The sequence below is a fragment of the Bradyrhizobium sp. CSA112 genome (assembly GCF_029051645.1).
In the GTDB taxonomy this organism is placed as follows: domain Bacteria; phylum Pseudomonadota; class Alphaproteobacteria; order Rhizobiales; family Xanthobacteraceae; genus Bradyrhizobium.
Genome location: NZ_JAACFS010000039.1, coordinates 1 through 52,266, shown reverse-complemented (window position 1 = coordinate 52,266; position 52,266 = coordinate 1). Strand labels below are relative to the sequence as shown.

The 52,266-nt window shown below is 61.9% G+C and carries 68 protein-coding genes; 37 read left to right on the top strand and 31 right to left on the bottom strand.

Annotation, left to right across the window (positions count from 1 at the left end):
* The first annotated feature begins 53 nt into the window (after positions 1-53).
* Positions 54-1,640: a CYTH and CHAD domain-containing protein gene (locus tag GWE18_RS35890; RefSeq protein ID WP_275190378.1), complete on the top strand. Its 1,587-nt coding sequence runs from the start codon at positions 54-56 to the stop codon at positions 1,638-1,640.
* 103 nt (positions 1,641-1,743) lie between these two features.
* Complete coding sequence (locus tag GWE18_RS35885) at positions 1,744-2,061, top strand: MliC family protein (protein WP_275190377.1); 318 nt, start codon at positions 1,744-1,746, stop codon at positions 2,059-2,061.
* A 94-nt stretch (positions 2,062-2,155) separates the two neighbouring features.
* On the opposite strand, the gene GWE18_RS35880 is transcribed toward GWE18_RS35885, so the two are convergent.
* Positions 2,156-2,356, bottom strand: a complete 201-nt coding sequence (locus GWE18_RS35880; RefSeq protein WP_057851547.1) for a DUF2735 domain-containing protein — start codon at positions 2,354-2,356, stop codon at positions 2,156-2,158.
* A 570-nt stretch (positions 2,357-2,926) separates the two neighbouring features.
* Here GWE18_RS35880 and GWE18_RS35875 point away from each other — a divergent pair.
* The 3 genes from GWE18_RS35875 to GWE18_RS35865 all read left to right on the top strand — a co-directional run bounded on the left by GWE18_RS35875 (position 2,927) and on the right by GWE18_RS35865 (position 5,553).
* Positions 2,927-3,964, top strand: coding sequence for a glutamine synthetase beta-grasp domain-containing protein (locus GWE18_RS35875; protein ID WP_275190376.1), 1,038 nt, complete (start codon positions 2,927-2,929; stop codon positions 3,962-3,964).
* Positions 3,965-4,152: 188 nt separating this feature from the next.
* Positions 4,153-4,860, top strand: coding sequence for a hypothetical protein (locus GWE18_RS35870; RefSeq protein ID WP_275190375.1), 708 nt, complete (start codon positions 4,153-4,155; stop codon positions 4,858-4,860).
* Between the two features lie 6 nt (positions 4,861-4,866).
* Positions 4,867-5,553, top strand: a complete 687-nt coding sequence (locus GWE18_RS35865) for a substrate-binding domain-containing protein (protein ID WP_275190374.1) — start codon at positions 4,867-4,869, stop codon at positions 5,551-5,553.
* Between the two features lie 3 nt (positions 5,554-5,556).
* On the opposite strand, the gene GWE18_RS35860 is transcribed toward GWE18_RS35865, so the two are convergent.
* Positions 5,557-6,015: a DMT family transporter gene (locus GWE18_RS35860; RefSeq protein WP_275190373.1), complete on the bottom strand. Its 459-nt coding sequence runs from the start codon at positions 6,013-6,015 to the stop codon at positions 5,557-5,559.
* A gap of 120 nt (positions 6,016-6,135) precedes the next feature.
* Between GWE18_RS35860 and GWE18_RS35855 the strand changes: the two genes are divergently transcribed.
* Positions 6,136-6,285, top strand: a complete 150-nt coding sequence (locus GWE18_RS35855; protein WP_141686549.1) for a hypothetical protein — start codon at positions 6,136-6,138, stop codon at positions 6,283-6,285.
* 74 nt (positions 6,286-6,359) lie between these two features.
* The gene (locus GWE18_RS35850) at positions 6,360-7,064 is read left to right on the top strand and encodes a GrlR family regulatory protein (protein ID WP_275190372.1); all 705 of its coding nucleotides are present in this window, start codon (positions 6,360-6,362) and stop codon (positions 7,062-7,064) included.
* Positions 7,065-7,127: 63 nt separating this feature from the next.
* Here the strand turns inward: GWE18_RS35850 and GWE18_RS35845 are convergent, their stop codons facing one another.
* The 4 genes from GWE18_RS35845 to GWE18_RS35830 form a co-directional block, all read right to left on the bottom strand.
* On the bottom strand, positions 7,128-7,502 hold the full coding sequence (locus GWE18_RS35845; RefSeq protein WP_275190371.1) for an avidin/streptavidin family protein: 375 nt from the start codon (positions 7,500-7,502) through the stop codon (positions 7,128-7,130).
* A gap of 91 nt (positions 7,503-7,593) precedes the next feature.
* Positions 7,594-7,794 carry a hypothetical protein gene (locus GWE18_RS35840; protein WP_275190370.1) on the bottom strand — a complete coding sequence of 67 codons (201 nt, stop codon included), beginning with the start codon at positions 7,792-7,794 and terminating at the stop codon, positions 7,594-7,596.
* Positions 7,791-8,894: a PepSY-associated TM helix domain-containing protein gene (locus GWE18_RS35835; RefSeq protein WP_275190369.1), complete on the bottom strand. Its 1,104-nt coding sequence runs from the start codon at positions 8,892-8,894 to the stop codon at positions 7,791-7,793. The genes GWE18_RS35840 and GWE18_RS35835 overlap by 4 nt, the downstream gene beginning before the upstream one ends.
* 52 nt (positions 8,895-8,946) lie before the next feature.
* Positions 8,947-11,202 carry a TonB-dependent siderophore receptor gene (locus tag GWE18_RS35830; RefSeq protein ID WP_275190403.1) on the bottom strand — a complete coding sequence of 752 codons (2,256 nt, stop codon included), beginning with the start codon at positions 11,200-11,202 and terminating at the stop codon, positions 8,947-8,949.
* Between the two features lie 326 nt (positions 11,203-11,528).
* Here GWE18_RS35830 and GWE18_RS35825 point away from each other — a divergent pair, with 326 nt between their 5' ends.
* The gene (locus GWE18_RS35825; protein ID WP_275190368.1) at positions 11,529-12,401 is read left to right on the top strand and encodes a S1C family serine protease; all 873 of its coding nucleotides are present in this window, start codon (positions 11,529-11,531) and stop codon (positions 12,399-12,401) included.
* Between the two features lie 8 nt (positions 12,402-12,409).
* Positions 12,410-12,772 (top strand): helix-turn-helix transcriptional regulator, encoded by a 363-nt coding sequence (locus GWE18_RS35820; protein WP_275190367.1) that lies wholly within the window; start codon positions 12,410-12,412, stop codon positions 12,770-12,772.
* Positions 12,773-12,797: 25 nt separating this feature from the next.
* Here the strand turns inward: GWE18_RS35820 and GWE18_RS35815 are convergent, their stop codons facing one another.
* The 5 genes from GWE18_RS35815 to GWE18_RS35795 form a co-directional block, all read right to left on the bottom strand.
* Positions 12,798-13,022 (bottom strand): hypothetical protein, encoded by a 225-nt coding sequence (locus GWE18_RS35815; RefSeq protein WP_057851366.1) that lies wholly within the window; start codon positions 13,020-13,022, stop codon positions 12,798-12,800.
* A gap of 5 nt (positions 13,023-13,027) precedes the next feature.
* The gene (locus GWE18_RS35810) at positions 13,028-13,534 is read right to left on the bottom strand and encodes a hypothetical protein (RefSeq protein WP_275190366.1); all 507 of its coding nucleotides are present in this window, start codon (positions 13,532-13,534) and stop codon (positions 13,028-13,030) included.
* Positions 13,531-13,755, bottom strand: coding sequence for a hypothetical protein (locus GWE18_RS35805; protein WP_275190365.1), 225 nt, complete (start codon positions 13,753-13,755; stop codon positions 13,531-13,533). Before GWE18_RS35805 ends, GWE18_RS35810 begins: the two co-directional genes overlap by 4 nt.
* A 15-nt stretch (positions 13,756-13,770) precedes the next feature.
* A complete protein-coding gene (locus tag GWE18_RS35800) occupies positions 13,771-13,953 on the bottom strand; it encodes a hypothetical protein (protein WP_275190364.1) in 183 nt (60 codons plus the stop codon).
* A 97-nt stretch (positions 13,954-14,050) separates the two neighbouring features.
* Positions 14,051-14,500 (bottom strand): DUF2267 domain-containing protein, encoded by a 450-nt coding sequence (locus GWE18_RS35795; RefSeq protein WP_275190363.1) that lies wholly within the window; start codon positions 14,498-14,500, stop codon positions 14,051-14,053.
* Positions 14,501-14,757: 257 nt separating this feature from the next.
* On the opposite strand from GWE18_RS35795, the gene GWE18_RS35790 reads away from it, so the two are divergent.
* Entirely contained in the window at positions 14,758-16,380 is a 1,623-nt protein-coding gene (locus GWE18_RS35790) for an ABC-F family ATP-binding cassette domain-containing protein (RefSeq protein WP_275190362.1), read from the top strand.
* A 110-nt stretch (positions 16,381-16,490) separates the two neighbouring features.
* On the opposite strand, the gene GWE18_RS35785 is transcribed toward GWE18_RS35790, so the two are convergent.
* Together GWE18_RS35785 and GWE18_RS35780 are read right to left on the bottom strand one after the other, a co-directional pair.
* Positions 16,491-17,465: a glycerophosphodiester phosphodiesterase family protein gene (locus tag GWE18_RS35785; RefSeq protein ID WP_275190361.1), complete on the bottom strand. Its 975-nt coding sequence runs from the start codon at positions 17,463-17,465 to the stop codon at positions 16,491-16,493.
* A 130-nt stretch (positions 17,466-17,595) separates the two neighbouring features.
* Positions 17,596-19,677, bottom strand: coding sequence for a HAMP domain-containing methyl-accepting chemotaxis protein (locus GWE18_RS35780; RefSeq protein WP_275190360.1), 2,082 nt, complete (start codon positions 19,675-19,677; stop codon positions 17,596-17,598).
* Positions 19,678-19,841: 164 nt separating this feature from the next.
* On the opposite strand from GWE18_RS35780, the gene GWE18_RS35775 reads away from it, so the two are divergent.
* Positions 19,842-20,591 carry an NAD(P)H-binding protein gene (locus GWE18_RS35775; RefSeq protein WP_275190359.1) on the top strand — a complete coding sequence of 250 codons (750 nt, stop codon included), beginning with the start codon at positions 19,842-19,844 and terminating at the stop codon, positions 20,589-20,591.
* A gap of 150 nt (positions 20,592-20,741) precedes the next feature.
* Here the strand turns inward: GWE18_RS35775 and GWE18_RS35770 are convergent, their stop codons facing one another.
* Entirely contained in the window at positions 20,742-20,996 is a 255-nt protein-coding gene (locus GWE18_RS35770; protein ID WP_275190358.1) for a hypothetical protein, read from the bottom strand.
* Positions 20,997-21,209: 213 nt separating this feature from the next.
* Between GWE18_RS35770 and GWE18_RS35765 the strand changes: the two genes are divergently transcribed.
* Positions 21,210-21,449, top strand: coding sequence for a hypothetical protein (locus tag GWE18_RS35765; RefSeq protein ID WP_057850670.1), 240 nt, complete (start codon positions 21,210-21,212; stop codon positions 21,447-21,449).
* A 20-nt stretch (positions 21,450-21,469) separates the two neighbouring features.
* Here the strand turns inward: GWE18_RS35765 and GWE18_RS35760 are convergent, their stop codons facing one another.
* Entirely contained in the window at positions 21,470-21,901 is a 432-nt protein-coding gene (locus GWE18_RS35760) for a hypothetical protein (protein ID WP_275190357.1), read from the bottom strand.
* A gap of 229 nt (positions 21,902-22,130) precedes the next feature.
* Between GWE18_RS35760 and GWE18_RS35755 the strand changes: the two genes are divergently transcribed.
* Complete coding sequence (locus GWE18_RS35755; RefSeq protein WP_275190356.1) at positions 22,131-22,919, top strand: SDR family oxidoreductase; 789 nt, start codon at positions 22,131-22,133, stop codon at positions 22,917-22,919.
* 88 nt (positions 22,920-23,007) lie between these two features.
* Here GWE18_RS35755 and GWE18_RS35750 read toward each other — a convergent pair whose 3' ends face one another.
* Together GWE18_RS35750 and GWE18_RS35745 are read right to left on the bottom strand one after the other, a co-directional pair.
* Positions 23,008-23,166 carry a hypothetical protein gene (locus tag GWE18_RS35750; RefSeq protein WP_275190355.1) on the bottom strand — a complete coding sequence of 53 codons (159 nt, stop codon included), beginning with the start codon at positions 23,164-23,166 and terminating at the stop codon, positions 23,008-23,010.
* Between the two features lie 9 nt (positions 23,167-23,175).
* Entirely contained in the window at positions 23,176-23,409 is a 234-nt protein-coding gene (locus GWE18_RS35745; protein WP_275190354.1) for a hypothetical protein, read from the bottom strand.
* Positions 23,410-23,655: 246 nt separating this feature from the next.
* Between GWE18_RS35745 and GWE18_RS35740 the strand changes: the two genes are divergently transcribed.
* Positions 23,656-23,841, top strand: a complete 186-nt coding sequence (locus tag GWE18_RS35740) for a hypothetical protein (RefSeq protein WP_057850674.1) — start codon at positions 23,656-23,658, stop codon at positions 23,839-23,841.
* A 125-nt stretch (positions 23,842-23,966) separates the two neighbouring features.
* Here GWE18_RS35740 and GWE18_RS35735 read toward each other — a convergent pair whose 3' ends face one another.
* The 3 genes from GWE18_RS35735 to GWE18_RS35725 form a co-directional block, all read right to left on the bottom strand.
* Positions 23,967-25,049, bottom strand: a complete 1,083-nt coding sequence (locus GWE18_RS35735) for a hypothetical protein (protein ID WP_275190353.1) — start codon at positions 25,047-25,049, stop codon at positions 23,967-23,969.
* A gap of 183 nt (positions 25,050-25,232) precedes the next feature.
* Entirely contained in the window at positions 25,233-25,415 is a 183-nt protein-coding gene (locus tag GWE18_RS35730) for a hypothetical protein (RefSeq protein ID WP_275190352.1), read from the bottom strand.
* 22 nt (positions 25,416-25,437) lie between these two features.
* A complete protein-coding gene (locus GWE18_RS35725) occupies positions 25,438-25,671 on the bottom strand; it encodes a hypothetical protein (RefSeq protein ID WP_275190351.1) in 234 nt (77 codons plus the stop codon).
* A 313-nt stretch (positions 25,672-25,984) separates the two neighbouring features.
* On the opposite strand from GWE18_RS35725, the gene GWE18_RS35720 reads away from it, so the two are divergent.
* From GWE18_RS35720 to GWE18_RS35705, 4 genes are all read left to right on the top strand, one after another.
* Complete coding sequence (locus GWE18_RS35720; RefSeq protein ID WP_275190350.1) at positions 25,985-26,311, top strand: hypothetical protein; 327 nt, start codon at positions 25,985-25,987, stop codon at positions 26,309-26,311.
* Between the two features lie 164 nt (positions 26,312-26,475).
* Complete coding sequence (locus tag GWE18_RS35715; RefSeq protein ID WP_275190349.1) at positions 26,476-27,066, top strand: NAD(P)H-dependent oxidoreductase; 591 nt, start codon at positions 26,476-26,478, stop codon at positions 27,064-27,066.
* Positions 27,067-27,266: 200 nt separating this feature from the next.
* The gene (locus GWE18_RS35710) at positions 27,267-27,617 is read left to right on the top strand and encodes a hypothetical protein (RefSeq protein ID WP_275190348.1); all 351 of its coding nucleotides are present in this window, start codon (positions 27,267-27,269) and stop codon (positions 27,615-27,617) included.
* Positions 27,618-27,740: 123 nt separating this feature from the next.
* Positions 27,741-27,923, top strand: a complete 183-nt coding sequence (locus tag GWE18_RS35705) for a hypothetical protein (protein ID WP_275190347.1) — start codon at positions 27,741-27,743, stop codon at positions 27,921-27,923.
* Between the two features lie 127 nt (positions 27,924-28,050).
* On the opposite strand, the gene GWE18_RS35700 is transcribed toward GWE18_RS35705, so the two are convergent.
* The gene (locus GWE18_RS35700; protein WP_275190405.1) at positions 28,051-28,281 is read right to left on the bottom strand and encodes a hypothetical protein; all 231 of its coding nucleotides are present in this window, start codon (positions 28,279-28,281) and stop codon (positions 28,051-28,053) included.
* Between the two features lie 108 nt (positions 28,282-28,389).
* Between GWE18_RS35700 and GWE18_RS35695 the strand changes: the two genes are divergently transcribed.
* From GWE18_RS35695 to GWE18_RS35685, 3 genes are all read left to right on the top strand, one after another.
* The gene (locus GWE18_RS35695; protein ID WP_275190346.1) at positions 28,390-28,596 is read left to right on the top strand and encodes a hypothetical protein; all 207 of its coding nucleotides are present in this window, start codon (positions 28,390-28,392) and stop codon (positions 28,594-28,596) included.
* A gap of 389 nt (positions 28,597-28,985) precedes the next feature.
* Complete coding sequence (locus GWE18_RS35690; protein WP_275190345.1) at positions 28,986-29,840, top strand: hypothetical protein; 855 nt, start codon at positions 28,986-28,988, stop codon at positions 29,838-29,840.
* A 275-nt stretch (positions 29,841-30,115) separates the two neighbouring features.
* Positions 30,116-30,388, top strand: a complete 273-nt coding sequence (locus tag GWE18_RS35685) for a hypothetical protein (RefSeq protein ID WP_275190344.1) — start codon at positions 30,116-30,118, stop codon at positions 30,386-30,388.
* A 67-nt stretch (positions 30,389-30,455) separates the two neighbouring features.
* Here GWE18_RS35685 and GWE18_RS35680 read toward each other — a convergent pair whose 3' ends face one another.
* Positions 30,456-31,364, bottom strand: a complete 909-nt coding sequence (locus tag GWE18_RS35680; RefSeq protein WP_275190343.1) for a 2-dehydropantoate 2-reductase — start codon at positions 31,362-31,364, stop codon at positions 30,456-30,458.
* Between the two features lie 111 nt (positions 31,365-31,475).
* Here GWE18_RS35680 and GWE18_RS35675 point away from each other — a divergent pair, with 111 nt between their 5' ends.
* On the top strand, positions 31,476-32,882 hold the full coding sequence (locus GWE18_RS35675) for an adenylate/guanylate cyclase domain-containing protein (protein WP_275190342.1): 1,407 nt from the start codon (positions 31,476-31,478) through the stop codon (positions 32,880-32,882).
* Positions 32,883-33,101: 219 nt separating this feature from the next.
* Positions 33,102-33,686, top strand: coding sequence for a septal ring lytic transglycosylase RlpA family protein (locus tag GWE18_RS35670; RefSeq protein ID WP_275190341.1), 585 nt, complete (start codon positions 33,102-33,104; stop codon positions 33,684-33,686).
* A gap of 183 nt (positions 33,687-33,869) precedes the next feature.
* Here GWE18_RS35670 and hisC read toward each other — a convergent pair whose 3' ends face one another.
* Together hisC and pdxY are read right to left on the bottom strand one after the other, a co-directional pair.
* Entirely contained in the window at positions 33,870-34,934 is a 1,065-nt protein-coding gene (gene hisC / locus GWE18_RS35665) for a histidinol-phosphate transaminase (RefSeq protein WP_275190340.1), read from the bottom strand.
* Positions 34,935-35,035: 101 nt separating this feature from the next.
* The gene (pdxY, locus tag GWE18_RS35660; protein WP_275190339.1) at positions 35,036-35,884 is read right to left on the bottom strand and encodes a pyridoxal kinase PdxY; all 849 of its coding nucleotides are present in this window, start codon (positions 35,882-35,884) and stop codon (positions 35,036-35,038) included.
* A gap of 109 nt (positions 35,885-35,993) precedes the next feature.
* On the opposite strand from pdxY, the gene GWE18_RS35655 reads away from it, so the two are divergent.
* On the top strand, positions 35,994-36,263 hold the full coding sequence (locus tag GWE18_RS35655; protein ID WP_057854728.1) for a DUF2312 domain-containing protein: 270 nt from the start codon (positions 35,994-35,996) through the stop codon (positions 36,261-36,263).
* Positions 36,264-36,376: 113 nt separating this feature from the next.
* On the opposite strand, the gene GWE18_RS35650 is transcribed toward GWE18_RS35655, so the two are convergent.
* Positions 36,377-36,550 carry a hypothetical protein gene (locus tag GWE18_RS35650; RefSeq protein WP_187399379.1) on the bottom strand — a complete coding sequence of 58 codons (174 nt, stop codon included), beginning with the start codon at positions 36,548-36,550 and terminating at the stop codon, positions 36,377-36,379.
* 133 nt (positions 36,551-36,683) lie between these two features.
* Positions 36,684-37,082, bottom strand: a complete 399-nt coding sequence (locus GWE18_RS35645; protein WP_275190338.1) for a tRNA-binding protein — start codon at positions 37,080-37,082, stop codon at positions 36,684-36,686.
* A gap of 119 nt (positions 37,083-37,201) precedes the next feature.
* Between GWE18_RS35645 and GWE18_RS35640 the strand changes: the two genes are divergently transcribed.
* The 4 genes from GWE18_RS35640 (at position 37,202) to GWE18_RS35625 (ending at position 40,406) form a co-directional block, all read left to right on the top strand.
* Positions 37,202-37,840: an FMN-binding negative transcriptional regulator gene (locus GWE18_RS35640; RefSeq protein ID WP_275190337.1), complete on the top strand. Its 639-nt coding sequence runs from the start codon at positions 37,202-37,204 to the stop codon at positions 37,838-37,840.
* Positions 37,841-37,859: 19 nt separating this feature from the next.
* The gene (locus GWE18_RS35635; protein ID WP_275190402.1) at positions 37,860-38,795 is read left to right on the top strand and encodes an oxygenase MpaB family protein; all 936 of its coding nucleotides are present in this window, start codon (positions 37,860-37,862) and stop codon (positions 38,793-38,795) included.
* Between the two features lie 157 nt (positions 38,796-38,952).
* The gene (locus tag GWE18_RS35630) at positions 38,953-39,966 is read left to right on the top strand and encodes an SH3 domain-containing protein (RefSeq protein WP_275190336.1); all 1,014 of its coding nucleotides are present in this window, start codon (positions 38,953-38,955) and stop codon (positions 39,964-39,966) included.
* Positions 39,967-40,118: 152 nt separating this feature from the next.
* Positions 40,119-40,406, top strand: coding sequence for a cytosolic protein (locus GWE18_RS35625; RefSeq protein ID WP_275190335.1), 288 nt, complete (start codon positions 40,119-40,121; stop codon positions 40,404-40,406).
* Positions 40,407-40,410: 4 nt separating this feature from the next.
* Here GWE18_RS35625 and GWE18_RS35620 read toward each other — a convergent pair whose 3' ends face one another.
* On the bottom strand, positions 40,411-40,761 hold the full coding sequence (locus tag GWE18_RS35620) for a zinc ribbon domain-containing protein YjdM (RefSeq protein ID WP_108519194.1): 351 nt from the start codon (positions 40,759-40,761) through the stop codon (positions 40,411-40,413).
* Positions 40,762-41,050: 289 nt separating this feature from the next.
* Between GWE18_RS35620 and GWE18_RS35615 the strand changes: the two genes are divergently transcribed.
* The 6 genes from GWE18_RS35615 to GWE18_RS35590 all read left to right on the top strand — a co-directional run bounded on the left by GWE18_RS35615 (position 41,051) and on the right by GWE18_RS35590 (position 46,889).
* Positions 41,051-41,764: an ROK family protein gene (locus GWE18_RS35615; RefSeq protein WP_275190334.1), complete on the top strand. Its 714-nt coding sequence runs from the start codon at positions 41,051-41,053 to the stop codon at positions 41,762-41,764.
* 212 nt (positions 41,765-41,976) lie between these two features.
* On the top strand, positions 41,977-42,237 hold the full coding sequence (locus tag GWE18_RS35610; RefSeq protein ID WP_275190333.1) for a PepSY domain-containing protein: 261 nt from the start codon (positions 41,977-41,979) through the stop codon (positions 42,235-42,237).
* 865 nt (positions 42,238-43,102) lie between these two features.
* The gene (locus GWE18_RS35605) at positions 43,103-44,077 is read left to right on the top strand and encodes a tripartite tricarboxylate transporter substrate binding protein (protein ID WP_275190332.1); all 975 of its coding nucleotides are present in this window, start codon (positions 43,103-43,105) and stop codon (positions 44,075-44,077) included.
* A 483-nt stretch (positions 44,078-44,560) separates the two neighbouring features.
* Positions 44,561-45,244: a hypothetical protein gene (locus tag GWE18_RS35600; RefSeq protein ID WP_275190331.1), complete on the top strand. Its 684-nt coding sequence runs from the start codon at positions 44,561-44,563 to the stop codon at positions 45,242-45,244.
* Positions 45,245-45,446: 202 nt separating this feature from the next.
* Positions 45,447-46,367 carry a DMT family transporter gene (locus GWE18_RS35595; protein WP_275190330.1) on the top strand — a complete coding sequence of 307 codons (921 nt, stop codon included), beginning with the start codon at positions 45,447-45,449 and terminating at the stop codon, positions 46,365-46,367.
* 102 nt (positions 46,368-46,469) lie between these two features.
* Complete coding sequence (locus tag GWE18_RS35590; RefSeq protein WP_275190329.1) at positions 46,470-46,889, top strand: hypothetical protein; 420 nt, start codon at positions 46,470-46,472, stop codon at positions 46,887-46,889.
* A 112-nt stretch (positions 46,890-47,001) separates the two neighbouring features.
* Here the strand turns inward: GWE18_RS35590 and GWE18_RS35585 are convergent, their stop codons facing one another.
* Both GWE18_RS35585 and GWE18_RS35580 read right to left on the bottom strand, forming a co-directional pair.
* Entirely contained in the window at positions 47,002-47,160 is a 159-nt protein-coding gene (locus GWE18_RS35585) for a DUF3096 domain-containing protein (protein ID WP_275190328.1), read from the bottom strand.
* A 375-nt stretch (positions 47,161-47,535) separates the two neighbouring features.
* The gene (locus GWE18_RS35580) at positions 47,536-48,357 is read right to left on the bottom strand and encodes a BA14K family protein (protein ID WP_275190327.1); all 822 of its coding nucleotides are present in this window, start codon (positions 48,355-48,357) and stop codon (positions 47,536-47,538) included.
* A gap of 276 nt (positions 48,358-48,633) precedes the next feature.
* On the opposite strand from GWE18_RS35580, the gene GWE18_RS35575 reads away from it, so the two are divergent.
* The 3 genes from GWE18_RS35575 (at position 48,634) to GWE18_RS35565 (ending at position 49,788) form a co-directional block, all read left to right on the top strand.
* A complete protein-coding gene (locus tag GWE18_RS35575) occupies positions 48,634-48,936 on the top strand; it encodes a tripartite tricarboxylate transporter substrate-binding protein (RefSeq protein WP_342804324.1) in 303 nt (100 codons plus the stop codon).
* Positions 48,937-49,240: 304 nt separating this feature from the next.
* Positions 49,241-49,363: a hypothetical protein gene (locus GWE18_RS35570; RefSeq protein ID WP_275190326.1), complete on the top strand. Its 123-nt coding sequence runs from the start codon at positions 49,241-49,243 to the stop codon at positions 49,361-49,363.
* Between the two features lie 137 nt (positions 49,364-49,500).
* Complete coding sequence (locus GWE18_RS35565) at positions 49,501-49,788, top strand: cupin domain-containing protein (RefSeq protein WP_275190325.1); 288 nt, start codon at positions 49,501-49,503, stop codon at positions 49,786-49,788.
* 155 nt (positions 49,789-49,943) lie between these two features.
* On the opposite strand, the gene GWE18_RS35560 is transcribed toward GWE18_RS35565, so the two are convergent.
* A complete protein-coding gene (locus GWE18_RS35560) occupies positions 49,944-51,083 on the bottom strand; it encodes a hypothetical protein (RefSeq protein WP_275190324.1) in 1,140 nt (379 codons plus the stop codon).
* A gap of 142 nt (positions 51,084-51,225) precedes the next feature.
* Positions 51,226-52,005, bottom strand: coding sequence for a toll/interleukin-1 receptor domain-containing protein (locus GWE18_RS35555; protein WP_275190323.1), 780 nt, complete (start codon positions 52,003-52,005; stop codon positions 51,226-51,228).
* Between the last annotated feature and the right edge of the window lie 261 nt (positions 52,006-52,266).

The following is a 52,266-nucleotide window of genomic DNA, read 5'->3' as shown; positions in this document are numbered from 1 at the left end:
TACGCCATGTCATTGTCATAAAAACTTCATACGTCGGCCCGATGGAGAAATCGTTGAATGCGCCGCAGCAAGTCGTGAGCGATTCCGGCGCGACGATTGCCGTGCGACCGGCTGAGCAGGCGGAAATCGAACTTACGCTGCTCGCGCCGCAAGGAGCCCTCGAACAACTGCGCGAGATGCCTGTCATCGTGCAGCATGCACGCAACCGCGGCGCGTTTCGGCGGCTTGAAACGGTGTATTACGATACGCCGGAGCGCCTGCTGTTCCAACATGGCATGTCGCTGCGCGTGCGACGCAGCGGCAAGCATTTCATTCAGACGCTAAAGCTTCTACCCAATATCGGACAACCTCTGATCCGACGGCAGTGGGAAACACCGGTTGAGAACGTCACTCCTGATCTGGCGCAGCTTCCCGCCGAGGTCGGCGATCCAGTGGCGACACTCTCCAACGACGCGCTGGTGCCGGTTTTCGCGACGAGGGTTCGACGGCACGCGCGGCAGCTCGATCTGCCCGATGCTTCCGTTGAAATCGCATTCGACGAGGGGATGATCGAGGCCGGTGGGCGCCAGCAAGTCCTCTCCGAAATCGAACTCGAGTTGAAGAGCGGCAATGCTGGCATCCTGTTCGATCTCGGAACGCAGTTGCTCGACGCTGCGCCGCTGCAGGTCGGCACGCGCAGCAAGGCGGAGCGCGGCTATGCGCTTGCGTTCGACGTTGTGCGGCCGGCGGCGAAAGCCGAGCCATTCAGCATTACTGCAGAGCATGTGGTCGACGACGTCATCGCACACCTGATGGGAACCTGCTGGCATCATCTTCTGAAAAATCACGCCGTGGCGCAGGAGGGATCGGACCCCGAAGGCGTGCATCAGATGCGCGTCGCCTTGCGCCGCTTGCGGACAATATGTGCGTTGTTCCGGCGCGATATTCCGTCGCCTGCATTCCATACGGTCAACAACGAAGCGCGGTGGCTGATGCAGCAGCTCGGCCCGGCGCGGGAATGGGATGTTTTCGCCGAGACGATCGTCGCTCGCCTGGCCGCGGCGGCTCCGGATGTCGATTTCGGCAGCCTGCGCGAGGCGGTCGAACGGCAGCGCAAATCGAGCTACGCCGCCTTGCAGACCGCTCTCGCCGATCCCCGCTGCAGCCGTTTCCTGCTCTCGCTGGGGCATTTGGTGGAACGCCGGGGCTGGCGCAACGAGATCGACAGCGAAGCGCTTGCCGTCCTGTCGCTACCGATGCTGACGCTCGCGAACAAGATTTTGGCGCGCTTGCATCGCAAGGCGCTCAGGCGTGGCGCGCATTTCCGGCAGCTCAACGTCGATGCGCAGCACGATCTCAGAATCGACCTCAAGAAGCTGCGCTATGCGGCGGAGTTCTTTCTGCCCCTTTATGCCACGCGTGCGTCCGCCAGGCGTTACGCGAGGCGGCTCGCCAGACTCCAGACCAGTCTCGGACGCGCGCGCGACATCGCAAGCTCCCGCATTCTGCTCGATGCCATGAGGCAGGAAGACCAGCCTGCGCTTCATCTCGCCATCGGCGCAGTGGCTGGTTGGCAAGCCCGCGATCAGATTGCGGCGGCGAGAACGTTGCGCAAGAGATGGCGGCGATTCAAAACGACGCCCGAATTCTGGGGCCGGTAAAGTCCGTCGCTGCACCGGGCGATCTCGCGTTGCGGACAGCGGACGGAAGGGGCATGTCGTCCGCTCCCGTCTCGTCTATACTGAACTCTGCAGGGGGCCAAACATGAATTGTCTTGGGAATACGATTTTTGGTGCGGCGCTGTGCGCGGCGGCGATTGCAACCATACCGTCGGCCGCGTTTGCGCAGTCGACTTTCCGGAACTATCGCTGCGCGGACGGATCGCAATTCATCGTCGGGTTTTTCCAGTACGATTCCCGCGCCCACCTGCAGCTCGACGGCAAGGCGCTGACGCTGCCCAAGCGCGTGGCGCTGTCGGGATCACGTTATCAGGCAAAGGGCGTGACCTTGCGGATCACCAAGGCCGGAGTCACCACGCTCAAGCACGCCAAACGGCGGGCTACGACCTGCGAGCAGACATGAAAAAGGGCCGAAACGCTTTCGTTTCGACCCTTTTTGAGCTTCCCGTCCGCGCCGCAATGATCTGGGCACGTCCCTACCAAACACCTCCCGGACATCAGTGGTCTCGCCCGCTCTTTTCGTCCTCGATGGCGGCGGCGTGGTACCAGCTATCGCTGCAGTCCGCGAGGTTGACCGGCGGGGCGGTGAACTCGGTTTTGGCCTCGTCGCCATAGCGACGCCCGCCGAGAGCCGCCCGGCCGCCGGTGGGGAATTGGTAGATCCTTGCGGACCCCTGATTTACACCCGTATTCATCATCCCAGTCTCCTTCTGCCCTGGCACCAGCCTCCATGCTGCGCCCGACTCGTTCTCTAGTCGTTACAATTCCGGATATTGTCGGTGCCCTCCGCGGACGCAAGGTGACTAAGAGAGCGGCACATAATGTCTATTTGGTAGGCAGTTTTGGCGTTGCTTTCTGCGGGGCAGCCAACGAGAGGCCAACGCGTAGGCCGGCGGGATGGTTGCCGGGGGAGGCGCAACGGCACGGCGGATACCTCCAAGAGGTGCCGCAGCTTTAATCGCGGAACAGCCCGCAAGCGAAAATGCCGGAGAAATGGGCTGGATTCGGACTCCAAACGACGAGCCCTGTTGTCCGTTTGAGCGCCCCGCCGCGCTCCTATGTCGCAGCATTTTTTCGCCCGGACGGCAGAGGCGGCCTGTGGATGGCGGCTGCCGCACCGCAGCGACTGGCACGTTAAATGCTTAGTAAGAGGTGGCCTGACGTGGCCGGGTACACGTATGCGGAGACCTCCAGGGGCTGGGCGTCAAAATCCAGAATTCGAGGCTTCGGTCTTCCGCATTAAGCAGCATCAACTCAAGAGAGGCTCAATGACCAAGTACAAGCTCGAGTATATCTGGCTCGACGGGTATACGCCGACACCGAATCTGCGCGGCAAAACGCAGATCAAGGAATTCGACTCGTTTCCGACGCTGGAACAGCTTCCGCTGTGGGGCTTCGACGGCTCGTCGACCATGCAGGCCGAAGGCCACAGTTCCGATTGCGTGCTGAAGCCGGTTGCTGTCTATCCGGACGCTGCGCGGGTCAATGGCGCGCTGGTGATGTGCGAAGTCATGATGCCCGATGGCAAGACCCCGCACCCCTCGAACAAGCGCGCAACCATTCTTGATGACGAAGGCGCCTGGTTCGGCTTCGAGCAGGAATATTTCTTCTACAAGGACGGCCGCCCGCTCGGCTTCCCGTCGAGTGGCTATCCGGCGCCGCAGGGCCCGTACTACACCGGCGTCGGCTACAAGAACGTCGGCGACGTCGCCCGCAAGATCGTGGAAGAGCATCTGAACCTCTGCCTCGCCGCCGGCATCAACCACGAAGGCATCAATGCCGAAGTGGCGAAGGGCCAGTGGGAATTCCAGATTTTCGGCAAGGGCTCCAAGAAGGCCGCTGACGAAATGTGGATCGCCCGCTACCTGTTGCTGCGTCTCACCGAGACCTACGGCATCGACATCGAATTCCACTGCAAGCCGCTCGGCGATACTGACTGGAACGGCTCCGGCATGCACGCCAACTTCTCGACCAAGTTCATGCGCGAAGTCGGTGGCAAGGAGTACTTCGAGAAGCTGATGGAAGCCTTCAAGAAGAACCGCGCCGACCACATCGCGGTCTACGGTCCGGACAACCACATGCGCCTGACCGGCAAGCACGAGACGGCGTCGATCGACACCTTCAGCTACGGCATTGCCGATCGCGGCGCCTCGATCCGCGTTCCGCACTCCTTCGCCAACAACGGATACAAGGGCTATCTGGAAGACCGCCGCCCGAACTCGCAGGGCGACCCATACCAGATCGCTTCCCAGATCCTGAAGACCATCGCGGAAGTCCCGACCGGCGCCAAGGCGGCCGCGGCGTAAGGGCCTACGATTTCGCCCGGGGAGCCCGGGTTGCAAAGCTGATCCGCCAAGGCGAACCGCCTTGGCGGATCATTGCGTTTTGATGACACGGCGTCTTGAGGAGTTGATTCAAATACGCCGGTTCAAGGCCGTTCCCCTGCGTTATGAAGCGCGCTAGACAACGGCGTGGGCTTGCCGGGGATACGGCATTGTTTGAGGGATTTTACAAGGTCAGGTTTCAGCTTGGCGCCGCGGTCGGCCGCAGCGTGATGTATGCACGCGACGGCAAGATGCTGGGCGGCAATTCGGCCTTTGCCCATATCGGCACTTACGAAAAACGGGACGACGGCGTCGACATCGTGATCCAGACCGTCCGCCATAATCCGGACCCGAATTACCGCGCGATGGCCGGCACCGACGATGCCACCTTGCTGGCGAAGGGCAGGGCGGATGGCGAACTGTACCGTTTTGAAGGTGGCTTGAAGGAACTGCCCGGCGTGGCGTTTCACTCGGTGATGACGCCGATCGAACAGGACGTCACCATACCGATCGCCGGCGGCGTCGGCGAGGGCGGAGTCGTCAACGGGCTCTATTCCATTCATGTTCGCCTGCTCGACGGCGTCGAAGGAGGGCTGACCGGCGTGATGCTGCTCAATGAAGGGCGCATCCTCGGCGGTGACGCATCCTTCTACTACGTCGGCACGTACTCTTCGGAGAACGGCCGCTGGAAAGGTCAGATCCTCAATCAGGAGCACACGCCTGCCATGGGCGAGAATCCCATCTTCGGCGGCCATGAAGTCGGCATCGGTTTTTCCGGCACCTGCGACGGCGAAGGCGCGCTGCTGGAGGCGACCGCGCTCGCCGGCAAGCGCAGCCTTCGCATGACCGCGGTGCTGAAATTGATGCGGCGGGTATAGCGGCCGATGAGTAATGCCATCCGCGTGCTCTCGACGCTGGCGTTGAAGGGCGCTGTCCACGGCCTGGCCGGCCAGTATGAGGCGACCGGCGGCGCACGCATCGACGCCGATTTCGCGCCTACATTGGCGCTGTTGGACCGGCTGCGCTCAGGTGAAGCGGCCGATATCGTCATCCTGACCCGCGAGGGGCTGGACGAGGTCGCGCGCGAGGGCCGGGTGGTCGCCGAAAGTTGCGTGGATCTGGCCCGCTCATTCGTCGGCATCGCCGTGAAAGCCGGGGTGGCCCATCCCGATATCGCGACCGAGGCTGCGCTGCGCGCGGCGCTGCTCGGCGCGCGTTCGGTAGCCTATTCGCGGCTTGGCGCCAGCGGCATTCTGTTTGCAAAGCTGATCGAGCGGCTCGGCATCGCCTCCGACATCAATGCGAAGGCGCAGATCATCCAGCAAGGCTTCACCGCCGAGCGGCTCATCACCGGCGAGGCCGATCTCGCCGTCCAGCAGATCAGCGAGTTGAAGCAGGTCGATGGGATCGAGGTGGTTGGGCCCATACCGCACGAATTGCAAACGCCTGCGGTGTTTTCCGCAGGGCGAATGGCGGCGCCGAGCCGGTCGGCCGAAGCAGAGCGGTTGCTGCGCTTTCTCGCATCGCCCGAGGTCGCGCCGGCGTTGCGCGAGAGCGGGCTGGAACCTTGAATCTCACTCTCTGATCAAAACGACGCCGGCAATCAGGAGAGCGGCGCCTGCCAACCGCGCGGTGCTGAGGGGATGCGGCGTCAACCCGAATGCGCCGAAATGATCGAGCGTAACCGCCGCGAGCACTTGGCCGGCAATGACCAGTGCAAATAGTGTCGCCGCTCCGAGCGAGGGCAGCAACAGGATTGCCAGCAGGATGAAGGCGCCGCCGAACATGCCGCCGGACCACGCATACCAGGGCACATCGGTCATTGTTTTCCAGGAGGGCACGCGTTCGCCGAGCGCGATCACCGCGACGATCATGGTGATGAGGCCGACGGCATAGCTGACCAGTCCCGCCCACGCCGGCGAACCCAGCGCTGTGCGCAGGCTACCGTTGAGCACCTGCTGGGTCGCGACGCTGACGCCGGCGCCGAGTGCGAGGAGGTAGAGGAGGAAATGTTGCACGGGGCCCCCATTCATTCCGTGCCGGTAGAGCGATCCGGCATCCCAGGGCCAGAGACAACGCGAATAGCCGGACCGGAACAAGAGGGCCCGCGGCGCAATTATTGCGGACGGGGCTCGCAAAAAGTGGTGCTTTCCATGATCCGAAAACTGCAATCGGGCGAATACCGGCTCTATTCCCGCAAAATCAATCCGAAAACGGGCAAGCGCCGTAACCTTGGAACCTTCAAATCGCGTGCCGCGGCGGAAAAGCACGAGCGCGCGGTGCAGTACTTCAAGCGGCATTAAAACGCGGCTGGTTCCGGGCTTCCGGCGGTGCTAAGCCCCCGCGAGATGATTTTGACAAAGGCAGGACACCTTCGTTGCTGAATGGGCTCTACAAGGTCGAGTACGGCGTGAACGACGCGTTCGGCCGCAGCATCATGTGCATGCACAATGGCAAGCTGCTGGGCGGCAATTCGGCCTTTGCCCATCTCGGCACCTACGAGGAGAGCGGCGGGGAAATCATCGGCGAGGTCATTACCCAGCGCCACAATGACGATCCCCACTACAAGCCGCTGATGGATACCGACGTCGCCGCCATCAGTGTGCGAGGCAAGCTGAGAGGCAACAAGATTCGTTTTGAGGGCAGCGCCGCGCCACGGCCCGGCGCTCTGTTCTGGGCTGAGCTGACACGGCTCGACGACGAAGGATTGCCTCCGGTCGGCACTGTCGGGCAGGGCGGCATCGTCAACGGGCTCTATTCCCTTCAGCTTCGTGCGCTTGACGGTATCGACGCGGGCCTGTCGGGCGTCATGCTGCTATTGGACGGCCGTATCCTCGGCGGCGACGCTTTTTTCTATTATCTCGGCTCCTACTCGTCGGCCGACGGCCGCTGGAAGGGCGAGATCCTCAACCAGGAACACACGCCGGCGAAAGGCGAAAATCCGGTGTTCGGCGGCCATGAGGTCGGCATCGGCTTTACCGGCACCTGCAACGAAGCGGGTGCTGAACTCGAAGCCATTGCGCTGGCGGGCAAGCGCAGCCTGCGCCTGGCTGCCACGCTGAAACTGATGCGGCCGGCTTAGCGCATTATCCAGGCCCGGAATACCTGCGAAAGAAGTGGCGCAGGTCGACGATACGAAAACAAGTCATCGTACCACGCGCTCAAACGTATCGGCATTGGTGAAGATCGAGCGCCACCAGCTCAGCTTTTCGATTCTGCCGGGCGCGCCTTCCTCCGCCGCCTTGATCGCGGCATCCGCGACCACGAACCACATCGTCTCCATTTTTCCGTCACGCACGAGCCCGGTATAGGAGACCGCAGCATCACCCGCAGGCGTCTTGCCGCCCGCGACGAAGCTGATGCAATCGCCCTGGTGAATGCCGACGATAGGGATTTCCTGCCCGTAGAAGCCGCTGTCCCTGAGCGCCGTCTTGAACGTGCCGGCAATCCGGTGGTTGGCATCGTCGGTGATATCGACGGTTGAACCGTATTGATTGCGCCATTTGCCCTTCCAGTTCATTGGGAACTCCCTCAGAGATTGGCGGCTAACGGTTGCACGCCCGGAGATGTTCCCGATCAAGGAAGCGCAAAGCTGACGCGGCGCGCGGATTTCAGGCGCGCTTACGCCGCGCGAAAAACCACGCGGTAATGGCGACGGGCGCGCCAACGGCGATCCAGGAAAAATAGCGGCCGGCGCCTTCGGAGAGCAGCGCCGTCAATAGCCCCGCAATCGAGAGTACGCTGAGCAGGAGCGGGCCGCCATACACGGTCCACCAATTGCCGCTGGATCTTGATTTGCGCGCCGCGGTCATTCGGACGGCTGCAACAAGGGCTGCCCCGCGATGGCGTGGCTGCGGTGCTTGCGGCGCTTGACGATCCATAGATAGAGCCCGCTGCAGATCACGACGATCGTCATGATATCGAGCAGCGCCCAGATGATCTTCAGCGGCATGCCGCCATAGTCGCCGAAGTGCAGCGGCTGCGAGACCAGCAGCGCCTTGAGATAGACGGGAAGATCGCGCGCATCGGATACTTCCCCGGTTTCGCCATCCAGCAGCACCGGCTTGAGCAGCCGCGATGTCAGCGGCGTGTCGCCGCGCATGAATACCGCGAAATGATGCGAGCTCGTGAACGGCGTGCCTGGGAAGGCGACGAACGAGACATTCATGTCCGGCGCGGTTTTGCGTGCATTTTCCAGCGTCCTGTCGAGGGAAGCCAGATGCACCGGCGGCGGCTTGCCGGCATAGGGTTTGACCATGTCAGCCAGTTCGGTGGCCTTCCATTGGCTCAGCATCACCTCGGCGAGCGTGTTGATGACACCGGTGGCACCCACCACCAGCGCCCATGCGATGGTCACCGCGCCCAACAGATTGTGCCAGTCGAACCAGGCGATACGGCGGGATTTGTCCCTCAGCGTGCCAAAGCTCAGGCGGCGCGTGAACGGCCAGTACAGCACCACGCCGGAGATGATCGCGACCAGAAATAAAAAGCCCATCGCGCCGAGGAACAGCTTGCCGGGCTGGCCGGCAAACATATCGACGTGGAGCTTGAGGAATATCAGCATCGGGCCGCCGCCGACCGAGCCGAGCGGCTTGGCGGTGTGGGCATCGTACGCCCTGAGCGTCGCCGCATCCGGATCGCCATCGACCTTGTTGTTGGTGAAGGCGATCACGTTGTTCGGTTCGTCCTTGTCCCACAGGATGTACTGGAGGACGCGACCGGGATCGTTCGCCAGCGCCGTGCGGGCGATCTCGTCGATGCTCCGCTTCACCGCGCCCGGCTGGACAATCTCAGGCTTCGGATCGTAACCGAGCAGTTCGTCGATCTCATGATGGAAGATCAGCGGCAGGCCGGTGATGCACAGCAGCAGCAGGAACAGCGTCGATATCAGGCTGCTCCAGGTGTGAACCACCGACCAGATGCGAACGGTTTTGGCTTTCAGGGTAACCTCCCTTCGATCGCTCCTACCACTTGTAGGCGAGGCTCGCCGTCACGCGGCGCCGATCCCCGTAGAAGCAGGACGTATCAGATGCGCAACTGGCGACGTAAGTCTTGTCGGCGATATTGATAACGTTCAATGCCGCGCGCCAGTTTTGCCATTCGTAATGGATCGTCGTGTCACCGAGCACTACAGAAGGAACGATTAGCGTGTTCGCGGTGTCGGCAAAGGACTTTCCGACATAGCGCACGCCGCCCCCAAAACCAAAGCCCCGCAGCGGCCCCTCCTGGAACGTGTAGTCAGCCCAGAGGGATCCTGTCTGTTGTGGCGTGTTGGTGGGTGTCAGGCCGATCAGGGCCGGATTTGCGTCCTTGCTGGTGAAGAGGTCGTAGGTGGTGAAGGCGCCAACCAGCTTCAGGCCGGGTGCGGGTTGAGCCACGGCTTCCAGCTCGAGACCGCGCGAGGTGATCTCACCGGTCTGGTTCTGCAGAACCGGCGTGGTGTTCGGGACTGTCGTCGGCATGTTTTTCCGCTTCAGATCGAACAGGGCAATTCCAAAGTGGCCGTTGAAGCCGTTAGGCTGAAACTTCAATCCGATCTCGGCCTGCTCGCCTGTTTCCGGCAAGAACAGCTGGTTCGAAGCGTTGAGGCCGATGATCGGATTGTAGCTGGTCGCGTAGGCGACATAGGGCGCAAGGCCGTTGGCGAAATTGTAGATCAGGCCGGCACGGCCGCTGAACTTGCTGTCCTCGCGGTTGTACAGCGTGGCGCCGCTCGGACGATCAGCCTGGCTTGTCGATACCCAGTCATTGCGGCCGCTCAATACCAGCGTGAAGCCGCCGAACTTCATCTGATCCTGAACGTAGGTGCCGAGTTGATTCTGAGTGATGAGGAAATTGCGGAAGGGGTTGCCCGTGAACGGAATGTCGCCGACGCCATATACGGGATTGAAGATGTTGATCGGAGGCACGCCGCCGCCGAAGAGCTGATAGTCGTCGATCCGATAGGCTTTTAGATCGAGGCCGAATAGCATCGTGTGCTGCACGGGGCCGGTATCGAAGCGATACTCCAACTGGTTGTCCAGATTGCCCTGCTTGGCGGTGTTCTTCGCGTACCAATTATAGCGACCGAGGTCACCGGTGGCTATGTTGGTATAGCTATTGCCGACCAAACCGCGATACGTGATGTCAACGTGCGCGTAGCGGGCATTCTGCCGGAATGTGACGCTGTCGGAGAGGTTGCGCTCGAGTTGATAGCCGATCATCTCCTGTTCGCGCTTGAACGTATCGACGCTGGGATCGCCGACGAACCGCTTTGTCGGAATACGCCCAAAGGGTGCATCGACCACCGTTCCAACATACGGCAGGAAGTTAATGCCGCGCGTATCCTGCTTCGACGCCGAAGCCAGCACGGTGAACGTCGTGTCTCCATCCGGCTTGTAGGTGACGGACGGCGCGATGAAGTAGTTATTGTCGGGCGTGAAATCGACTTGCGTGCCGCCGTTCTGGACCTGGCCGACCACACGATAGAACAGCTTACCGTTCTCCGGTTGCGTCGCAACCGGCCCGCCGAAATCGAAAGATAGATAGGCGTTGCCGAAATTATTGACGCCGGTCTCGAGATAGCGGATCGGCCCCACCGGGGGCGTCTTGCTGACAGCGTTGACGATGCCGCTCGGGCTGGAGCCGCCATAGAGCACGGCGGAGGGGCCGCGCAGCACCTCGACTCGGGCGAGGTTGAACGGCTGCAGCTTCCAGCTCGCATACGACGTGTAGAAGAGCTGCAGCCCATCGAGGAACAGGCCGACGTCCTCCGACTTGAAGCCGCGAATCAGAAACCAGTCGTTGCGGGTGTCGGCGCCGAACGTCCCGGCGACAACGCCCGGCGTGTAGCGCAGGATCTCATCGAACTTGCCGGGCTTCTGATCCCGAATCTGTTCGCTGCCGATGACCGACAGCGACTGCGGCGTCTCCATGATCGGCGTGTTGGTCTTGGTGCCCGCCATCGAGCGGCCTGCGACGTAACCCTGGACCGCGCCGCGAGGATTCTCTACGACCTCGAGCCCGCGCTGTGGCTGCGGCCTCGTTGGTTGCGCCGTCTGCGTTGCGCGCCTTGTCTGCCGCCGCTCCGAGGATGTGGCACGGCGACGGGCCTCCGGCGCGCCGACGACCACGGCGGGCAACGACTGTGCCCCGGATTGCGACGAGCTTGACTGCGCGAACGAGGCCTGTGGCCACAACGCCAATACGGATACGGTCGCCAACGCGGCGACCGGCAGCAAATCACGAGACTTCAAGGTTCCACCCCAACCTGCGAGCGCACTTCATTGCGCCTTGGAAGTCAGCGCAATGCAGCGACGCATACGCGACAGAGAGGCGATTCCTCTAATGGAAAGGTTCTTAGAGTCACTCTTAGATAGCTTCCAAGAATGTTCGCATGGGTTGTCGACTTGACGCTGACACTCGAAAGCTGTGATTCCGGCGAGGCGGTGACGGGGCAACAGGCGCTTTCGGATCGAAAATGCGTCCCGTTGCCTCCCCATCAGGCTAGTTCCCGAACGCCACCCGAACTCCCAGATTAGATTCAAACGATCCAGGAGTTTTCGCCATGACCGACCCGACCGCATCCGTCCTTCCGTCACTATCCTCAGCTCTTGCCGATATCATTGCCCGGGCAAAATCCGCTGTTGTCTCGGTGCATTCACATCGTTCGCGAGCCTCCGGCTTTGTCTGGAAGTCCGGCTTGATCGTGACGGCCGATGAGACCTTGGCTGACGAGGGTGAAGTCTCGATCAGGTTGTCTGACGGCACAAGTCTGCCGGCCCGCATCGCGGGACGCGATCATACGACCGACATTGCGTTGCTGCGCTTCGATGGGAATAGTGCACCGATCGCGCTCTCGTCCGTCATCCCGGATCTCGGCTCGCTATCGGTCGTCGTTGCCGCCGAGCAGGGCGTTACAACTGCGGCGCTCGGGATGGTATCGCTGGTCGGCGAGCGCTGGCGCAGCATGAGGGGTGGCGAGATCGACGCGAGGATCGAGCTGGACGTGCGGCTGCGGCGTAGCCATGAGGGCGGCGTTGTGCTCAACGCTTCCGGCCAAGCCATCGGCATGGCAGTCCAGGGCGTGCGACGGATTCTGATGATTCCCAGCGCCACCATCGACCGGGTTGCCGGGAGGCTCGAGACGCATGGCCGGATAGCGCGGGGCTATCTCGGTGTGGGATTGCAGCCCGTCGAACTCGACGACGGCGTCGGCGCGATGGTGATGACTGTCGACAGAGCAGGGCCCTCGGCCGCCGCCGGGATTCGGCAAGGCGACATCATCGTCGGCTGGAACAACGAGAAGCTCTCAGACGTGCGATCACTGCTGCGCGCGCTCGGCCCCGACAGCGTCGGCTCGGTCGTCGATGTGACGATTAGGCGGGCCGGCGAGCCGGTTCGGATCACGCTCACGATCGGCGAAAGGGCGGAACAGTGAGCCCCGAGATGCCGCCGGTTATTGTGGTCGCTATCGAGATCGAAGATATCGCGATGGTGGACCGGCTTGCATCGCTGCTCGGTGGCGTAGCCGGCATCCGTCTGGCGACACCGGGAGAAGAAGCGGCGGTTGCGCTTGTGTCCCGTGAGCCGCGAGCCGTTGCCGGACCAGCTGATATCCTTACGCCGCGCGAACGCGATGTGCTCCTGCTGATGGCGGAAGGCGCATCGAACAAGGCCATTGCGAAACGGCTCGGGATATCCGTTCACACCGCCAAATTCCACGTCGGCTCGCTGCTCGACAAGCTCGACGCTACTGGCCGCACCGATGCGGTGGCGCATGCGGCGCGGCTTGGTGTGATCAACCTGTAATCGTAACGCTCGGAGGCCTCTCACTCTATCCACGGCCCTTGTTTGCAGCGTGGTCTTTCATCTGCTCGGTCTGGGCCCATTTGCTGTCCTGGCCGCGATCGCGCGAATGCTCGGTCTTGTCGCGGTTTGAGAGCACCATGTTCTCGCCGATCAGGTCGTCCTGCACGTCGGTCATGGCACCGGTCCCGGCGCCTTTGCCCTTCGCTCCGGGGCCAAGATGCTTGCCGTCTCCGTGTGCTCCACGCGTCATGATTTCTATCCCTGTTGTTTTTGGGGCTTGTGGCCCGACTGGCCCGGATTGTTGTGCTTGTTGTGCTGGCTCTCCTGGTTGAGACCGCCGCGGCTCACCGCGAATTCCGACTGACGGCCGCCGCGCCTCGCGGTCTTTGCGCCGCCGTCGCGTTGTGTGCGCGCAATGTCCTCCTCGATTTGTCTCGCATCGGGGACATCAGGCTTCCTTTCCAGAATGCGCAGTTGCTGCTCATGCGTCTTCTTCCCCTGAAGCTCCGGTCTCCGTGGGCCGCTATCCCGATCGGCCAGCGGTGGCCCGCGGCGTCTGTTGCGAACTTCCGCTTTGTTGATGCCGCCCTGCGGATTGGTGTCGTTCTCGATATCGCCTTCCATGGTGTTGACGCCCACGAACTCCTCCAATTCGTCTGATGTCACCTGCGCCATTGTCACCCCCTTCGAACCGCCGATCAGCGGATTGCGATGGATATCGGCGTTCGTAGGTTTTTTCAGTTTCACGTGCTTGGTGCTCATGATGTCACCTTCGAAGCTGGATGGGTGCCACCGCCCTTGCGTTCCGGATGATGCGTATGGTGGGTATCATGCTCGCCGCCACCGCCGGATACTTTGCTGTGCCGGCGTTGCGGATCGTCGGCCGGCGGTTTTTTGACGTGGAGCGGTTCCTTGGCATTCTCATGAGAAGCGCCCGGGCCGCCCTGGCGAATGCTGGCCGGCGTCTTTGTTGAAGTCGACATGGTGCTCGCTCCTGACTAGCGATCCTGCTGATAGCCCTGATGCGTGGTGTTCTGCTCGGTGTTGCCGGGCTGTCCCTGCTCGCGGGGATTCTCGATATGGGTGCGGCCTTTCCGGACCTCATGGGCATTGCCGGACTTGGGATCACCGGTGCCCTTGTGGCTTTGATTGTCCGGCGGCACGGGCGGAGGCTTGGTCATTGCTGGCTCCGTTGTTGCTTGGATTTGCCGCACCAAGACAACGCGCGGTGAACACGAGTGTTCTCTTCGATACGCGGAACCGCGGTCACATGCCGCATCAGGCGGCCGAGGAAACTTGATTGTTGGCGGGCCACATCTTCTGAACGTCTTCGGGAAGTGCGTGCCGGACCTTCTCGACCTGATGGGGGTCGACATGATGGTTCAGAACCCGAAACACCGCTCGTACTGCATCATCGGCGCCGACTGGTTTCACGGAACTCAATTCTGCCGCCACGATCGAGAGAAACTCGTCTGACGATCGCCATGCCTTGGGCGAGTCACTTGGCCGCCACTGATCATAGTAGGTGCCGCGCACTAGCAGTGGGAGCTGCGCGCCGAGGTGTACTGCGAGATTGGCCGGAACCCGGTCGCGGATGGTTCGCAGCACGGCCCCCAATACGTGCCATGCCAGCTTCCGATCGCGCGGCAGCGTTGCCATGATTTCATCGAGCCACGTGTTGGTAATCTGGAGCGTTCTGTCGAATACTTCGAGGCCTGTTGCGCTCATGGAACTACTCCGTCCTTTAGTTGGAGATAGCGGAGTAACGAGGTTTCCACTGATCGGTTCAACGCTGGAAGATTTTGCAGCGATTACTCTCAGCCTTCTGCATGCAGAGTGACACTACCGTTGCGGGTACCCTTTACAGGTGCAGTTAACCGCTTCCAGGTGGAGTTAACCTTCGGGAGGTATTCGGAACCTCTTCCACAAACCCACCGGATGTCCTAAGCAGCGGGCCGCAACGATTTCCTCTTTTTCAGGCCCCAATGATCCGTCTCGATAACGTCAGCAAGCAAGTCGGTCACCAGATTCTTTTTATCGAAGCCTCCGCGGCTCTCCAAAAGGGCGAGAAGATCGGTCTTGTCGGCCCGAACGGGGCCGGCAAGACCACGCTTTTCCGGATGATTGCGGGTCAGGAGCCGCCCGATGAGGGCCAGGTCTCGCTCGATCGGGGGATTACTATCGGCTATTTCAGCCAGGACGTAGGCGAGATGTCGGGCCGCAGCGCCGTGGCGGAGGTGATGGATGGCGCCGGGCCCGTCAGCCTCGTGGCGGGCGAATTGAAGGAACTCGAGGCCGCGATGGCCGATCCTGATCGCGTCGACGAGATGGAAGATATCATCGCGCGCTACGGTGAGGTTCAACACCGCTTCGAGGAGCTCGACGGTTATGCCCTCGACGGCCGGGCTCGCGAGGCGCTGGCGGGGCTCGGCTTCAGCCAGGAAATGATGGAAGGCGATGTCGGCGCGCTCTCGGGCGGCTGGAAGATGCGGGTCGCCTTGGCGCGCATCCTCCTGATGCGTCCCGACGTGATGCTGCTGGACGAGCCGAGCAACCATCTCGATCTGGAAAGCCTGATCTGGCTGGAGCAGTTCTTGAAGGGATACGAGGGCGCGCTGCTGATGACCTCGCATGATCGCGAGTTCACCAATCGCATCATCAACAAGGTCGTCGAAATCGACGGCGGCACGCTTTCGACCTATTCCGGCAATTATGAATTTTACGAGCAGCAGCGCGCACTAAACGAAAAGCAGCAGCAGGCCCAATTTGAGCGGCAGCAGGCGATGCTGGCCAAGGAGATCAAGTTCATCGAACGCTTCAAGGCGCGCGCCTCGCATGCCGCGCAGGTGCAGAGCCGGGTCAAAAAGCTCGACAAGATCGAGCGCGTTGAGCCGCCGAAGCGCCGCCAGACCGTGGCGTTCGAATTCATGCCGGCGCCGCGCTCGGGCGAGGATGTCGTCAGCCTGAAGAACGTCCACAAGGGCTACGGCAGCCGCGCTATCTATCAGGGGCTCGATTTCATGATCCGCCGCAAGGAGCGATGGTGCGTGATGGGCGTCAATGGCGCCGGTAAGTCGACGCTGTTGAAGTTGGTGGCAGGCTCCGCCGATCCGGACGACGGCACGGTGGCGATCGGCGGCAGCGTCAAGATGGGCTACTTCGCCCAGCACGCCATGGACCTGCTCGACGGAGAGCGCACGGTGTTCCAGTCGCTGGAAGATTCCTTCCCGCAAGCGGGCCAAGGCTCGCTCCGGGCACTCGCGGGCTGCTTTGGTTTTTCCGGCGACGATGTCGAGAAAAAGTGCCGCGTGCTCTCGGGTGGCGAGAAGGCGCGGCTCGTGATGGCGAAGATGCTTTACGACCCGCCGAATTTCCTGGTGCTGGACGAGCCGACTAACCATCTGGACCTCGCGACCAAGGAGATGCTGATCAATGCGCTCTCCGAGTTCGAGGGCACCATGCTGTTCGTCTCGCACGACCGGCATTTTCTGGCCGCGCTCTCCAACCGCGTGCTGGAGTTGACGCCCGAGGGCATCCACCAGTTTGGCGGCGGGTATACCGAATACGTCGCGCGCACCGGGCACGAGGCGCCGGGATTGCGGAGCTAGGTCCGGAAGTCGTAGCCCGGATGGAGCGTAAGCGTAATCCGGGGAATAGTTCAGTCTGACGGAGAGAACCCCGGATTGCGCTTCGCTCCATCCTGGCTACAAACCACAAACTATTTACGCGCGAGCGGGGCGATGGCCTCGATCTCGTTGGTCCAGATGCCGCTGGAATAGTTTTGCGGCAGCCGTGCAAACTCTTCAGATGTATCTATTCCACTCGAGAACCCGCCGCCCTGATAGGGGCCGAGCACGAAGACCTCGCTGTTGGCGGCCTTCATGCGATTGAGGAAGCGATCCGGCCATCCCCATAGCCACGGGGCGACGTTGATTGGCACCATCACCATCGCGTTATGGCAGGCCCTTGGGATGGCGCCGCTCCAGCCGTAGCCGATATAGCCGAGGAGGCAGCTCTTGATGGCCGCGCGCGAGATCGTCCGGACATCCGGCATGCGCGTGCGCACTGCTTCGACCGGCTCGTCGCCGCCATAGACCATGATCCGCGCGCGGCGTTCGGCGGGAAGCTTGCTCAGCACGGCCGCCAGCTTCTCTCCCTCCGACGGGTCGCGGCTCTTGACGTTGATCAGGAGCCGCGCTTGCGGGAAGGTCTCCAGCACCTCGCCAAGGGTTGGCATCAGGCCGATAGCCTTGCCGCGAAAAGGAAAGGTCTTGCCATCATCAGCTGTATAGCCGTGCCCGATGTCGAGCTTCTTCAAATAGGCCATGGAGTGTTCGCGCGTGATACCCTGGCCATCGGTGCGGCAATCCAGCGTCCAGTCGTGAAACACCGCGAACTCGCCGTCGGTCGTGGGATGAACGTCGAGCTCGACGATATCGGCGCCGGCCGCAAAACTGGCTCGAATCGAATCGATCGTGTTCTCCAGATACTGATGTATTGGCGGTAGCATTCGCGCTGCGGTGCAGGTGTCGTCCTTAAGGTCGCGCTCGTCGAAGCGCTGGGCAATGCCGCGATGCGCGAGAAGGACGGGCTTGCCGTCCCGATGCGCAGCGAGATGATTGGTGTTGTTGACGTAGACGGCTGCGGTAAAGACGACGATCGCCGCGGCGACATATTTCAGTTTCTTGTTCAAGTGTGCCCCCGCGTAGGAGGCGCATTCGCTAGGCAGCATTTCTGTTCGATTTACGGCGGGGCAGGGAAAGCCGTAACGCATGGCGCTACAACTTGCGCGCGGCTTTCGGACCGGAACTCGGCCGTCAGGCTTACGCCGCGCGCACCTCCGAGAGGAAGCGGTTGACTTGTCCGGCGAGATCCTTGGACTGCGAGGACAATTGCTCGGCCGCACCGAGCACCTGATTGGCGGCGGCGCCGGTGTCGTCGGCGGCCTTCTGGACGCCGGTGATGTTGGAATTGACCTCCTGGGTGCCGCGTGCGGCTTCCTGCACGCTGCGGGAGATTTCCTTGGTCGCGGAGCCCTGTTCCTCGATCGCGGCCGCAATCGCGGTGCCGATCTGGTCGATCTCGCCGATCACGTTGGCGACGTTCTGGATCGCTGTCACGGTCTGGTCGCTCGCCGCCTGAATCGCGGCGATCTGCTCGGAGATTTCGGTGGTGGCCTTTGCGGTCTGGCCGGCCAGCGATTTGACTTCGGAGGCGACGACGGCAAAGCCGCGGCCGGCATCGCCGGCGCGTGCGGCTTCGATGGTCGCGTTCAGCGCCAAGAGGTTGGTCTGCGCGGCAATGCTTTGGATCAGCGTCACGACGTCGCCGATCTTCTGCGCGCCTTCGGCGAGCGAGCGGGCGGTGTCGCCGGTGCGGCGCGCGTTCTCGACCGCGCGGGCGGCGATTTCGGTCGATTGCGCGACCTGGCGGCCGATCTCCGAGATCGAGGAGGCCAGCTCTTCGGTGGCGCTCGCAACCGTCTGCACGTTGCCGGAGGTCTGTTCGGAAGCGGCGGCGACGATGGCCGCCTGGCGGTTGGTGAGGGTTGCCGTCGATGACATCGACTGTGCGGTGTCTTCCATGACTGACGATGCCGACGACAGCCCGCCGACGAGCTCGGTGACCTTGGCTTCGAAAACGCGGGTGAGTTCGTCGAGCACCTGGGCACGGCGCATCTTGCCGTCGTTTTCGGCGGCCTTTTCGGCGGCGAGACGTTCCGCCTCGATCATGTTGTCCTTGAAGACGCGTACCGCCGAAGCCATCGCGCCGATTTCGTCGCCGCGCCCGGCCCCGACGATTTCGCCGGATACGTCGCCGCTGGCCAACCGCGACATGGTGGCGGTGAGGTCGACGATCGGACGGCAGACGCGGCGGCGCACCATCACGATCAGCGCGGCGCTGGCGGCGGCAACCGCGACCAGGCCCGCGAGCGCAATCAGGAAGCTGAAACGCGCGGAGGAATAGGCTTCGCCGAGCACCTGTTCCGCGTTGTCGTAAAAGGCGTCGCGGACCGTAATGATCGACGCAAGACCGAGTTGCGTCTCTGCGTAGTAGGTCTCCATATCGTGTTCATATTTGCCGCTGATGGCGCCATCCTTGACGAGCTTCAGCTCTTTGCCGAAGCGATCGACATAGGCTGCGTTCATCTTGTCGAGCGCCGCGGCCACATTGGCCGGCGTAGAGGGATTGCCGCGCAATTCCTGCAGCGACATCAAAATTTGATCGTTTCGCCCCTGCGAGCGGCTGATCTCCATCTTCTCGACTTCAGTGGCTACCCGGTTGGCGCCGATGAGATTCTTGTGCAGGCTGGAGTTCAGACCACCGACGTCGCGTAGCGTCCAGGCAATATTGGCGTAGCTTGCTTGCCGGTAGGCAGTGCCGTCGAGCAGCGCGATCTTGCGCACCTGCTCGTCGAGCAGCGTCGTGACAGCCTTGTTGAATGCGGAGTTGTCGGAGACAATCTTCCTGGCCGCATCGCGGCGGGCTTCCGGCGGACCGGTGAGGGACTTGTCGATGGCTGCGCGCAGCGCGGCGAATTGGCTATTCAGGGCATCGATGCTGCTGCCGACCGCGACGCTGTCGTCGATCGCGCCCGCGAGGGTCGCCTTGACCCGGTTCATCTTGTCGCGCGCCCCATCTGTGTTCTTGCGATATTTGTCGAGTTCGGCGAGCAGTTTTGGATCCACAGTGGGAGGTCCGAACATGATGTTCGTGGCAAAGCCCCGCTCGGGATTCATGTAGCGCGGAATATCGCCGACGGCCCGCACCACCTCCAGCCGGCTCTGCGCCACCGAGACCTTGTCCATGGTCTGGTATTTCGAAACCGCCACATAGACGGCGAGCCCGCCGCCGACGGCGGAAAGTGAGACGATGGCAGCAGTGAGGAGGGTGCCGATTTTCATGGGATTTTAGGCCATTTGCGCTGGTACGGATGTGCAGGCCACCAGTATAGGTGGTGCGAATTAATCCGGGGTTTACAGTGGGGCTTGTCACGCCGGCCCGTTCCATTTCGTCTTGGTGATGTGGCCCGGAGTGCCGCGGCTTCAGAAGATAGAGGAGCGAGGAAATGAAGATCGTTATCATCGGTGGCACAGGCCTTATCGGCTCGAAATTGGCACCTCTGCTCCGGTCGCGCGGCCATGAAGTGCTGCAGGCGTCGCCGAGCAGGGGCGTCAACGCCGTGACCGGGGAGGGTCTGCAACCGGCGCTTTCGGGCGCTGACGTTGCCGTTGACGTGTCGAATTCGCCCTCGTTCGAGGACAAGGCGGTGCTGCACTTCTTCGAGACGGGGACGCGTAACCTGGTCGCGGCTGCCAAGCAGGCCGGCGTACGGCATTGCGTCGCGCTGTCGATCGTCGGGACCGACCGGCTCGAGAGCAGCGGCTATTTCCGCGCCAAGCTGGCGCAAGAGCGGCTGATCGCGAACTCCGGGCTGGCCTACACCATCCTGCGCGCCACCCAATTCTTCGAATTCGTCGGCGCGATCGCGGATTCCGGGCGCAGGGATGGTGCGGTCCATGTCTCCAGCCAGTTGATGCAGCCGTTGCTTTCCGACGAGGTGGCGATCGCGCTGGCCGACGTGACCCTCGGCGAGCCCGCCAATGGCATCCGCGATGTCGCGGGTCCTGAAGCAGCTCCGCTTGCGGACTTCGTCGGCCGCTGGCTTCGCAAGCAGGGCGATACCAGCAGGATCGTAGCGAGCGCCGACGTGCCGTATTTCGGCGCGCCGCTCGCGCTGCGCACGCTGGTGCCGGATGATGGCGCGCGGATCATGCCGACGCGTTTCGACGATTGGCTGGGCAGGGCGGTGGCCTAGGCTGCGGCGATCCCCATCGTCATTGCGAGCCACCCGGTCGGCGCGAAGCGCCACCGGATGACAGGCTCCGCGAAGCAATCCATAGCGCCGAACGCGGAGACATGGATTGCTTCGTCGCTATGCTCCTCGCAATGACGACGCACGACGCAGTTACTGCGTTTCTTTGGTCGCGCTCTTCGCAGCGGAGCGGGGCTGGGCCGGCGTCTTGGAGTCCATCTGCTGACAAGGCAGTTGCGTCCACGAACCGTCAGCCGCCTGCTGATAGGCATGGCAGGAGGCAGACGTGGGCGCCTCGGTTGCTTTTGCCGTGTGCGAATTCGTACTGGAATTTCTGGCGAGTGTCGGCGCTGCCAAAGTGAGGAGGGCGGCCGCCGAACCGAAGAAGATCGCTTGCCCCAACCGCATGGGAAATTCTCCTTATCTCGAAAGCGAGTGCTTTCTTCCTAAAAGGATTGTGGAAATTATTGGGAATGCCGGTGGACGTACCGGCGCTTGCTTAATTTTCCGCAAACGCGGGGCGCTGATGCGCCGCAGTACCGGACAAATTCTGTTCTCCCCTGAGGAACCAGTTCCTTCGGCCGTGCGTTTGCTTGGCATCATGCCGAGGGCCCGGCGCCCATGCGTCCGCAAAAGTCACTCTTCAATGCACTGCTTACCCATTTCCTGATGGGTGTGGCGCTTGGGCTATCGCTGGTGCTGGTGCTCGGCCTGGTCGATGCCTTCCACGTCAGGGACCTCGTTGCAAAAAGCGGCGCACCTGTTCAGACCACGCTGATGCTGGTGACGACCTACGGGCTGATGTTCGGCATCGGCGCGGCGCTGACGGGTCTGGTGCTGACGCTGGAAGACGAGAGCTGAAGGTCAGGCGGTCGGGCCGATCAACGGCGCAGGCGGGCGATCGTGCCGGCGATGATCTGCATGGTGACGCCGACCACCCATCCGACCATGATCATCAGTATCCATCCCAGATGCGGATCGTGGCGCAGCACGATCACGCCGACGCAGGCGAACGCGGAGAATGCCGCGAGGAAGGTGCCGACCGCGCTGAGCAACTCCGGCGTGTCTACCTGGCCGTCCCAGACGCCACCGGGCCCGCCGTGCGATGCGCTGAGGGGGTGGGCCGGCGTATCGATGCCGAGGTAAAAGCCGACGGCGCCACCGACCATCATCAGGAGCAGGAAGGCCTGATTGGTGAGTGCGGAATGGCTCGTTCCCACCAGAGCCGCCACAAACAACCCGCTCGCTGCGCCTGCCATTGCAAGCCCAAGGCGCTCCAGAACGTGGGCGAACTTTCGAACGCGGGTTTGCATGCTGGTGAGCCCGCCGGTTACAGAGAGAGACTAGGATGGTTCCTGGCAAGGTGAAAGCAACCTAGCGGTGCAGGTGGTGCGCCGATTGAAACGGTGCAAGGCGTCACGCCAATGTAGATTTCGCCGTGCCCGGGCTTGATCCGGGGCACCACGCACTTGTTGCTAGCGTGTAAGAAAGACGTGGATGGCCGGAACAAGCCCGGCCATGACGGCCCGGGGAGACACGAGCATGAGTTTATTGAATACACCATTCGACCCTGCGCGCGAGGCGGCGCTCGTCACCGGCGCGGGCAACGGGATCGGCCGCGCGATCGCGCAGGCCCTGGTCGGCGAGGGCGTGCGCACGGTGTTCGCCGACGTGAACCGGGATACGGTGAAGGCGGCCGTCAACGCTTCGCCGCGGCCGGAGCTCGCCGTGCCCTGGATCGGCGATCTCGCCGATGCCTCGGCGCGCACGGCGTTGCTGGCGGAAGCTGCCGCCGCCGTCGGATGCGTGACCCATTTCGTGCATAGCGCATCGCCGCCGCGGCGCGAGAGCGATCATGCGCTCGGTGTCACCACGGAGATTTGGGCGCAGATGCATGCGGTGAATCTTGAGGCCGGATTCCACCTCTCGCGTGAACTGGCGCGAAAGCTGATCGCCGACAAGCAGCCCGGCTCGTTCCTGCTGCTGACCTCGCTGCATGCCGGCACGCCGCGCAACCTGCCGCATTACTCGACATCGAAGGCAGGCCTTTCGATGCTAGTGAAGGAAATGGCCAAGACGTTCGGCCGCTTCGGCATCCGCGTCAACGCGCTGGTGCCCGGCGCGATCGCGGCCGGCGGCTTCGTCGCCGATCCCGCGCTCGCAAGACACATTCCGCTCGGCCGGCTTGGCGAGGCCAAGGACCTTGCGCCGCTGGCGCTGGCGGTGCTGTCGAACCGGATATCGGCTTACGTGACGGGCGCCGCGATCGTGGTCGATGGCGGCCTGTCGCTGACGAACTGGTTCGAGCCGCCGGAATTGGGGGATTTGTAGGATGGGTAGAGCGAAAGCGAAACCCATCGCGACCATGAAGCGAGATGATGGGTGTCGCTTCGCTCCACCCATCCTACGGGAGTGCGGGCTACAGAATGCCCTGATGCTTCGCGTGCCATTTCGGGCCGGGGCCGCGCATGTAATGCAGCTCGGGCCGGTAGGGATTGCGGGCAATTACGATTAGCCGGTGCCAACGGATCACGATCCCGGTCAGGCGTCGGAGAAGGGGTTGCATGGCGGCCAGCATGGCGACCTCTCAATGCAGCTTGCCGAGCACGGACGAAAAAGGCAGGACGAAGATTTCGTCGTTGAGATCGTCGCTGACATGCAGCGTCCAGTCGCGCCAGTCTTCCGGGCCCTGCGCCGTAATCAGCGACTGCACGACGCGGGCAGCGTGGTCGCGCACCTCGGTCAGGTTTCCGACGGCGGTGCCGCGCCGGTCGACGCATACGCCCTCGGAATTGGAGTAGTGGAAATAGACTCTGGCCATATCCGACTCCCGCAATTGCGATTCACGCTGAAAAAATAGCAGGCGGTGGAGCCACTTAATATTCGGGGAGATTGCGGACGGGATAATACGGGGGTGCGACCGCAGGTGGAACCGGTCCGTCAACCTGTCTGAAAATTATCGGTCACAGCCGGAGGAACGGGACTTTCGGTTCGGCAGTTCTCACGGACGAAGCCGCGACGATCGAAGCGCTGCGGCGTAAGACTGTTGGAACCCTGGGAGAGCGACATGATGTCGGAAATGCAGATCCATACGATTGCGCGCCAGATGATGGAGAAGCACGGCCTCACCGCGATCGCCGAAGCCGCACACAATGCACAGGCCTGCGAGAGCAAGGGCGATATCGAGGAAGCCACGGAGTGGCGTCATATCGAAGACGCCATGAAGCTGATGCGAGGACCGCATCAGAGCTAGCGGATTGGCACGTCTCCGCTTGTCCCGCAGCGTTGGTCTGCTGAGCCGGGAGCTATGACCGACATGGGCCCTGGATCAGCAGCGCATCACGCCGCAAGCGTGCCGCAGCCGGGGAAGGCAGTTACTTACCGCAGCGGCATCGGCGGGCGCACCACCGGCGCACCATCATCGGCCATCGTTTGCTGCGGCGGCGGAGGCGGCAGCGGCGCGGCAGCTTGCCCTGGCGGCGCTGCGGGAGCGGCCGCGATCGGCGCAGGCGAGTAGGAAGGCGAATAGGAATAGGCCGGCTTCGGCTTGCGCACGGGCGGCGGTGCAGCCGGCCGCGGCGGAGGCGGCGTCAGCGCCGACACTCTGGGGCGCAGGTTTTGCTCGGGCGGCCTGGCGTCGGCCGCTCGGGCCTCCGAAGCCTTGGCCTCCGAAGCTTTGGCAAATTCACGCGCCATTTGCGCCTGGCTTGCCTTGAGCTGCGCGATGGTGGTTTTCAGCTCCTCGACCTGCTGGCTCATCGCGGCGAGGTCCTGCGCCATCGAATGCAACTGAGCGGTATCAGCAGGAGGGGCGGCCGCAGCAGTCGCGGCGAGTTCGGGTTGCGCCGGTGCTGCCGTTGCCGGCACCGCCGCCGGTTGCGCGGCGGCCTGATCGGTTGCGGCGGCTTCAGTGGCCGGCACGTTCGGCTGCTCGTCGACAGCGGGCCGGGCTGCCGACGGCAGTGCAGCCAGCACGAAGGGCGGCGCCCATTCGGCGGCCATCGCCTTGGCCTCATCGCCATAATGCTGCCAGCCCGCGGCAGCCATGGCGCCGCAAAGGGCCAGCAGCGCCATGAAGACACGCTTCGCCCATTTGCCGATCGGCCGTTCGTCTAGAACCTTGAGGCCATCGACCTTGATCTCGGCCGGCCTGACACTCTCGACCGGAATATCGCGGTTAATCTTGATATCGCGCACATCGGTGGCGCGAAACGTCGGCTCGACCTGCGGAATCGGCGCGCCGACCGAAATCTGGGGCGCGCCGTGAATTTGCGGCTTCGCCGCGCCGTGAATTTGCGGCTTCGCCGCGACTTGGACCTCCGGCGCCGCTGGAGGGGCCGCCGGATCGTGCGCCAGCGGTGGCGCCTTCTCGGCATGCGGCGCCTTTTCGGCATGCGCGGCGAGCAGCGTCTCGATCGCAAAAACGTCGTGCGGATCGGTGTCTTTTGGCGTGGATTGCATTGGCGGTCCCTTGCTCAGTCCAATGGCACCCGCATCGGGGCGGGGAGCATGCTTTGCTGCGTCGAAAACCCTCTGCCCAAGTCATCACACGGCCAGCGAGGTTTGACCAAAGCAAGGCGATCTCGTGAAGAGGTTGGGGCCGCGGGTTCCGGACGCTGGAACCGGTAGGGAAGATTACAGGCCTCAGACGGCCACGCCTGCGATGTCGACGCGATGCCTGGCGTGCCATTTCGGGCCGGGGCCGCGCATGTAGTGACGCTCCGGACGATAGGGGTCGCGGGCGCGTTCGATCAGGCGGCGGCACCGCGCCATGATCGCACCGAGGCGGCGGAGCAACGGCATGTAGGGTGGGCGCGCCGGCAGCATGGCGACCTCTTAGTGCGGCTTGTTAGTGCGGCTTGCCGAGGACGAAGGCGAAAGGCAGCACGAAGATCTCGTCGTCGAAATCGTCGCTGACATGCACGACCCAATCGCGCCAATCTTCCGCATCGCGTCCCATGATCAGCGATCGGACGATGCAGGCGGCGCGGTCGCGCGCCTCGGTGAGATCGCTCACCGCTTCGCCGGACCGGTCGATCCGGACCTCCCGAGAGTTGGAGCAATGGAAATAGACCTGGGTCATGCTGGCCTCCTGCGCTTAAACGAGACTACTCTTATTGGTACGAAGCTAGCGCCAGAAGGTTCTGCCCATCCGTGATGCACCTCACAGCCGGTCATTAAGATTTTATTAATGCTGTAGTGGTCAAACTTTAGGCATGGAATCGCAGCGGAACCGGACCTCCCGAGCCGGCAGTTGCAAGAGAAGGCCGGCGGCGTAATGCCCGTCGGCCTTTTCTCTTGCCGAAATCGTGAAAATCACGGCGCTGTGAATCGGCTTCCGGAACAAGCATCTCGGCTCGTCCGTTCGCTCTTCATCTTCAGATGGAGACTGCGCAATGACGAAACTGACACTGCTTGGCGCGGCCGCGATCCTTGCGACGGCGGCGCTCGCAACACCTGCGATATCGCAGGAGGCAACCCAAGAGCCCGGCATGGTCGGGTTTTCCCACCCGAACTCCGACTATCTGCTCGGCGGATACGGCGTGCGTACCCCGAGCCGCTATGATTATAGCTACTACCGTGGCTATTATGGGCCTCGCGTCTATTACGGGCCCGGCCCCGTCGGGCTTCCGGCCGGCGTAGCGGTCGGAACGGCGGCCGCCATTGCAGGCGCGCCCTATGTTGATTCCTACGCCTATTATGACGGGCCCGGTTATTGGTAAAGCCGGACGCGCAATTGCAACGAAGCGGCCGCAAGGCCGCTTTTTTGTTGGCTTGGTTCAGCACGCGGCGGCCCTCAGGTTCATTGGCGGGCGGGCGTGGGCCTTGCATGGGAAGGGCCCGCATGGTTCGACTGCATGAACCAATGTCTTAAGGTTGAGGTCTCATGAGCAACCGCATTCTCGTCTTGTACGGCTCCTACCGTTCCGACCGCATGGGCATCCGGCTCGCGCAATTCGTCGTCGAGGGATTTCGTGCACGCGGTGATGATGTCGAGCTGATCGATGCCAAGGCGATCGGCCTGCCGATGCTGGACCGGATGTACAAGGAATATCCGAAAGGCGGCGCTCCGGACGCGCTGGAAAAACTCGCGGGCCAAATCCGCGGCGCCGATGGCTTTGTGTTCGTGACAGGCGAATACAATTGGGGCATGCAGCCCGGACTGAAAAACCTCACCGACCATTTTCTCGAAGAATGGTTCTGGCGGCCTGCGGCGATCGCGAGCTATTCGGCCGGCCGTTTCTCCGGTGCGCGCGCCGCGCTCGCATGGCACGGCACGCTTTCGGAAATGGGCATGGTGGTAATCTCGAGCTCGATCGCGGTCGGGCCGATCGCGCAGACGCTCACCGAAGACGGCAAGCCGACGGGCGAGGGCGGCAAGGCGCTGGCGCACGCGTTTCCGCGTTTTGCCGATGATCTCGTGTGGTGGATGGAGGCGGCAGGGGCGCAGCGGGAGCGGAAGAAGCCGCCATACTGAAGGCCATCTTCTGGCAACAAGGCGGCCAATTGGTCGCCTTGGTTTGATTACCGTCACGCTCTGAGCCGAGCGCCATGATGGCGGAAGCGCAGCCCACTTTTCGCCACGGGTGGGCCGCAGATTGCGCTTCGCCTCCGACGTCGCTGATGCGAGCCGCGGCGGGCAGGCAGCCCATCCCTCCATGCACGGGTAAGAATTTGATGTCGCCAAAGAAGACGGGCTGCGCTCTGCTTGTTGTTGCGGTCATGGCCGCGTTAAGCGGCGCGGCGATCGGCGCCCAGAATCTCGATCAGGGCAAACCGGCGCCGAAACTATTTGCCGAAGGTTGCGCGTCCTGCCATCGCAGCCCGCGCGGGCTCTCCAAGGGCCGATTCCACCTCACGCTCTATCTGTTCCTGCAAAAGCACTATTCCAGCGGTTCGAGCTCGGCCTGGGCGCTGACGTCCTACCTGGAGTCCATCGACAGCGGAAAGCGCGTCGCGGCAAAGCCTGCGCCGGCAGCCGCGTCGCGGTCAGCCTTGCGTCCGCCGGCATCGGTGCCGGCGCGATAGGCTGCTCACGATTCGCCATCGCTTGCTCACGGCAACGCTGCGAAATCTCCTTAAGGCCGTCATCTTTTAGACTTCTGCCAGCATACCATCAGCGGTTGTTAAGCGTGGCGGGGAGTAGTGACCATGGTGGTGGCGGAGCTTCGGATCAAGATAGAGAAATACGAGAGCAGGGCGTCGCGCTGCGAAGCGCAGGCGCGCGAGGCAACCGACAAGGCCCAGCAGAGCTTCTACGAGGTGTTGGCCGGCTACTACACGAGCCTCGCCACCGACTTCCGGAAGATCATGGAAAAGCGAACGGTCGCGTAAGGCGGCGGCCGCCGCGATCGAATAAGGCGCGCCCGCCTTTATCGTTGAGCGACGATCGGACCGCAGCCAACGGATCGTGCGAATGTGCGCCCGATGACGAGCGCAATTGCGCTCGCCGCTACTCCGTTTACGCGCCGCCGATCGCGCGGGTGATCGTGCCGCCTCCGCCGCAGTTGGGGCACGGGGAACCGTTGATGCGGCCGCTGCCGTGACATTCGGGGCAGATGTCGTCGCCGGTGCCGGGCGTTCCGCGCGCCGCTTCATCGCCCGGATTGAGCATTGAGTTGGCCGCCTGCATCTGGGGCTGGGGCTTTGCGCGCGATTTTGTGCTTTGCGAGTTTGGCGCCTTGTTCCGCATGGTGCGTGCCTCCGTGGGTATTCGCCGACAACGCCGCTGTCGCAAGGAGGTTGCGAGCCGTTGCGTGCCGCGACGCAACCTTCGCCGCCGCTAAAGCGTTGGTAAGGTATGTCAACAGCCAGTACCCTGCATCCCATGACGGACTTCAACCCGTCCGAGCCCGCAATTCTGCACGACCGTGTGGCCGACCAGATCGTCACCTGGACCGGCGATCAAGCCGACGACTTCCGCCGCGCCAGCCGCGCGCGCGATGACGGGAGCGTGGCGTGGCGGGAGTATGTGTTCGATGGCTGGGGAAACGTGCTGGGCGGGTGAGCTGTACGCGGCGCAACAGACCAGGGCGAATAGCGCGGGTTAGCCAACGGGTCGCGTGTATGCGCGGACCCGTCGGGCCAATCCCGCCTGCGGGCTAATGGCTCTCGCCAGGATAAATTGTCGCGGCCGGAATGTGAACTGCTTCACGCCCGAGATGGAAAGCGCCGCCTATTATACTCGTGGTTGAGTGCTAAGTGCCAATCCTGGTTTGCATTGATCGGGGAGAGGGCCATGCGTGCGATCATTATTTTCAGAATATTGCTAACGATCCTGGCGGCAACGTCTGTTGTCACATCGGCGTCTGCTTGCCCTGCGGGCTACCGCGTGTGCGGCGGCGCCTGCTGCCCCGGCCGATGAGTTTTTGGACGAACGCCTGAGAGGAGGCGGTCATGCGCATCAGGTACATGCTTGCGTTAGCGGCACTGGTCGTGGGAGCTCCCTTGGCTGCACATTCCTTCCAGAAGCCCGGCGGTGATCAACTGGGCGACACACTGCGGGAATATGGATTCATACCGAAGAATCCGCCGACCACTTTGATGACCGTCGGGTCACTCTACTACGTCGATTCCGGAGCGAAGCACTTCTTTCCGATATGCATCGCCGACAAAGACGATATTGGAGAGTCCTTGCGCTCGTCTCCCAGCGTGGAGCTACAGCAAAGTCTCGAACGCAAGGGACAGCTCGCCACAGGTATCAGCATTGATATCGGATGGCTGCTCAAGGGCAGCGCCAACAACAACTATGTCGTGAAGGTGAACTATTCGCTCACCGACGTCCGGGTGGAAGAGATTGCGCTTGGGGCCAACTGGCAGATTTTCGGTAAGCTGATGGAGCAACCTCACTGCAGCCAAATGGCAATGCGATATCTCCATGCTGGCGGCTACGTGTGTCAGGTGACCAGCATTTTGTCGGCTACCGCAGAGTTCAAGTTGGACCGCGACACGCAAAGCAAGCTGGAAACCAGTTCGAATGCAACGGTCAACGACGTTAAAGACATCATGAAACGCGCCGTCGAGTCGCAGGGCAATCAGGACGTGGTTGACAAGGAAGGTCGACTGCTCGCGGGCAAGGCGCTGCAGTACGGCGCGGCGCTGACCCCTCTCTGCCTTGCACCAACGAATTCGCGGTTTTCGCGCGTTGTCCCAAGCACGGCGCTTGGGCGCTTCTGGAACTACGTGCTGTTCAATATCCTTGAACCGATACTTCCGGCCAAAGGCGACCAGTCGGGCCACGCCGGCGCCTGAATGACGGAAGTCGCGTGTCGTCGAACTATCAAGCCAGCAAGCGATGAGCTAACGCGTCGCGCGAAAGCGCGCCCGGTGACAGGGCGGCATTAGATTGGCCCCGGATGCCGTTCATCCGGGCCGCCCGCTAAGTAATTGGGCTCTCACCGTTAATTGAGTGTAGGGAACTGCATTGTTGCAATGCAATATCGTGATATCGCAATGCAGCAAAAGGGGTATAGATTGCAGGTTCGAATCCTACCCCGGAGATTCGAATCCTACCCCGGAGAATTGAAGTGCAGAAGACTTACCTTTCCATCGCTGCCGCCGCCCTCTCGATCGCGGGTGCCACTGCCGTAGTTGCGGCGGAGTTGCCGACCTATGAAGCGAAGGGCTTGCCGATTTCGTCGGTGCAGGTTCGTGTGCTGGGAGCCGCTGACGTCAGGGAGCAATCGCCGGCCGCGACTTCCACAGCCACTGCGCATCAGCTTAGCGTCCTGACGCAGCGGACGACACGGACGGCCGAGACGGTCGCGCCAACCCCCACCACCGGTCGCGCCATTCGCTGACCGGCATTACCATCGCCGTTTGAGCAAGAAGCCCGCGCTTTCGTCGCGGGCTTTTTGTCTTGACGAGCTATCGCCGCCCGGACAACTCCTTGCCCCGCTCCGCCAGCTTCACCATCACCTGCAGGGCATGATTGGTCGGCGTGGCGATGCCGAGCTCAGCGCCCTTGCGCACCACATAGCCGTTGAGAAAGTCGATCTCGCTGGGCTTGCCGCGCGCAAGATCCTGTGCGGTGGACGACATCTGGTTCGGCATCATGGCGGGGATTTTCAGGATCTGCTCGATGATATCGTCGGAAATCGATACGCCAGAGGCGCGGGCGACGGATACGGCTTCCTGCACCGCGCTTGTGACGACATCCCTTGTGCCTTCGACTTCGAGCATCGGTCCGTAGGGGATGCCGGCCACGGCAGAAAGTGCGTTAAAGGCGCAGTTGATGATCAGCTTGCTCCATAGCGTCCTGTCGATGTCTTCGGCGATCGTGGTGCGGATGCCGGCGGCCTGAAGCGTTTGTGCCAGCGCTTCGCTCGCGGCAGAGGGGCCGATGGCGAGGTCGCCGCCGCCGTGATGCCTGACGTGGCCGGGCCCGGCCATCTCGCTGCCGACATAGACCACCACCGGAATGACGGCGTGGCCGGTAACCGCGCGAAGGCGCGGCGCATTGTCGACGCCGTTCTGCAGGCTGAGAACGGATGTTTCCAGCCGCAGCCGTCCGGCGAGCGACCGGCCGGCCTGCTCGGTATCGGCCGACTTCACGCAAACCAGCACCAGGTCGGGCGGGGCGAGGGCGGTTGTGTCGGTCGCGGCCCTGGCGGGCAGGTGGCCGTTGAAAGTATTCGTGTCCAGCAGCAGGCCATGGGCGTTGATGGCGTCGACATGCGGCTGGCGGCCGATAAACGTCACGTCATGTCCGGCCCGGAGCAGCAGCCCCCCATAGTAGCACCCGACCGCTCCGGCACCGACGACTGCGACTTGCATGTTGTTCTCCCGTTCGGCTGAAGCCGTTCGAGTAGCTGATCCCAGCGGATGCCGCAATTCCGTGGCGCTTAGCGGGTGTTCGTGCTGCCCTCTTTAAGGTAGCATTGTCGCATGAGCGAAACCGAGACCTTGTTTGCGGCCCTGCGTCAGTCGTCCGACGAAGCCGTTGTCGACATGCTCGAGCGTATGGTGCGGGATGCCCCGGATCATGCCTTGAACAAGTTGAACGCGCTTGATCTCGCAGGCACGAAAGGTATTGACGAAGATCAGGTCATCGCAACCCTCCTGAATGCGGTGGGGCTCGGCATGTTCGAGATGACATGGAACGTGATGTGCCCGAGCTGCGCCGGGGTTCTCTCTGCCAACAAAAGCCTGAAGACCGTGAATCGCGCGCAGTACCATTGCGCTTTCTGCGCCGCGGGCTATGAGACGACGCTCGACAATCTGGTCGAGGTGACCTTTACGGTAAGCCCGCGTGTGCGAAAAATCGCGGCGCATAATCCCGACGAACTGTCCGCAGCCGAATATTATCGCCAGATCTTCTGGAGTTCGGCGATCGATCTTCCGGACGATCTGGAGAAACTGCTGGATGACGTCACGCTCGAAATCGTCGACTTGCCGGCAGGCGAAAGGGCTATCCTTTCGTTGCAGGTGCCGCAGGGCACGTTGATCGTGTTCGATCCCGTGACGCATGCGGCCCAGTTCCTTGACGTCAGCGGCCAAGAGACCAGCGAGCGCCAGAACCTGTCGGTGATCTTTAACAGGGTCCAGGTCCCCGTCGAGAACGTTACGTTGCGTCCCGGGCCGCTGCGCCTGGCTTTGGACAACCGCACCGACGGTCGCGTATTGCCGGCGGTATGGGTCGCGAACCCGGCGCTGGACGACCTCCTGAAGCGACGCAAGTCGGTTCTCACGGCAACGCGTCTCCTCACCAATCAGACTTTTCGCGACATCTACCGGACTGACACGCTCGCCATCGGTCAGCGGCTGAAGATCCTAAGCCTGACTTTCCTGTTCAGCGATCTCAAGGACTCTACGGAGCTCTACGAGCGCGTCGGTGATCTCACGGCGTTCGATCTCGTCAACGAGCATTTCAGGCTGCTGCAGGAGATTATCGCGTCCGAAAGGGGGGCGATCGTGAAGACCATTGGCGATGCCGTAATGGCGACCTTCGAGACGCCCGACCGCGCCATTGCCGCTGCGATCCGCATGCGCGAGGCGATGAGCGATCTCGGCGCCGAGCGTCAGCATCAGAGCCTGCGCTTGAAGATGGGCATCCATGAAGGCTCATGCCTCGCGGTCACCCTCAATGGCCAGCAGGACTATTTTGGCCAGACGGTCAATATCGCCTCGCGAGTCCAGGGTCTTGCTGGCTCACGCTCGATCGTGGCGACGGAATCGGTGGTGGAAGACGCACATGCCCGGGCGCTGCTCGAGACCAACGGGCTAAAGCCAACGCCGAGACGCGTGGCGTTGAGCGGCATCGCGGACAAGGTGTCGGTCTACGAGATTTCCTGACGTAGCTGGCTGTTAGCCCGGATAAGCCAAGAGGTCGCGCGAATGTGGGCCCCGTGGCTCATTCAGGCTAATTCTGTGTCGCAATCACCACACTCGAACGGAATCGCGCTGTGGAGCCGTGCCTGATCGCGTCCGGCCACGTTTCCGCCCGGATTCGGTCCCGCCATTGTCGCGTGTTGGTTTTCGGCTTGGGCTGGGGCGCGAGCGGGGGATTGCAACATGTCTTCCATTGGCTGCACCAGTACTTCGTGCGTCGACGTCAGACTAGGCCGTACTCAACTTGAAGCGCCGTCAATCCCGGCCGAACGTGCAGGGACATTCATACGGCTGCTGGCTGTCGCGCTCGGAGCGGCATCGCTTGCGGCCTGCGCGCAGTCCTCGGTCGTCACCCAAAAATCCGAGCTTCGCGCTGTCAGGCAGGCGTCGCTGGACCAGGATCGAACGACATCGTCCATGATGAAGCGGCGCGTGGCCGCCGTGAGAAAGCACACCGCGTCGCGCAGGGATGCAGGCCGCGTCAAGACGGCTTCGCATGGGGTTGCCAGCTTCTACACCGAGGGAACGAAGACCGCGAGCGGCGAAAAGTTCAACACGATGGAAATGACTGCCGCCCATCCGACATTGCCGTTCGGCACCAAGTTGCGCGTGACGAACGTTGCGAGCGGCCAGTCGGTGACGGTACGGGTCAATGACCGCGGCCCCTACGTTCGGGGGCGCGTTGTCGACGTCTCCTATTCCGCGGCCGACGCGCTGGGAATGGTCGGGAAGGGTGTCGCCAAGGTCAAACTCGACGTCGTGCAGTAGCGGGTGGGGCGTGCGGGGCTGTAGGACTAATCTGACTGCGTCATAAGCCCCTCATGGTGAGGAGCGCAAAGCGCGTCTCGAACCATGAGGCCCCGTCTGTGGCCTACATCCTTCGAGACGCCCGCTCCGCGGGCTCCTCAGGATGAGGATTAAATGGCCCTGACGCAGTAGATCTAATTCGCTCTACAGGCTGCCCAGGATGTCCGACAGGGCCGACAACAGCCGGTCAATTTGCCCGTCTGTGCCCACGCTTATCCGCAGATAGTCCGAGATACGAGGGGCGGGAAAATGACGGACGATCACCGCGCGCTGGCGCAGCGCGGCAGCCAGCGCCGCGCCCGCGTGCGCCGGATGACGCGCGAAGAGGAAGTTGGCGGAGGACGGCAGCACCTCGAAGCCGAGCCCGACCAGTCCGCGGTTTAGCCGCTCCCGGCCTTCGATCACGCGCGCGCGGCTCTGTTGAAAATAGGCTTCGTCCTCTAAAGAGGCGACAGCGCCGGCCTGGGCGGGCCGGCCAAGAGGATAGGAGTTGAAGCTGTCTTTCACGCGGGTGAGCGCCTCGATCAGGTCGGCGTCGCCGATCGCATAGCCAACCCTTAAGCCGGCCAGGGCCCGGGACTTGGACATTGTTTGAACGACCAAAAGGTTCGGGTGGGAGGCGACCAGCGGAATTACGGTCTCGGCGCCGAAATCGACATAGGCCTCGTCGATCACCACGGGAGCTTCGGGATGTTCCTCCAGCAGAGAAACGATCTCAGCCCGTGACAGCGCAACCCCTGTTGGCGCATTCGGATTGGGTATGACGAGCGCGCCGGCCGGCCGGCGATAATCGGCAACGCGGATTTGCATGGTCTGATCGAGCGGGACGGTCTCGTAGGCGATGCCGAACAGGCGGCAATAGACCGGGTAGAAACTGTAGGTGATATCAGGGAAGAGCAACGGCGCATCATGCTTCAGCAGAGCGGCGAAGGCGTGCGCCAGCACCTCATCCGAGCCATTGCCAACGAACACTTGTTCCGACCGTACCTGGTGGTAGCTGGCCAAGGCAGCCCGCAGCGTTGACGCCTGCGGATCCGGATATAGACGCAGCGTATCGGTCGCCTCGCCGCGAATTGCTTCCAGCGCGCGTGGTGAAGGACCAAAGGGGCTTTCATTGGTGTTGAGCTTGACCAGCTCCGCCATGCGGGGCTGCTCGCCTGGCACATAGGGACTCAGGTCGTGCGTCAAGCTGCTCCAGAAACGGCTCATTTTTCTCTCCAGTAAAGCTGGTAGCCCGGATGGAGCGAGGCGAAATCCGGGGCGGTGTTAGAGTGATCCCGGATTGCGCTGCGCTTCATCCAGGCTACGGGCTACGGGTTGATCGCGATACATTCGAATTTGCGCTGCGGATGAACAAGCCACTCCGCGCTCTCGACGATGCGCATTTCCTCGGTGCCACTGGCCGCGGTACGTTCCAGCACGGCGAAGATGGCGGATGCGGCATGGCTCAGCGCATCCGGCGTGTCGGCGCCACGGACGCGCGCGGCGACCAGCAGTGCGGCGAACAGATCGCCGGTGCCGTTCGGGCTGATTGGCAATTTTGGCGTGCGCACGCGCCACGCCTGTGCGCGTTCGACGGCGAGCGTTTCGATCTCGCCCTGTGGTGTGTCGGCAAGCTCGGCGCTGGTGATGACGACCGTCCCGCGGCCCATGAACGCGCGTGCCGCCTTAAGCACCTGATCGATCGTCGCAGCTTTGGCCCCGGACAGCCATTCGAACTCGAAATGATTGGGCGTGATGATATCGGCAAGCGGGCACAAAAGGTCGCGCACCAGCGGCGGGATGTCGGCATGGACGAACAGGCCGCGGTCGCGATCCCCGAGCACGGGGTCGCAGCAATAGAACAGCGCGGGATTTTTGGCCTTGGCGCGCGCGACAAAGTCCGCGATCACGGCGGCGTTGTCAGCCGAGCCTAAATAGCCCGACAGGATCATTTGCGCTGTATCGACCGCGCCGCGCTCCTCGATTCCGCGCAGGAGATCGGCAACCAGTTCTGCATCGAGCACCCGGCCGCGGATGGTCGGGTAGCCAGGCCGGTTGCTGAGCAGCGTGGTCGGCACCGCCACCACGTCGATCCCATGCACCTGCATGGGAAAGACCGCGGCGCTGTTGCCGACATGGCCGTAGGCGACCTGCGACTGAATTGAAATCACGTTCATGGGATTGTTCTGGGGATTATCTGAGTTGTCGGGGCGGAACCTGCCGAGGTTAACACATTGGTTATTTGTTTGCGGGCATTTTCACGACCTCATTAAACAAGGAGGCACCATGTCTGACGTCACCATTCCCGGCGGCCGGATTCGTTCTTTCGTCGAGCGGATCGAGAACATCGACACCGAATTGGCTGAACTGAACGAACAGAAAAAGGAAGTATTTTCGGAGGCCAAGGGCGAGGGATTCGATGTGAAGATCCTCAAGGAGATCATCAAGCTGCGCAAGCAGGACCAGGATGAGCGCGACGAGCGCGAAAGCCTGCTCGATCTCTACATGCGAGCGATGGAAACAGCGCCGCCGGAAAAAACCGCGAAGGCGGCCTGAGCGAAACGAAGCAGCGTAGCCCGGATGAGCGAAGCGAAATCCGGGGCGGTGTTAGAGTGGTCCCGGATGTCGCTTCGCTCATCCGGGCTACTCGCTGCTTGCTGCAAGCCGGATCACTTGAACAATGCGAAATAGATCACGTAGAGCCAGCCCAGGATGCCGTGGATGATCGCCCACAGGATCGAGTGGTTGTTGGTATAGGAGATCGCGATGGCGAGCGCCGAGCCAAAACCCACGCCGTATTTGGCGCCCTCGACCCGAACCCCGTAATATCGATTTCCGTTCATGGCGATCCTTATCTGCGAGAGGTGTAGCTTCGTCCGCCGAAGCGAGTAGCCCCGGATGAGCGCAGCTAAATCCGGGTGATGTTAGAGTTGTACCGGATTTTGCTTCGCTCATCCGGGCTACTTGCCATCATCGTCAAAAAATCGGCTCGCCGATCGCAACCTCGCTGCGCGGGCCCAGCACAATCACGTTACCTGCCGCGTCCTTTGCGCCGAGGATCAAGAGTTCGGACGTGAAGCCTGCGATGTTCTTCGCACCCAGATTGCAGACGCATACGACCAGCGAGCCGAGCAGCGCCGCGGGCTCATAGTTCGTGATCTGCGCGCTCGACCACATGATCCTGTCGGCGCCGACGTCGACGCCGACCTTAAGGGACGGATTGCGCGCGCGGGGAAACGGCTGCACGTCGATGACCTTGCCGATCCGGATGTCGAGGCGAGCAAAGTCGTCGTAGGTGGCCTGGGGCTTTAGCGGGGGCATATCGTCGGACTCGGCAGGCAGGCTGGATTTCGGAATGGTCGAACGAGGCGTCACAGAGCCTCATATCGCAATTGCCTTGTTGTTGGAACGTGCTTTCTGGAGGAAGTTTGGTGATCCCTGGCCGAATGGGTTAGCCTCAAGGAGGCCATTCTCCAGTCGTTCGAGTTTAAGCCATGCACGTTCTACGACCGCAGTTTCGCATTGAAGAGCAGCGCGCGCTCGCCTTCGCGGCCGAGCGCGGATTTGGCGTGATCGTTGCCGCCGATGCGCGCGGCCCGCGCGGGTCGCACGTGCCGTTTGTCCTCGCCCGGCGCGACGATCGCGTGATCGTCCAGATTCATCTGACGGCGAAAAATCCGCTGGTCGAACTCGCCGACGGCGTCAGGCGCTTCCTTCTGATCGTCGCCGGCGACGACGCCTATGTCTCCAACGACTGGTATGCCTCGCGCGACAACGTCTCGACCTGGCTTTATGAGGCGGTGCATCTCTCCGGCGTCGCGCATCTGCGCGAGCGCGACCAAACCCGCGCCCATGGCGACGCGCTGCTCGCGGTCTCCGAGGCGCGGCTGCCGAAGCAGCCCTGGGACCTCACCCAGATGGATCCCACCAAGCGCGAAACGATGCTCGCCTCGATCTGCGTCATCGATCTCGTCGTCGATGAGATCGAGGGCCAGTCAAAGCTCAACCAACACAAGAGCGATGAGGACCATGTGGCGGTCGCCAACCAGTTGGCCCGCGCGGAGGAGACGGGGAGCCGGCGGCTGGCCAAGAAGATGCGGGCGTTGCGGCCGGGGCTTGGCTATGAGCCGTAACCCGGATGAGGACATGCGGTTGCTGTCCGCGGATGATTTCGAAAGCAGTCTCGACAGCGTTCGCGAGGCGGCGGTCGATCCAATCAAGGGAATTTTTGGCCCGGAGTCACTGACCTGGCGGGTCGACCGCGAGGCGGCGGTTTTTCTTGGCGGCGGGCGGGCCTTGTTGCTTCAATTGGCGCACCCCTGGGTCGCCGCCGCCGTTTCGGAGCATTCCCGGACCTTTGCCGATCCGGTTGGCCGTTTTCACCGGACCTTCAACATTACCTTCACGATGGTGTTTGGCTCGCTCGATCAGGCGCTGGCAGCAGGCCGCCGGCTGCATCGACGTCACGCCGGGGTCACCGGAATATTGCCACAGGCGGCTGGCCGCTTCGAAGCCGGCTCAGCTTACAGCGCCAATGAGGTCTCGGCGCTGCGCTGGGTTCACGCCACGCTGGTGGAGAGCGCCTTGCAGACGCATGACCTTGTCTTGCCTGCACTCACCGACAGCGAGCGCGAGCAGTACTGGGCCGAGGCGAAGCTGTACGCGGCGTTATTCGGCATTCGACAGGCTGATTTGCCTCCGGACTGGACATCGTTCACCGACTACACGGAAACGATGTCGCGGTCGGATGTTCTCGCGGTCAGTCCCGCGGCGCGCGCCATCGCGGAGCAGATATTTTCAGGCCGCGCCACGGGACTGCGCGTGCCCAGATGGTATCGCGCGCTGACGGCCCATTTGCTGCCGGAGCGGTTGGCCCGGGAATTCGGACTTGAGTTCGGCGAACGTGAACAGCGCAGCATGGACCGGGCGCTGACGTGGATCCGGCGCATCTATCCCCACCTTCCCATGCGCCTGCGCGCGGTGGGTCCTTATCAGGAGGCACTGGCGCGCCTGCAAGGCGACAAGCAGCCGGACCTCGCCGTGCGTTGGCTCAACCGGCTTTGGATCGGCCGGCCGATGATGGAATGATTTTGCGTCGGATGAGGAAGGTCGTGGCGCCCGGAATAACAACCAAGACCGCGCGTCTCGCGCTTGCGAGACGCCTGCATCCTTTTGTTAACGCGACCACTCCTTAAGGGAACGCCTGTTTCGCTACGGCGTTCCAACTCGAGAGGAGGAACTCGCCATGAAACTGAGAGGATTATTTATCGCAGCAGCCTTGCTGCTGATGCCGACCGCCGCATTGGCGGCGCCGGGCATCGTCACCACCACGGTCAGCCTCAAGGCGGGGCCGGGTGAAGGCTTTCCGACAGTCGACCGCATTCCAGGCGGCGCCCGTGTCAACATCCACGGGTGCTTCAGAGGCAAGGCCTGGTGCGATGTGAGTTGGTCGGATGATCGTGGCTGGGTGTCGTCGCGATATCTCCAATATCTCTACCGCAACCGCTACGTCTATCTGCCCGACTATGTCGACGAGATCGACGTTCCCATCGTGCCGTTCGCGCTGACCTCGTACTGGTCGAGCCATTATGCGGGACGTCCCTGGTATCACCGCCGCGCCCACTGGAGCGGCTACTGGCGATCGCATGAGCATGTCGCGACGCGGCTCACGATCGACCGCTCGGCGGCCCGGATCGGCCGCGCGGCGGTAGCGCGCGACGCCGCGCTCCCCGAGGCCAGGACGCGTGTCGGTGTCGAGGAGAGGTCGCGCGCCCGTGTCGAGGAGCGGACGCGCGCCGGCGTGACGGAGCGGAGCCGTGCCGGCGTGACGGAACGCGTGACACGGGAGAGAGACATCGCTACGCCTAGCGCACGCGAAGGGCGCGAACGCGCGGTGGTGCGGGACCGCATGACACGCGAGGACGCGCGGATGACGCGTGAGAGCGCGAGAGGCGCCGTGCGCGAGCAGCCGACGGCCCGTACCCGCACGCAGACGCCGCCGGTCATGGCCCGCGGTCATGACGAACCGCGTGCGGCTGCGCCCCGGAGCGAGCGTGCCGCGCCCCGCATGACGCAGCCCGATGCGGCGCGCGGCGGCGGTGGCCCGCCGAACGTACGCGCGCAGCAGACGCCGGCCCCGGCCGCCCCGCGCGCAGCAGCGCCCGCGACGCCGCAGGGCGGCGGCGCGCCGCAGGCCGCACCGCGTGGTGGCGGCGGACCGGGTGGTGGTGGCGGAGGCCCCGGTCAGGACAGGCGCTAACTAACAAAAAAAGCCCGGCCTTGGGCCGGGCTTTTTTGCCCGACGAGCTGCTCGCGGCCTGAGGGCTACCTCGCTAATCCGCCCCACGCGCTAAACTGGATATGACGGGTGAGCTCAGTTCAACCGCGAAGGAGTATCCGATGAAATCGCTTTTGCTGCTCACGGCGAGCGGTCCGCTGCTCATTCTCACATCGCACGAATCCTTGCGCGATCAGAAGCTCCTTGAAGTGCTCAAGCACAAAGGGGTCGGCAAGTTCGTCGCGTTTGAGGTTCCATTGTCGCTGGCCAAGGAGCGCTACGGCGGGCATTTTCAGGCCGTCGAGAGCAATCTGCACGAGACTGATGATTTGAGGATCCTCGACTTCAACGGCCAGCGGATCTTTCAGCTCTTCCGTTTCGATGAACTCGGTTCACCGATCCTGCAAGAACAGCGAGCGTAACTTGCTACGCCTTCTTCACGAACTCTGATTTCAGATTCATCGCGCCGATGCCATCGATCTTGCAGGCGATGTTGTGGCCGTCGGTCGCCTCGGTCAGGCGGATGTTCCTGACCTTGGTTCCGCCTTTGACGACCGACGACGATCCCTTGACCTTGAGATCCTTGATGACGATGACGCTGTCGCCATCGACCAGCAGATTGCCATTGATATCGCGGACGCCCGGCTCGGGCGAGGCCTCCACGGCTGCCGCCGCCTCGGCGCTCCATTCATGCGCGCATTCCGGGCAAACCCACAGGCCGCGATCCTGATAGGCATGCTCGGAATTGCATGCCGGGCATTTCATTGCATCGTCCATAATCGGTCTCGTTTCCATATTGGCGGGGCGCACCGTAGGGTCATGCCCGGGCAAATCAAGCGAAAAAGGGGACGTCGTCCGATGGCCGATGTCATCGGCTGACTGCCACGCAAGCACGAAGCAAACGCGTTGTTAAGAATTGGCTCGCGCTGATTTGCGCTGATACGATTCGTTCTTTGCGAACAAAATGGAGTCGGATGGAGAACAAAGCTGTGGTGGTGCTTGTCTCCCTGCTTCAGGTGCGTGTCGGCTGGCGTTATGATCATCCGACCGAGCAGGGCGCGAATTCATGGCGAAGAAAACGGACAAGCGGGTATCGCGGCATACGGTTCTCGTGATCGACGTCGGTGGTTCGCGCGTGAAGGTCATGACCAGCAGGGAGCGAACCAGGCGCGCGTTTGCGTCCGGTCCGGAGCTATCAGCGAAAGTGATGATAAGGAAGGTCAAGGCGCTGACGAAAGACTGGTCCTATGACGTCATCTCGGTCGGATATCCGGGGCCTGTGGCCAACAACCGGCCCTTGTCGGAGCCTCACAATCTCGGTCGGGGGTGGGCCGGTTTCAATTTCGAAAAGGCCTTCGGCCGCCCGACGAAGGTCGTCAACGATGCGCTGATGCAGGCGATCGGCAGCTACCAGGGCGGCCGCATGCTTTTCTTAGGGCTGGGAACGGGTCTTGGCTCCGCGATGATAGTCGATGGCATTCTGGAACCGATGGAGCTCGCTCACCTGCCGTACCGCAACGGCAAGACGTTCGAGCAATGCGTCGGCGCCGCAGCCCTCAAGCGCGTTGGCAGGAAGAAATGGCAACGCGCGGTCGATGAAGTCCTGAAGCGTCTGCTTGCTGCACTGGAGCCGGATTACATCATGCTGGGCGGCGGAAACGCCGACAAGATCGATAAGCTGCCGCGCAAGGTCCGCCTCGGCGCCAACACCAACGCGTTCGAGGGCGGATTTCGACTGTGGAAGAAGGGGGCCGTCAAACCGCGCGGCGCACGCCGATAGGGAAATGCGGTTCTGGCGGCGTCAGTGCATAGACGCGTTTCTCCGCTCCAAGCATGTATGGCGAGTTACTAGTTAGCGAGCGGGAACCGCCGCGAAATGGCCCCAACTGCCGAAATTTCGTGCTGTTCCGCGATCGCTGGTGTCGGAACATACTACCCCTGCCGCCCGTTCTAACTGGTGTAACAGCTCAATGTGTTCGACAGGAGTGGTCCATGCGAAATGTCATCCTTCCAATCGTCACCGCCTTGGCGCTTGGCGCAGCGACACCTGCCGTCGCCTTCGATTCCGGTGACCAGATCTCGATGGAGACCGCGCTCGACGTCGCCACCAGTCTCGGCGTCATGACGGTGTCCTATACCCAGTTCCAGGGCAATCAGTGGGAGATCAAAGGCCGCGACCGCGCGGGCCGCTGGATGGAAGTCTATGTCGACTCGCGAACCGGCGAGGTGCGCCACCTGAATCGCGGATGGTAGTCGCGTTCGTCATTCCGGCGTCAGCGAGTAGCCCGCATGAGCCGGTGCAAGTTGTGATTGGCCGATAGATCCGCCCTGGATGTCGCCGCGCTTATCGGGGCTGCTTGCTGACGATATCGCGTCCCGGACGCGGTGCAGATACTCTTCCGCACCGCAGGGCCCAGACACAAAATCGCGAAAACAACCCCATGCAAAGTAGCGAGCGCAGCCCGGATGAGCCAACGGGTCGCGCGAATGCGCGCCCTGCGACGAGCGCAACTGCGCTCGCACAGTGCGACGAGCGCAATTGCGCTCGCGCGGTGATGACAGGCTTCGCGAAATCCGGGGCGGGGTCAGAGTGATCCCGGATTGCGCTGCGCTCCATCCGGGCTACTTGCGGGATCCGTGCACGCGAGCACGAAGCAAACGCGTTGTTAAGAATTGGCTCGCGCTGGTTTGCGCTGATACGATTCGTTCTTTGAGAACAAAATAGAGTCGGACGTAGAACAAAGCTGGATGGCGGATTACGCCTTCCGCCTTCGCTCTTCGAGCTACGGCGGACAAGTCGGCTAACCAAAGTTACTGCGTCACAACGGCTTTATCTCCTCATCCTGAGGAGCTTGCGCAGCAAGCGTCTCGAAGGATGAGGCCAAGAAGCAGCACTGTGGCCTCATGGTTCTCCCGGCGATGCAACGCATCGTCCGGAGACGGCGCTTACGCGCCTCCTCACCATGAGGGATTAGTGACGCAGTAACACCAATCCGCCCCGCGCTTGCTTCCCCTTGACATGTTCCCGCTCCGCCGCCCGAATGGCGAATAGCGCATAAGCGCGGCGTCGCGGTGTCGCACCCGGCGTATCAAAAAACAGAGCGGGGAGGATTTGCGAATGCTTCGCCATGTCAGGAATTTCGCGCTTGCGGCGCTTGCGGCCGCAAGCCTGCTCAGCGCCGGAAACGCCCATGCCGCCTTCCCGGAGCGGCCGATCACGCTGATCGTGCCGTGGGCCGCCGGCGGCGGCACCGACGCGGTCGCGCGCCAGATCGCCCACATGCTGGAACGCGATCTCAAGCAGCCGGTGAACGTCGTGAACCGCACGGGCGGGTCGGGCGTGGTCGGCCACCAGGCGATCGCCACCGCCGCGCCTGACGGATACACGTTCGGTCTCATCACGCTCGAGATCAACCTGATGCACTGGGTGGGGCTCACCGATCTCACCTTCGAGAAGTATACGCCGATCGCGCTGGTCAACCAGGACCCCGCCGCGATTCACGTGAAGGCGGACTCGCCCCACAAGACCGTCAAGGAGCTGTTCGCGCATATCAAGGCGAACCCGAACAAGGTGGTGGCGTCGGGCACGGGGCAGGGCGGAAGCTGGCATGTCGCGCTCGCCGGCCTGATGCAGGCCGACGGCGTTTCGCCCGGCTCGATCCGTTGGGTGCCGTCCACCGGCGCCGCGACCGCGCTGACCGATCTGGCGGCCGGCGGCGTCGATTTCGTCGCGTGCTCGATGCCGGAAGCCGAGGCGCTGCTCAAGGCGGGGCGTATCCGCAGCCTCGTGTTCTTCTCGCCCAACCGCGCGCCGAATTTCCCTGACGTGCCGACCACCGGGGAGGCGACGGGTCACAAGTGGCACAAGGGCGTGTGGCGCGGCTTTGCGGCGCCCAAGGGCCTGCCGAAGGAGATTGCCGCGCAGTACGAGACCGCGATCAAGAAGATCTGGGACAGCGCGGAGTTCAAGGAGTTCATGAACAGGCGCGGCTTCGACATGATCTATCTGGATTCGGCCGGCTTCGCGGAGTTCATGAAGGCGGACAACGAGGACAACGGCAAGGCGCTGAAGTCGCTCGGACTGGCGAAGTAAGTGTATGAAGTGAGTAGGGTGGGTTAGCTCTACTGCGTCATGAGCCCCTCATGGTGAGGAGCGCGAAGCGCGTCTCGAACCATGAGGCCCGTCTGTGGCCTACATCCTTCGAGACGCCCGCTCCGCGGGCTCCTCAGGATGAGGGTTTAAACGACTGTGACGCAGTAGAGTTAGCCAACGGGTCGCGCGTATGCGCGCCCGATGATAAACTCCGCGTAACCCACCGACCCGATCGCGAGAGAGCTGCGCATTACGCTGCGCTAATCCGCCCTACGAATTCATCCGGGCTACTTGCTGCGCCGATCACATCGGAAGCGCAACCGGCAATCGCTTGCGGCTCATGCCGGGCGACTGAGGCGCTAACGCCGAATTAATCTGATCAGCCTATATTCTCAGGCAGTTCTAGTTGGGTGCCGTGTAAAGGAGCCGTCGCGAGGGACGATCCAGCGGCGGCTCCTTTTTTTGTTCACTCATTTGAGGACAATGCACGTGACCGAGACACCGGAAAAGCAGAGCCAAACCGAACAACCCGAATCCACGACACCCAGCAAGAAATCGAGCCGGAAATCGGTTTTGGGGCTGGCGGTGTTCGCTCTTGGAATAAACAGTGCTGCGGCCGTCTATACAATGACGCCTTCCGATTTTGCTCTGCCGAATGTCGGCGATTTCGCCCTGCCGTCTATCAGCAGTTTGGCCGAACTGCTTCCGCATCAGAAAGCTTCCGATCCAATATCGAATCCAGCTGTCGCCGCATTGAAGGATGTTCAGTCGGCCCAGCAGCAGCACGTTGCCGCCCTGCAAGAGAACACCTCCCTGTTGCAGCAGAACGCAGCGCTTCTTCAGCAGGATTCAATTGCGCTTGCTTCTCTAAGACAGAGCGTCGCGGATGAGCAGGTCGTCGTGAAGAAAATATCCGCTCAGATAACGAATGAACATGAAGACGTGAAGAAGATATCTGCTCAGATTTCCACGCTTATCGCGAAGGTCGACTCGCTGAAAAATGCAATGACCCCGGAAGTAACTTCGTCCATTTCAACAAGGCACGCGCGCAACCGGCTATCCCGCGTAATGCGCAAAAAGATGGCCCGGGAGTCCAAGCCTGTGGGACCCGTTTCGGTTGGAGGAGCAATCCTTGCTCCGGCTACCACGCCAGCCCCACAAGGCTAACGTTGCGCACGCGCCTGACGGCGTGACGTTCCTGGCGATGTTCAACCGGCCGAACCGGTTTTTCGACGGGACGAAGTTTTTTACGGCGGCGGGAGACGCGTCCTAAGGCGGCGCAAGGAAGCAAGCGGCTTGCGGCGGCGCGCCCGTCAGCCCTGCATGGGCGTGGGTTGAACAGGGGTGTGGGCTGACGTAAGCGTCCGCCATGAACCAGCCGACGAGCGGCGGCGATGCTCCAGCCCAGAAACCTGACACGAAACCGGCCCTGCTTGGGGTCGCGTGCGGCGCTGGCGCGGCGCTGTTCTGGGCGCTCGGCTTTGTCGCGACCCGGCACGGGCTGAAGGTCGGCTTCACGCCGCCGGACCTGCTGATGCACCGCTTCGTGTGGTCCGGGCTGGTGTTCCTGCCGCTCGTGCTTCGTGCCGGCATCGCCAATCTCAGCGGCATCGGATGGGGCCGCGGACTGGTGCTGATGGTGCTGGGCGGGCCTGTGATGTCGCTCATCAGCTATACCGGCTTCCTGTTTGTGCCGCTCGGCCATGGCAGCGTCATCCAGCCATCCAGCGCGACGCTCGGCGGCCTGCTGCTGGCCGCGGTGATCTTGCGCGAGCGGGTTCCGCCCTCGCGTGTGCTGGGGGCGGTCGTCATCATCGGCGGGCTTGCGGTGATCGGCGCCGAGTCGATCGGCCATATCGGCGCCGATGGCGTGCTGGGCGATTTGCTGTTCGTGATGACCGGATTGATGTTCGCCTTGTTCGGCACGCTGCTGCGCCATTGGCGCGTCTCCGCGTTCTCGGCCGCCACCGTCATCAGCGTGCTGTCGCTCGCGCTGCTGCCGCTCTATGCGACGATTAGTGGGTTCGCCCGCGTGGCGGCGCTGGGCTGGACTGAGAACGCGCTGCAGGCGCTGGCACAGGGAATCCTGGCTGGCCCCGCCGCGCTGTATCTGTTCGCATTCTCGATCCAGACCATCGGCGTCGCCCGCGCCGCGGTGTTTCCCGCGACCGTGCCGGCGCTGACGATCCTCGCCGGCTGGCTCCTGCTCGGCGAGCCCCCGACCGCGCTGCAGACGGCGGGACTGGTCACGGTGCTGTTCGGCTTCTATCTGGCGCAAAGGCAGCGGTAAGGCGGAAAACCCTTGAGCCTGAACGAGAGGAGGCCTCGCAGCGACAAAGGCTTATCGAGTTGGAGAAAGCATCCCAGCAAGTCCGAAAAGGAAATCGCTGCCATGGCGACCGAAATGACAAGGCTTCGGCTCTTTGCCGTCCTCGGGCCGCTTCTTGCCTGGCTGTATTGCATCGCGTTTCTCGCCGCCCGGACTGACGGGCCGATCTTCGAGGATGGGCGGTATTGGCTGCCGTCGTTCCTGGTTTGCTACGCGTTCTCGATTCTTCCCATGCTCTTTACGGCGTGGGTGGACCGCCGACTGTCAGACAGATGGTGGCGTTCACTCGCCTGTGGCTTGGCGGGCTTCGGAATCGCTTTCGTCCTGTACTACGGCCTCACGCACGAGGGCCCCTCGGCGGCCGAGCATGCGAAGACCTTCCAGCAGGACTGGTTCTATGTGGGACTTGTGTGGGGGTTGCCCGCCGTTGTCTGTTCGTGGGTGATGGGGCTGACGAACCCCAGGGAAAGCGTGGATGCCTGATAACGCATCACGGCAACCGCACTGTCACAGAAAATCATCGTGTCCCATTCCAGGGGCGCAGTCCAATCGGCAGATTAAGTGCACTGTCACCGTAATTCCCGCGCTCCCGGACCTATTTGAAGAAGTGGTAGATCCCATTCAGGCCGAGAAGGCCGGTGACAATCAGATAGACCGCCACTGCGACGCTGACGATGCGGGGCGCCATCAGCAGAAATACGCCCGCGGCCAAGGTGACGAGTGGCAGGAGGGGGCTGGCTGCATCGGGATGCATCCGGCGTTTATACCAGATTCGATGGCCCTTGCCCGTTCGTCAGTGACCTGCCCATGCGCCGGCGCCGACCGGCCGGGCTACTTACAACGACGTCGTGTCCCAGATGCGGTGCAGATACTCTTTCCCAGTACTCCGCAGGGCCCAGACACAAAACCGCGAAAACAACCCCATGCAAAGTAGAATAGGCCGGAGCTCGCAGCACTCATGCCGATTTCGTGCGGGGCACGAGACGGCCTGTCGTCACGGTCCAGCGACCAGGGCAAGTTAGCGAACCGTAACCGGCCGACTGGTCACTTGGAATGGCGGATTACGCCGGAGCCTGTCATCGGGCCGCGCATTTGCGCGGACCCGGTGGGCTAATCCGCCCCACGCTTGCTATCGGCAAGAATGCGTCTGGCCGTCGTAGCCCCGATAAGTTCCGGACGAGGGATTGTAGGTGCGGAAGCGTGTGCAGAGCATGACCAGGGTCGGCCCCCGCGGCTTGTGGGCTGCCCTGACCGGTTGCACCGGTTTACTGTGCTCTGTCCCTTCGCTGCGGCTAGCGATTTTTGATTGCTTGGCGACGGACGTCTGCTTCAAGGCGGGCTTCTCGCGCCCAACCGCTGGTTTTTCGCCTGCAGGAGCCGGCCTCTGCTCGACAACCGCAGGCTTCGCGTCCGGGACGGTCGGCTTCTGCTCGACGATGGCAGGTTTATCGTCCACGGCAGCCGACTTCTTCTCGACGGCCGCGGGCTTGTCCTGGGCGATTGCTGGTTTCGCCTCGGCGGGGGCCGGCTTCTGCTCGACGATGGCAGGCTTGTCGTCCGCGGCAGCCGACTTCTCCTCGACGGCCGCGGGCTTGTCCTGGGCGATTGCTGGTTTCGCCTCGGCGGGGGCCGGCTTCTGCTCGACGGTGGCAGGCTTGTCGTCCGCGGCAGCCGACTTCTCCTCGACGGCTGTGGGCTTGTCCTGGGCGATTGCTGGTTTCTCTTCCGCAGGCGCCGGCCTCTGCTCGACGGTATCAGCGGCAAGCGGTTTCTCTTCTGCCGCGGCCGCAGGCTTTTCCTGCGCGGGCACTGAGGCCTGCGCTGCGGCCGGGCTCGGATTGTCCGTGGCCGATGTCTGCGCGAGCGCTTGAACGCTTATCACCATAAACAAGACACAGCACAGCACGCCGGCGCGCTCGGCGACGGCGGTCGATAAAGCTGACAAACGCATGGATTGATACTCGGCTAATTGTCCCCACCAATGCTCCACACGCGTTTGCGGCAAGTCTGTGGACAGCGCGGCGCTTTCGCGACCGACGACGCACTTAAGACCGAGCGTGTGTGCTGGCTGCCACACCTGCCGTGTTGAGAGGTCTGGCGCCAAGACTGCGGAAAAGCGGTTTGGAGAGGGTGCAGTTTAAAAGGGTAGTTTGTATATATGCAATCAAAGAGGGCGCAGCCCGAATGAGCGCAGCGATCCTGGGGCGATGTTAGAGTTGTCCCAGATATCGCCTCGCTTATCTGGGCTACTCGCTTCCGGGACGTGCCGACCACCGGGGAGGCGACGGGTCACAAGTGGCACAAGGGCGTGTGGCGCGGCTTTGCGGCGCCCAAGGGCCTGCCGAAGGAGATTGCCGCGCAGTACGAGACCGCGATCAAGAAGATCTGGGACAGCGCGGAGTTCAAGGAGTTCATGAACAGGCGCGGCTTCGACATGATCTATCTGGATTCGGCTGGCTTCGCGGAGTTCATGAAGGCTGACAACGAGGACAACGGCAAGGCGCTGAAGTCGCTCGGGCTGGCGAAGTAAGTGTATGAAGCGACTAGGGTGGGTTAGCACTGACCTGATGCGGGAGAGCGGCGGATTACGCTGGGCTAATCCGCCCTACGAATTCATCCGGGCTACGCATGCTTTTTTTTGGGTTGTGGATAAGGGTTCACGTGAAACAATGTAAGCGGCTGATGTGGCAGCGATATTCGGATACGCATAATTTCGGGCCTGTGAATAGCCCGATCTAATTGCATTTGACTCTTGCGCTGAATCGGAAAGCCGCCGACAAACCTAAATCCCCCGGCGAATCAGCTCTCAAGATTTCAAAATGGAGAGCTGTGTCATGTCCGACCACCAACTGCGCTTTAAGGGCCCCGGCTTCGATTTCGATGCCAAGGGCTGGATGGCTATCGTCGCTGCCATCGTCATTGTTGCCCTGGTTGCTTCGCCGTGGCTGTGGCGTTAGCGGGTAGCCGCATGATCGAATGCGGAATGTGGTAGAACCGGTCCTATCGGCGAACTGGAATGAGCCACTATTTCCGGAGCAGAGCCCATGAACCAGCCAGTGCCCGTCAACCCGTCCGAACTTCGCTCGCGTCGAAAATGCCCTGGCAGCCAACGCAGTTCGACGGCATCGAGATGAAGATCCTCTATCAAGATGACGAGGGGCGCTCCACCATCCTGTTCAAGATGGCGCCCGGCGCAGTCGTGCCATTGCACGAACACACCGCGCTCGAACAGACCTCCATGCTGGAAGGCTCGCTGGAAGACGCCGAGGGACGCTGCGGCGCCGGCGACTTCGTGTGGCGGCCGGGCGGCAACATCCACGTCGCGCACTCGCCCAACGGCGCGATGTTCCTGGCGATATTCAACCGGCCGAACGTTTTTTGATGGGACGAAGTTCTTTACGGATGCGGGGGAAGGTAAGTACCCCTGTGGGAAGATTTCAACGATAGTAGCGCGCAAATACCGAAGCTGGCGTTAGCCCGGATGGGCGCGCGATCCGGGCGCGATGTTAGTCCCGGATGTCGCTTCGCTCATCCGGGCTACTTGCCAACCTCGGTCCGCTCCAGAGTGCTCGAACCATGTCCAGCCCGATACAGGCGTGCCATCTGAGCCGCGTTCTCCAATTTTAGCTTCCGGTAAGCTTTGGCGAACTTGTCTCTCCTCGTGCGATCAACCCACCGATAATTGACCGCCTTAAAAAGACGGACTTGGCAATCGTAAACGCTGGCAGCAATGTCTTTCTGCATCGCGCAATCGTCCCCAACGACCTCGTTAAACTCGATCATTTCAGAGGGAGCGCGGCAAACTCGGACATTATCCGGATTCTGGCGGAACAAGGCCCCCAGCCGCTCGTTCCCTTGCATTGTGAGTGCCATCACCCGGGAATCGAAGAGGTTCATGTGACCTACAAACCCACCCTGAAAGATCGGATCCGAAGTCGGTAATTTAATCGGCTGATAGAGCCATACGACTGGCTTAAATAGCGTCAATCTCGTGAGCGGATTGCTAATTTCCCGCGGATAGCGAAAATTTTCCAGCGCCAAACGACCGTCGTCCCTGCCTCCGATCTGCAGTAGCATCTTTTCCGGATAAGGAAATCCGCATCCCCGAGAACAGAAGAAATCAGCCGAGATGTTAACCAGCAAGATGTTGTTAATCCGTAGGCCGAAGCAACTAGGCATTTCGTTGAAGATGAGACTGTCGACGCCGAAGAGATTGATACCTTCGTTCCCGCTATCGAAAACGTAAACGGCGATCATCCGATCTTTCTGGCCGACGCGCGTATCGATGTGGAAATTAGGAGAAATCTTGATTGGATAATCTTCGATCATGCGCCTTACCAGCCATGCGCCGATACGAACCTTATCCAGCCAATCCAAGAGTTCAACGTAGGAAGCTACCGATAAAGACTCTCTTCGGATAAGGGCTTCTACGAATGGCTTAACTCTCGCTTCCAATGCGGCATATCTGTTGTTGCAAGCCTCGCATGCAGGTGCGACGAAGTTGGACCACGAATACGCGATGACCTTCTTGCCCCTTGCATAGTTCTGGCCGAACGCGACGACCCGTCTCGGATCTCCCGTCATTTCAAGTAACCAATACGGAACGACGTGCTCACGAGTTTTAACGGTTGGGTTGGCACCGCAAAAGACGCAAAACTTTTCGCCGGGTTTAGACACCCAGTTTCTCCTTGCTGTTTCCATAAGCCTCAGCTGGTAGCCTGGATGAGCGAAGCCATATCTGGGTCTTGCCAATGTGGTTCCGGATGTTACTGCGCGCGCATCCAGGCTACTTGCTTCATTGCAGTAGTCCGCTCGAAGGCTAAGCGGGCGCTTGTCGTTCGACCATATCCCTGTACGCTTCGATCATGTTTTCGATATCTTTCCACTTATCGAAGATCGTAAGCAAGGCAGCAAGTGGATGCGAACCTTTGCGCTCTGATTTCGATATAGCCCAAAGCGCGTAGTCGAGCGTGATAACGCTGCCACCTACCTCGAATGCGTACGTTCGGTTTATGGGCGCGTGTTGGGGAAACTTCGTATTAGCGGCCTCGATTGCGGCCCTGACTTCTGGAGATTTGGCGCGAAATGCCGCATCGTTGGCCCTTGCTGCGGCTGCTTCCTGGTCCTTGGCGAAAGCCAAGGCGGCGTTCAGTTCCTTCTTCATCTGGGCGATTTCATCCTTAGACGATGCTTGCACCGGATTGGATGGGCCAAGGGAGCGCTTCAAAGTTTCAAATTGTGCCTTGTATGAAGCCTTCTTCCTAAAATCTCCGTAGTATTTACCCTGTAGGAACCGCGGCAGAGGTACGTCTTCTACCAATAGCGGCAACACGACAACGCGCCTCTCGTCTATCTCGCGATTGGAGGCAATCTCCAACTCTTTCTCCACCCACGCGCTTTTTATCGATGCTTGAGATAGTATTGCACAAACGAAATCTACCTGATCCAGACCAGAACGTATCTTTCCGATCAGAGAGTCGCCGATATTGATCTCGGCCTCATCAATCCAAACGGAGTGACCCGCATTTCGTAAGTCGGCGGCCAGCTTTCGCGCGAATGGTTTGTCGGCGTGCGAGTGACTCAAAAAGATATACGCCATGCTTTAGCCTGTTCCTCGAATTCGCTAGCGATTGATTTGACGCGTTTAAAGACTAGACCCACAAATAGTCGATCTACCATAATGAACTTTCCTCGATCGTGCCCGTCAAGGTTGTCACAGGACGCGAAGCAAGTGTAGATGGGGTAACGGGCCCGGTCTGCCCTCCAAGCAAGCCGCGCTTGCTACGGCGCTGTTGAATGCGCGCTTCGCGCGGCTTGCTTGGAAGGCGGGCGGTCGTCCCTCACATGGATGGTGTTACGG

Bases quoted from the DNA above. Each gene is read 5' to 3' on its own strand.
- GWE18_RS35595 (WP_275190330.1), top strand. From the start codon at position 45,447: ATGAACCAGCCGACGAGCGGCGGCGATGCTCCAGCCCAGAAACCTGAC.
- GWE18_RS35795 (WP_275190363.1), bottom strand. From the start codon at position 14,500: ATGAGCGCAACAGGCCTCGAAGTATTCGACAGAACGCTCCAGATTACC.
- GWE18_RS35885 (WP_275190377.1), top strand. From the start codon at position 1,744: ATGAATTGTCTTGGGAATACGATTTTTGGTGCGGCGCTGTGCGCGGCG.
- GWE18_RS35725 (WP_275190351.1), bottom strand. From the start codon at position 25,671: ATGACCCAGGTCTATTTCCATTGCTCCAACTCTCGGGAGGTCCGGATC.
- GWE18_RS35655 (WP_057854728.1), top strand. From the start codon at position 35,994: ATGTCTGACGTCACCATTCCCGGCGGCCGGATTCGTTCTTTCGTCGAG.
- hisC (WP_275190340.1), bottom strand. From the start codon at position 34,934: ATGAGCCGTTTCTGGAGCAGCTTGACGCACGACCTGAGTCCCTATGTG.
- GWE18_RS35820 (WP_275190367.1), top strand. From the start codon at position 12,410: ATGCCGCCGGTTATTGTGGTCGCTATCGAGATCGAAGATATCGCGATG.
- GWE18_RS35705 (WP_275190347.1), top strand. From the start codon at position 27,741: ATGGTGGTGGCGGAGCTTCGGATCAAGATAGAGAAATACGAGAGCAGG.
- GWE18_RS35805 (WP_275190365.1), bottom strand. From the start codon at position 13,755: ATGTCGACTTCAACAAAGACGCCGGCCAGCATTCGCCAGGGCGGCCCG.
- GWE18_RS35745 (WP_275190354.1), bottom strand. From the start codon at position 23,409: ATGGCCAGAGTCTATTTCCACTACTCCAATTCCGAGGGCGTATGCGTC.
- pdxY (WP_275190339.1), bottom strand. From the start codon at position 35,884: ATGAACGTGATTTCAATTCAGTCGCAGGTCGCCTACGGCCATGTCGGC.
- GWE18_RS35695 (WP_275190346.1), top strand. From the start codon at position 28,390: ATGTCAACAGCCAGTACCCTGCATCCCATGACGGACTTCAACCCGTCC.
- GWE18_RS35615 (WP_275190334.1), top strand. From the start codon at position 41,051: ATGGCGAAGAAAACGGACAAGCGGGTATCGCGGCATACGGTTCTCGTG.
- GWE18_RS35605 (WP_275190332.1), top strand. From the start codon at position 43,103: ATGCTTCGCCATGTCAGGAATTTCGCGCTTGCGGCGCTTGCGGCCGCA.
- GWE18_RS35810 (WP_275190366.1), bottom strand. From the start codon at position 13,534: ATGAGCACCAAGCACGTGAAACTGAAAAAACCTACGAACGCCGATATC.
- GWE18_RS35875 (WP_275190376.1), top strand. From the start codon at position 2,927: ATGACCAAGTACAAGCTCGAGTATATCTGGCTCGACGGGTATACGCCG.
- GWE18_RS35565 (WP_275190325.1), top strand. From the start codon at position 49,501: ATGCCCTGGCAGCCAACGCAGTTCGACGGCATCGAGATGAAGATCCTC.
- GWE18_RS35735 (WP_275190353.1), bottom strand. From the start codon at position 25,049: ATGCAATCCACGCCAAAAGACACCGATCCGCACGACGTTTTTGCGATC.
- GWE18_RS35600 (WP_275190331.1), top strand. From the start codon at position 44,561: ATGCACGTGACCGAGACACCGGAAAAGCAGAGCCAAACCGAACAACCC.
- GWE18_RS35630 (WP_275190336.1), top strand. From the start codon at position 38,953: ATGAAACTGAGAGGATTATTTATCGCAGCAGCCTTGCTGCTGATGCCG.
- GWE18_RS35570 (WP_275190326.1), top strand. From the start codon at position 49,241: ATGTCCGACCACCAACTGCGCTTTAAGGGCCCCGGCTTCGATTTCGAT.
- GWE18_RS35790 (WP_275190362.1), top strand. From the start codon at position 14,758: ATGATCCGTCTCGATAACGTCAGCAAGCAAGTCGGTCACCAGATTCTT.
- GWE18_RS35650 (WP_187399379.1), bottom strand. From the start codon at position 36,550: ATGAACGGAAATCGATATTACGGGGTTCGGGTCGAGGGCGCCAAATAC.
- GWE18_RS35585 (WP_275190328.1), bottom strand. From the start codon at position 47,160: ATGCATCCCGATGCAGCCAGCCCCCTCCTGCCACTCGTCACCTTGGCC.
- GWE18_RS35740 (WP_057850674.1), top strand. From the start codon at position 23,656: ATGATGTCGGAAATGCAGATCCATACGATTGCGCGCCAGATGATGGAG.
- GWE18_RS35675 (WP_275190342.1), top strand. From the start codon at position 31,476: ATGAGCGAAACCGAGACCTTGTTTGCGGCCCTGCGTCAGTCGTCCGAC.
- GWE18_RS35700 (WP_275190405.1), bottom strand. From the start codon at position 28,281: ATGCGGAACAAGGCGCCAAACTCGCAAAGCACAAAATCGCGCGCAAAG.
- GWE18_RS35580 (WP_275190327.1), bottom strand. From the start codon at position 48,357: ATGCGTTTGTCAGCTTTATCGACCGCCGTCGCCGAGCGCGCCGGCGTG.
- GWE18_RS35855 (WP_141686549.1), top strand. From the start codon at position 6,136: ATGATCCGAAAACTGCAATCGGGCGAATACCGGCTCTATTCCCGCAAA.
- GWE18_RS35840 (WP_275190370.1), bottom strand. From the start codon at position 7,794: ATGACCGCGGCGCGCAAATCAAGATCCAGCGGCAATTGGTGGACCGTG.
- GWE18_RS35620 (WP_108519194.1), bottom strand. From the start codon at position 40,761: ATGGACGATGCAATGAAATGCCCGGCATGCAATTCCGAGCATGCCTAT.
- GWE18_RS35775 (WP_275190359.1), top strand. From the start codon at position 19,842: ATGAAGATCGTTATCATCGGTGGCACAGGCCTTATCGGCTCGAAATTG.
- GWE18_RS35610 (WP_275190333.1), top strand. From the start codon at position 41,977: ATGCGAAATGTCATCCTTCCAATCGTCACCGCCTTGGCGCTTGGCGCA.
- GWE18_RS35715 (WP_275190349.1), top strand. From the start codon at position 26,476: ATGAGCAACCGCATTCTCGTCTTGTACGGCTCCTACCGTTCCGACCGC.
- GWE18_RS35865 (WP_275190374.1), top strand. From the start codon at position 4,867: ATGAGTAATGCCATCCGCGTGCTCTCGACGCTGGCGTTGAAGGGCGCT.
- GWE18_RS35750 (WP_275190355.1), bottom strand. From the start codon at position 23,166: ATGCTGGCCGCCATGCAACCCCTTCTCCGACGCCTGACCGGGATCGTG.
- GWE18_RS35670 (WP_275190341.1), top strand. From the start codon at position 33,102: ATGTCTTCCATTGGCTGCACCAGTACTTCGTGCGTCGACGTCAGACTA.
- GWE18_RS35760 (WP_275190357.1), bottom strand. From the start codon at position 21,901: ATGCAAACCCGCGTTCGAAAGTTCGCCCACGTTCTGGAGCGCCTTGGG.
- GWE18_RS35680 (WP_275190343.1), bottom strand. From the start codon at position 31,364: ATGCAAGTCGCAGTCGTCGGTGCCGGAGCGGTCGGGTGCTACTATGGG.
- GWE18_RS35815 (WP_057851366.1), bottom strand. From the start codon at position 13,022: ATGACGCGTGGAGCACACGGAGACGGCAAGCATCTTGGCCCCGGAGCG.
- GWE18_RS35770 (WP_275190358.1), bottom strand. From the start codon at position 20,996: ATGCGGTTGGGGCAAGCGATCTTCTTCGGTTCGGCGGCCGCCCTCCTC.
- GWE18_RS35590 (WP_275190329.1), top strand. From the start codon at position 46,470: ATGGCGACCGAAATGACAAGGCTTCGGCTCTTTGCCGTCCTCGGGCCG.
- GWE18_RS35755 (WP_275190356.1), top strand. From the start codon at position 22,131: ATGAGTTTATTGAATACACCATTCGACCCTGCGCGCGAGGCGGCGCTC.
- GWE18_RS35880 (WP_057851547.1), bottom strand. From the start codon at position 2,356: ATGATGAATACGGGTGTAAATCAGGGGTCCGCAAGGATCTACCAATTC.
- GWE18_RS35555 (WP_275190323.1), bottom strand. From the start codon at position 52,005: ATGGCGTATATCTTTTTGAGTCACTCGCACGCCGACAAACCATTCGCG.
- GWE18_RS35640 (WP_275190337.1), top strand. From the start codon at position 37,202: ATGCACGTTCTACGACCGCAGTTTCGCATTGAAGAGCAGCGCGCGCTC.
- GWE18_RS35800 (WP_275190364.1), bottom strand. From the start codon at position 13,953: ATGACCAAGCCTCCGCCCGTGCCGCCGGACAATCAAAGCCACAAGGGC.
- GWE18_RS35780 (WP_275190360.1), bottom strand. From the start codon at position 19,677: ATGAAAATCGGCACCCTCCTCACTGCTGCCATCGTCTCACTTTCCGCC.
- GWE18_RS35845 (WP_275190371.1), bottom strand. From the start codon at position 7,502: ATGAACTGGAAGGGCAAATGGCGCAATCAATACGGTTCAACCGTCGAT.
- GWE18_RS35825 (WP_275190368.1), top strand. From the start codon at position 11,529: ATGACCGACCCGACCGCATCCGTCCTTCCGTCACTATCCTCAGCTCTT.
- GWE18_RS35860 (WP_275190373.1), bottom strand. From the start codon at position 6,015: ATGAATGGGGGCCCCGTGCAACATTTCCTCCTCTACCTCCTCGCACTC.
- GWE18_RS35720 (WP_275190350.1), top strand. From the start codon at position 25,985: ATGACGAAACTGACACTGCTTGGCGCGGCCGCGATCCTTGCGACGGCG.
- GWE18_RS35710 (WP_275190348.1), top strand. From the start codon at position 27,267: ATGTCGCCAAAGAAGACGGGCTGCGCTCTGCTTGTTGTTGCGGTCATG.
- GWE18_RS35690 (WP_275190345.1), top strand. From the start codon at position 28,986: ATGCGCATCAGGTACATGCTTGCGTTAGCGGCACTGGTCGTGGGAGCT.
- GWE18_RS35730 (WP_275190352.1), bottom strand. From the start codon at position 25,415: ATGCTGCCGGCGCGCCCACCCTACATGCCGTTGCTCCGCCGCCTCGGT.
- GWE18_RS35765 (WP_057850670.1), top strand. From the start codon at position 21,210: ATGCGTCCGCAAAAGTCACTCTTCAATGCACTGCTTACCCATTTCCTG.